Genomic DNA, 57671 nt, shown 5'->3' with positions numbered 1-57671 from the left:
GGACCTCGGTATCCAGGCGCGGACGGCCTGTTTCCGTATCCTTGCGGACGATGACGCCATCCTTGAGATAGCGTTCGCCCTTGGCCGGATCGCCGTCGAAGTCCTTGAAACCCTCGACATGGGTGCCGTCCAGCATCAGCTTGGGGGTACCGTCGGCGTGGGTCGTTTGGACCAGTTTCAGCTTCTGGCTCTCGACGCCCAACGCGCGCATCAGGTCATTGGCCATGGCCTCGCGCACCGCGCCCTCGTTGCGACCCGCCGCGCTCTGTCCGGTGAAAAAGCGATGAAAGAACCGGCCCACGCTTCCCAGGCCGATCTTCTCCAGCCAGGAGGTGCTCTTGGCCTTGTCCATGGGGATTTGATAGTAGCGTCCGAAGAGGCGGTCGGACTCGTAATAGTCGAGTTTGATGTAGTGATGCTTGGTGAACTTGGCCTGACTCAGGAGTAGCTGCTCCTTGATCGCCTGGCGCGGCACCTCGGCCTGGCGCAGTTCGTCGAGCATCGCGCGCTTCAGCGCCTCCCCGCCATCAGCCTGGACCAGATCGCCGAGTTGGACACTGACGCCGAGCGGGATGGGTTGGCCTTGGGCGCGTGCCCGGTCCATGACGCGGGCGAGGTGATCGAGCGTCTTGAGCGCGCTGGCGCCGAGGTCGTCCTGGCGATGGGCCAGCTTGCCGAGCGCGACGATGGCATGGCCCTCGAAGTCGGCCGGGCGCGTCCCCTGCCCATTCAGCCAGGTATCGAGCAGCCGATCGGCCTGACCATGGAATCTGTGCGCCGGGTCGTCGAGCTTGGCGTCGTCGCCGCGCGTCCAGTCCTTTTTGGCGATAAAGCCGGGCTCGACGCCCTTGGCTTTGTCGCCGACGATCCGGTAGGGGCCGAGGCGTTCGGTGCCCGGCGGCATGCGGTTGTGGGGCGCATAGCGGATCCCGGCACGCGGCAGTTGCGCCTCCCGCTCCTGACGCGCGCGCAAAATGCCCTTGAGTCCCTGGGCGACCTGGCTCGCGACCGGTCCGGGCTGATGGTCGCCGCGCGCGGGGAGCTGGCCGGGTTGCCGGCCTTCCCCCAAGCGCGCTTGCTGGGCGAACCCGGCACGCATCTGGACAGCAGTCGTACTCATATCGGCACCTTCCTGTTCTGCATCGGATGGCGCCTGATGGCGCCGTTCTGTCGGATCAGACCCGCATCAGCATCGGCTCGCCCGCCGCTGGCGCGCCGGCGGTCTCCGGCGTCGGCGTGGTGGACAGCTCGGCCTGCCAGCGCTCGACATGCGCGACGAGACTGTCGAGCGCGGCGGAGAAGGCGGTCCAGTCGCAGCCCTCCAGTTCCAGGGTACGGATGAGCAGGATGTCGTTCTTCCAGGGATCCAGCGCGAAGGCCGCGCCGCCGGTGCCGCTGCCGAAATAATTGGCTTGCAGCAGACGTTCCATGACGCTGGCGCGGTCCCCCGCCGGATGCCCCAGCACCGCATAGAGCACCAGACGGTTGTCGTCGGCCAGGTGCTCCATGTCGATGGCGATGGTCTGGTCGAAGATGACACGGGCGCAGCCTTTGTCATTGAGTCGCAGATCGGACAGGCCGGTTTCCCGCGCCAGTTGGGCGATCAGATCTTGGGCGTTCATGATCGGTGCTCCGTTGTGTTCAGGTCAGCGGGCGCTGCTTGATCTGCAAGTCCGCGTCGAGACGGGTGAGCGTCGGCGGCCCGCCGGCATTGGGCAGCCTGATGTCGGTGTGGATCGTGACATGGCTCTGGAGAGGATCGACCGGGATGGTACGTGACGGCTTTGAGGAATCCCGGGACGGTTGCGTCTGTAGACTGGCAAACGGCAAGCGGTTTTCCACGCCCACCTGAATCGTGCCATCGCCGCCGCGCCCGATGACGAAGCGATCCTGGGTCACGTATTCATGCTCACCGGCCAATTGGAGCCTGCGGACATCTTCCAGACCATAGTTCTGTGGCGTGGTCATCACATCGCCCAAGCTGTTGGATTTAGCGATACCCTGCGTCAACAACTGTGATAACTGAAAGAGTTTTTCCTTGCGTAGCTCCGAGGATAGCTCAGGGGTGTCATCGACGAACTTCTTCATGCGGTCAATGACCGCCATGCGACGCGCGTCCTTGGCGCTGTCATCCAGCGTTTTGAATTCGCTCGGATCGATCAGCTTCTGGCCATTGAGGACGATCGGGTAACTGCCGATCTCCTTCCAGAACTGCTCGCAGACGCCAATCGATTGTCGCGTGGTCGGGTCGATCTGTGCGTTCCGAGTGAATTGGTTCGGGATCGGTGCAAAGGGATCTGTTGTTTTGATTTGCTGAGCTTGCGCGTCGTCTATCCCCAGGCGACCGAGCCATGCGTTCGTCAGTTCGCGCGGAATCGCTCCATGGCCCAGGCGATCATGGTATTTCGCCTGTCCAATGTTCATGGTGTCGACCATGCGATTGATCGGATCCGCATATTTCTCCGCTCTTTCAGGCGGAGCATCAGGCATCAGTCGCTCACCCAGCGGATGCGCCAATTTACGGCGGTTGCATTCGGTGGCAACCTCCATGCGCAGGGTGTCGATCGTGCGCAGCGTCAGGATCAGATTGCCACCGACGGGGCCCTCTAGTCCGCCGTCGAGGACGCGCGCCATCTCGCCATACAGACCGCGGATATCCGCACTGTCCAGCGCATGGGCCAGCACCTGAAGTTGTCCGCCGGATATGGCGCCGAGCTTGCCGCGCAAGGTGTCGACCGCCAGGGAGCCGGTGTCCCGATTCCCAAGGCTCGGTGCGATCCGGCTCAGGCTCTCCAGCTTCTGAGCCGGCGTGCTGGATTCGTCCACGAGCCTATTCAACAGACGCGACTGCTCGGCGCTCGGGTTGTGAATCCGGAGTTGTGGCGGCGCGATGACCTGGGTCTGACCGTCATGGCTGACGAAGGCCAAGCGTTCGCTCAGCGCCGTCTTGATCCGTGGGTCCAGGGCATCCCAGCCCGGCTGGCCCAAGGCACCCATCAGTTCGCGGCACGCGCTCCGCTTGTCCGGGAGCGACTGGTTCTTTCGATCGAGCGTATCGGCCAGATCGTGCGCGAGCACTTTTTGGCGCATCTGCTCAAGCAGCCTGAGCGCCGATCGATTCGGCTCCGGGCCCTGCGCGGCCAGGGCCAGCGCCTCGCCGAGCTTACCGAATTGAGCCGTCGTCATGTCGCTCAACTGCTGAAACAGATGCTCTAGCACCGCATCGCCATGCATGTCGGGGGTCAACAATTTGCCCAGGGCATCCATATCCAGCTTGGCGTGCGCGGTCGCCAGATCGGGCGGATCCCGGGTCAGGGCCGCGATGCCCGCGCGGACCTGATAGTCGATACGTTCGTGGGCGATCGCCTGCCGCGAGGCAGCCCGAAAACCCGTCCAACCAACGACGAAGTTGATCGCTCGGGCGGCATAGTGCTTCAACCAGCCCCCGAATCCCTTGGGCGCGTCGGGCGCGCGCGGCGGCTGGGCCTCGCCAAGCGCGACCTGGCGCGCGCCGAACCGACCTACGCCGACATTGACGCCCGCCATGTCATTGACAGCGTTATGCAGATTGACACGCATCTGTCCAACAGGGACGCTCATTGAAATCCTCCAGAAAGAGTTTGGGTCAATCAAGCAAAGATCTTGGAGATCATCTGCTCGCGGCTCTGGATGACCTGTCGCAGCGCGTCCAGCGTGGCGCGCATGTTTTCTTCCATCTTGTTCTTAAACTGCATCATCTCGTCGCGTTCGCCGGCGGCCCTGGTCGCCTCGGCCTCGTGATCCTTCACGGCCACCTGGTTTGCGGCAGCGGCATATTGAAAATTGGTTTCGATTCCCTTGCCCATTCCCGATAAACCCTCCGCAGCGCCACGAAACGCCATCATCATGGCATTGGCTTGCGTCTCCGCCAGCTTGATCGATTGCTCGCCACCAGTGAGCTTTAACGATTTCACGCCACCAGCGAACTGCATGGCGCCTGCGGCCATTTGCATGGCACCGGAAACGATCCCCGCCACCAGATTGTTCACCGCCGCGTTGTGCATTTCATCGGCCTGGAGATGAATCTCCGCGACCTGACGTTCCATTTCGGCGTGCGCGGCCTGCTTGGATGATTCGCGCATCGTCTGGGTCAGTTTGTAGAACTCCGCCATCACCTCGAAGACATCCAGCATACCCTCCTCGGACAGATGCCTGACGCGGTCGGCCGCGCCCTGCATCGCCTGCCGATCTGGCTCGCCGGGGGGCGGCAGTTCGGGCGCCGCCGCCTGACCAGACGACACGGCATCCGTCGCCATGCGCTCGATGCGCGTCGGCGTGGCGTTCAATCCAGAGGCGGCGCGGGCCGCGTCCGCCGCGTCTGTCTCCACCGCGAAGGCGCTCGTCTCCGGCATGGATGCCGGAATGAAGCCGGCCTGACCGTCGATCGTATTCGACATGCTACAACCCTCCGAATCGCCCCGTCCGTTACACCGCCATCTTGGCGATGACGTTCTGCTTGGCCTGACTGGCGCCACTCATGATGCTCATGCACATGGACACCGATTCCTCGGCTTCTTCCATCATCTTTTTCAGACGCGCCATCTCCTCGTCCAGCAGCCCCTGCAATTTCTGGAGTTCCGCCTCGATGGCTTTGGCATCGACCTGAGCGCCGGATGCCTCATGGTTCAGTATGGCGGTGGCGACACCCGAAGCGCCGCCGCCAACCGTGGCCGTGCCGCCCAGAAGATTGGCGACCTTACCGGTCATGGCCACGGCGCTCTTCCAGGCGACATCCGTCGCTGTCTTGAGCGCACCCGCCAGCCCCGCGCCGAGGGTGCACACGGACAGCGCGACCTGCACGCCCATCATGATCCAGCCGAACGCCGAATGATTGGCCATCCACTCCTTGGCCGCCGGAATCTCGTTGACGACCTGCATCGTCAATCCGATCACGGCGGCCGCGATCAGCGCCGCGCCCACCAGGGCGCCGACGCCGGTGATCGAGAGCGCGACCGCCGCGATGGTCGCCGCGATCGTCGCGACCCAGCCGAACACCTTGCCCCACACCCCGCTCTTCTTGGCCTCATCGGCCTTCTTGGCCGATTCCTCGATCTTGGCCAGGCGCGCCTTGTTCTCGGCGGTCTGCTTGGCCATGTTGCCCTTGATCTCGGTGATCGAGGTCTGCTGGCGGGTCTCGGCGATCTTGGCGCCCAGCGCGGTCAGGGCGAGCGTCAGATCCTCGATGCTCATCTTGGGCGGCGGCGGCAGCGGCGGCGCGGCCCCCGCCGCGGCGCTGTCCCTGACCGGCGGCGGCACGCTGACTCGCGCCCCCTCCGCTGGCGCGGCGGCCGGCGGCAATGCCGTCGGCTCGGGCACATAACCGGCATCGAACAAACGCTGGGCGACATCCGGTGGAATCGACATGACTCAGCCCTCCTCGGCCGCGGCGGGCGCGGACTCGTCCAGGATCGCGCGTAACGCCTTGGCCCGCTCGCGCAGTGCCTGATGCTCGGAACCCTCCGTCGACCATTCCAGCGCGGCGGTCAGGCCGCTGATGGCCGCGTCGCGGTGGCCGAGGGCGATGTGGCACTCAGCGGCGTGGAAGGGCGGCAGCGGATCGTTGGAATCGAGCAGCATGGCCAGGCTATAGGCCTCGATGGCCGGCTCATACGCTTTGAGCATCTGGCGGCAACCGCCCAGGCCAAGCCAGTATTTGCGCTCAAGGTGATCGAAGAAGCAGAGAAACTCGAAGAGCTTGCGCGCCTTTTCATAGTCGCCGCCGGAATACACCTGATAGGCGACCTGATAGACCGCCTCCAGTTCGTCGCGGTTGACGCCTTTGAGTTCACGCAGGGTCTTGCCATTCTTGATGAAATCGGCCGTGATCTGGGCCAGATCGTCTTCACTGACCTCGGATACCAGCGAATCGGTCAGTTCTTCCGGCGATGCGGACATCAGGCGTCTCCATGGAATCGGGATTGAAGGCTCGGGACAGGCTCCCGCCGCACACTGGCGGGCGAGCGCGGCTCACCGCATGTTGCCAATGATCGACATCGTCATCTGATTGAGCTTACTCATGTTGTTGCTGACCATCTGCGACATCTCGTTCTGTTTATTGAGCGTCGATTGCAGCTTCATCATGTCGATCTGGTTGGTGCCGCCGAGGGCATCGGACGCGCCCTTGACGGCGGTCTCGATCTTGGCGAACTGATCCTTGCCGATCTTGCCGTCAGTCGCCGAATATGAGACGCCGAATTTATCCAGCACATCACCTAATGTAAGTGGAGGTTTGGCACTCGGATCAATGACATCGCCTTTATTGAGATCCTTATCCTTGTGCGCGGCCAGATAGGCCATCGCCTTGTTGAGCTCCTGAAGATCCTTGTTGTTCTGCTGCACCTTGGCGTAGGCCAGGCGAATGCGGTCATCGTTGGCATCCATCGCCGCGATGCCGATCATCAGCAGGATCTCGGAGATACTCATCCGCGGCTGCGGTAATTCCGCACCGGCAAGCGCCCCAACACCACTCATACCCTGTACATCGGACATGTCATTGACCCTCATTTCGAGGTAAAAAGAAGTTGAACCCGCTCACACCATAGACCGCATCTTGGGTTTCTTGGCATGACCAGTTTTGGCGCCGAGCACCTAAAACACCAACAACAAAAGGTTCGTGTCAAGCTTATCGCATGTTGCCAATGACTGACATCGCCATCTGATTAAGCTTGCTCATGTTGTTGCTGACCATCTGTGACATTTCGTTCTGTTTATTGAGTGTCGATTGCAGCTTCATCATGTCGATCTGATTGGTGCCGCCGAGGGCATCCGACGCCCCCTTGACGGCGGTCTCGATCTTTTTGAAATCATCCTTGCTGATGAAGGGCTTTCCGTTACTCTCACGAGTCTGATAGGAGATTCCGAACTTTTTGAGCACATCGCCGAGCTTACGTCCATCGCCAATGTCGGCGTTTTCCCACATATCCTGATCCTTGTGCGCGGCCAGGTAGGCCATGACCTTGTTGAGCTCCTGAAGATCTTTGTTGTTCTGCTGCACCTTGGCGTAGGCCAAGCGAATGCGGTCGTCGTTGGCATTCATGGCCTCGATACCGATCATCAGCAGGATCTCGGAGAGACTCATCTGAGGTTTCGGTAATTCTGCGCCGGCCATTGCCCCAAGGCGACTCGTACCCTGTATGTCGGACATGGTATTGCTCCTGGTCTAGCAGCACATTGAAATTGGCATCACCTCACACCATAGACCGCATCTTGGGTTTCTTGGTGTAACTAGTTTTGGCATTGAGCGCCTGCTCGGTTTCGATCTGGGCCTCGCGCGCGGTCATTTCCTCCTGGGCCTTGGCGAGTTCCTGACGAATGTGCTCGCGATCCTCCGGCGACACAGCGTCACTCTCGATGAAGCGTCGCACCGCCTCGGGCGTGAGGCCGTGCTGTTCGAGCAGTTGACTGTGCTCCGACAACAGGCGGTCCGTCTGACTCAACAGCGCTTCGTTTTGACCAATGAGGTCTTCATTGCGTTGGATCGTCTCGGCAAGATCAGTCATCTTCGGTGTCTCTTTCATGTTGTCAGTCAGATGATCGGCCATTGTCAGCAGTAACTGAGCGATCATCGATGGGTCGGGAAATTGGATCGGCCCCATGTCGTCAAGACGGCGCTGAAACGCCTCCAGACGGCTCTTGATCACATCCGAATCGATTCCGTGTTTGTCGGTGCATGCTTTGGGGTCGTCAATCAGGGCTCCAAGGTCATCGCTGTTCAGTAAACGCTCCCAGCCTTTTCCAAGTTCTTCACTATGAGGGAGATCGATCGCGAGCTGCAGCAGCTTGCCAACATCGGGCAGTGGTGGTGACCCCGAATCCGCGAGGAAGCGTTTGATCGCATCGAGCGTGATGCCATCCGGGCCGAAATAGTGTTCGGCGCTTTTTTTAACCTCTTCAGGATTCAATCCGGGCTTTGCCCTGTCATCTGTATGCATAAGCGATCTCCTGCTGGCTCTTTAGGTGTCAGGGCGTCAACGCATGTTGCCGATCACATTCATGTTCATTTGTGTCATCTTGTTGAGATTGTTGCTGACCATTTGCGTCAGCTCATTGTATTCGTTGAGCGCATTTGAGAGTCGGAGATGATCCTGTTGCGCCATCGAGTTGGCGCTGTCCGAACTCAATTTCAGGTTATTTTCGACAGCCTGCCATTGGTTTTCATCGAGTGATTCCGTCCAGTTCTCAAGGATCTCCTGCAGGTTTTCTTTCAAAAACGCCCAGAGCTTTTCACCAAAATCAGCCACTTCCCCAACCACGCCTTTGAAAAGCTTGTAGAGATCGAAGTCCTCGAGCTTGATGTCGGCCGATTTCGCGATAGCCAATAACCCAATCCCAATGCCCATGACAGCCAAAATTGAGAGTTCCGCAGGCAAAAAAGCGCCAAGCGCCAATAAGGCTGCAGCACCAGCACCCACAAAGGCAGCTGAAAAAGCCAAGGCCTTGCCAACATCTGTTTTCATAAACTCGCCGATATTCTTATCAATCGCTTTGAAAATGTTGGCAATAGAGTCAACCACTTTATTAATCGATTTTCCGATTCGATTGAGCGTATCGACCAAATCGGGATAATTCTTCTTGACGAATTCGACCGCCTTTCCCATCAATTTGCCAATGCCGTCGATCACAGCCTTGATGAACTTGACGATGCCGTGATACTCCGTCTTGGGGGTATCGATGCCAAAGCGCTCCATGAAGGTTTTGAGATCCATCTTCTGAGTCTTACCGGTCACTGGATCAGTGTAATCAAAAACGATTTTGTCCAGTCGCCCCGTCTTGGTATGGGCCGCGGCATTGACTGCCTTTTGCAGGTTCTTCATGAAGGCCTGCTGATTGGCAATGTGCTGGTACTGGCTGCGAATCTTGCCTTGCTGGAACTGCATGGCCTCAAGGCCAACCAGCACGATCATATCCTCGACCGACAGCCGGAGCTGATGGCTGGCGGCGTCGTTCGCCCGCTCGACCGACGCGTTGTGGATGGGTGCGATCATGGTTCAGGATCCTCGCGATGCAGCGTTATTGTCAGTGTTGATCCGCCCCGGAAAGCTGTGGGGATGCTTGCGCCGGACTGGCCCTGGGCATTGATGGATGTTGGGCGGTCGGTCGCCGGTCCCGCGCGCGGGCCGCAGCCGCGCCAGGCACGCGCGCAGCGCCGCCGCCTCCTGCGCAAGCCAGGGATGCTGGTCATACTCGACCCACTCCGCCCCCAACAGATGGCGGCACAGTCGCACCATGCGCGTGTCGTCCAGTCCACCCAGATCGCGATAGGGACGGGTCGAGATGCGGCACAGAACGCGGCGCAAGCCGAAGCGCGGCTCAACACACAAGGACAGGAAGTCGAACAGCTCGGCGAAGGGATTGGCGAGCGTGGTGCGCCGTTCGCCGAGCCGGCGATAGAGGACGATCAGCAGCAGCCCCGGCTCGGGGCGGCGGTAGATGATCTCGGCCTCACGCATCCGTACACGCGGGCCGATGTAAAGCGAGTCGGGACGATTGGACAGACGATGCGCGGTGACGGCATGACCCATGGCCCGTAAGGCATCCGCCAACGGGTCGAGCACTCTTGCCGAAGGGTCTGCATCAGCATCGATCACCAGCGCACTCCATCGAATAACCTTCCTAGGCTACATCTCGACATCTTCCGAAACCTTGACAGAACTCACAGAATCTCGGCAGGGTTGCCGCGCCGTATCACAACAGGATGCGATCCAGCGGCTGCACCGTGATCTCCTGCGTCAACTCCTGATACGACAGCACCGGCACCTCATACAGCTCCATCTCGATGAGCTTGCGCACATAGCGCCGGATATCCATCGACACCACGATCACCGGACGCGCCCGTCCAGGGCGCAGCTCGCCGATCGATTGCTTGCAGTGCGCGACGAACGTCTGCGCCACCGCCGGATCGAGCGCCATGTAACTTCCCGCCGAGGTCTGACGGATCGAACCGCGAATGGTCTCCTCGACATCCGGCGCCAGCAGATAGGCCGGCAGGATGTTCCGCCCGCTGCTGTACTTGTAGCTGATATAGCGCTTGAGCGTGCCGCGAATGTATTCGCACAGCAGCACTGAGTCCTTTTCCTTCTGCCCCCACTCGACCAGCGCCTCCAGGATGGTGCGCAGATTGCGGATCGAGATCTCCTCCGATACCAGACGCTGAAAGATCTCGGTGATCTTCTGGATCGGCAGCACCCGCTGCACCTCCTTCACCAGCTCGCCGAAACTCCCCTCCATCTGACTGAGCAGATAGCGCGTCTCCTGGATGCCGATGAAGTCGGGCGCGTATTTCTTCAGGATGAAAGACAGATGGAAGGTCAGCACGCGCGGCAGATCCAGCGTGGCGATGCCGGCCTGGTCGAGTCGGGCGCGCTGCCGTTCCTCGACCCAGAGCGTCTCGACACCGGGCAGAAACCGATCGCCGCCCTCGCTCTGCACCCCGAGCATCTCCAGATGCCGCGCCTCCTCGCGACAGAACACCCAGCCGGGACGCAGCCGCCCTTGCGCCATCGGCGTCTCCTGGATCAGGATCTGATAGGTGCCGTTGGTCAGATTGGCGTTGTAGCGCAGATGGATACCGGGGAACGGCACCCCGAGATCCAGATAGAGCGCGCGGCGCACCTGGATCAGCGCCTCGTTCAATTCATCGGCGTGCAGCACCCGCTCCAGGGTTGCATCGACATCGATCAGCAGCGGCACGGTCAGCGCGAACTCGTCTTCGACCGCACCGGCACGCCCCTTGGACGCCGCCTTGGCTTTGGCCGACTGACCAGCCGGCGCCATGGCCGGAATCGTCCCGCCGCTCGCCTCAGCCGCCGCCTCGACCTGACTGATGCGGATCAGCGTCCAGCTCAACCCGAGCAGGATCAGGCCGAGCGGGATGAACACCTGATAGGGAAAGCCCGGAATGGCCGCGAACAGAAACAACAGACTGCCGGCGATCAGCAGCGCCTTGGGCTGCGCCAGCACCTGCTTGCCGATGTCGGCGCCGAGATTGCTCGACTCATCGGTCGAGACGCGGGTGACGATGATGCCCGCCGTGATCGAGATCAGTAGCGCCGGAATCTGCGACACCAGGCCGTCGCCGATGGAGAGGATCGAATAGACTTGAACCGCCTCACCCGCCGTCATGCCCTTTTGCAGCGCGCCGATGACGATGCCGCCGATGAGATTGACGGCGGTGATGATGAGTCCGGCGATGGCGTCGCCCTTGACGAACTTCATGGCGCCGTCCATCGAGCCGTAGAGCTGGCTCTCCTTCTCGACCAGGCTACGGCGGCGGCGCGCCTCTTCCATATCGATCAGACCGGCGCGCATGTCGCCGTCGATGCTCATCTGCTTGCCCGGCATGGCATCGAGCGAGAAGCGCGCGCTGACCTCGGCCACGCGCTCCGAGCCCTTGGTGATGACGACGAACTGCACGATGGTGATGATCAGAAACAGCACCGCGCCGACAACGAAGTTACCGGCGACCACGAACTCACCGAAGGCGAGGATGATCTCGCCAGCATCGGCATTGAGCAGGATCAGGCGCGTGGAGCTGATATTGAGTGCCAGCCGAAACAGCGTGGTGATCAGTAGAATCGCCGGAAACACCGAGAAGGCCAGCGGCGAGGGGATATAGACCGCGACCATCAGCAGGATCATGCCAGCGGTCATGTTGATCGCGATCAGCGCATCGAGCACCAGGGTCGGCAGCGGCACGATGAGCATGAACAGGACCATGACCACCGAGACCGCGAGCAGGATGTCGCTGCGGCGCGTGACCAGTCCTAGGATGGCTTGGGCTTGAGCGAGCATTCAGCCGGCGTCCGGTCGCAGTTGCAGATAGCGGTTGAGGCTGTCTTGGGCCTCGCCCGCGCGGCCGAGCGCGCGCAGGGCCTGGGCGCGCAACAGCAGAATGGGCGCATTGTCGACGCTGGGCGCCTCCAGCCGTAACAGGGTATCGACCGCTGTCAGCGCCTCGTCCGGCTCGCCGGCGCGCAGCGCGGCATAGCTGAGCGCGCGCCAAACACCGGATTCCGTGGGCGCCAGGCGCGCCAAGGCGCGCAGCAGAATCAGCGCCTCGCCGGCGCGATCCTGCTCCAGATAGACGTCGGCCAGCACCCACAGGGCTTGGGTCCGCTCCTGATTCCACATGGCGGCCTAAGCCCGCATCAGCAGCGCGCGATAGCTGGCCAGCAGATCGCGCAGTTCGAGTTCGCGGGTCAGCAGCTCGCCGGCGGCGGCGAGGTGCGGGTCCTGGTCGCGCGCGGCCAGTTCCCTGAGCACTTGGGCACTGTCGCGCACCAGCGCCTCGAAACGCGCCGGGGTCAACAGGCTCGGATCGCTGACGCTTGGCTGGATAAACTGACGCAGGGCCTGATCCAGCGTCGTGGGGCGGAAGAGTTCGCCGACCCATTGACGAATCGGCCCGCCGGTGAGCTGGGTGTCGCGCTGAGCCGGCAGATTGGTGTCGGCGCCGTCGAGCCGGGCGATGACTTCGAGTCCGAGGTCGGGTGAAAAACCGCCGATCTTGTGATCCATGAAACACCTTATCTGTTGGGCGACTGGGGCTTATCCGGTACTGGCGGCCTGATCCTGCAGGCGCGTGAGTAGTGCCAGCGCCTGCTCTAGGGCCGGCAGCGTGACCTCGGTCAGCGGCAACCGCGCCAGAAACACCAGTTGCGAGGCCTCGCGCAGTCCGACCTGAACCACGAACGGCCAATTGTGCTGATAGTGACAGAGCCGGAGCGCCTGCGTGAGACGCGCGCGCACCGGCTCGCGCGCATCGACGTCGCGGCTGAGATACATCAGCAGGCCTTGCGGGTGTTCCTCCAGGTAGAGGGTGCCGCGCCGATCGAAGGCAAAGACCGCCACGCCCTGCTGCCTGGACCAGCTGAAATCCGTCAATCCCAGATCATGGGCAAAGGCATCGATCACCGGGCCGATCATGAACCTTCCTCCTCGTCCTCGCGCTCGATGGCACTGTCCAGTGCTTGCTGGATGACATCAAGCAGACGCGGGCGCTGTTCCGCGTCAGCATAGGCCTTGAGCGGAATCGACCGCGCCAGCTCCTTGAACTCGCGTAGGAAATTGATTTCTCGTTCCAGCTCGCGCAGACCGAGCTTGCCCGGCAGCGGCATGATCGACTCGGGCCGCAGCCAGGTCTGGACCTGAAGCGCGAGCAGCTCGCCGAGCAGGTCACTGGGCTTAAAGGCGCGATCCGACGCGCGATAGCGTTCGACCAGGGTGGCGCAGTCCTCCAGCAGACCGGTCAGCAGTTCCAGCCGGTAGAGATCGTTGAGCAGCACGCTGAGCTTGGCGCGGTCGATCGAGGGACCGTCGGCCCCGAGGTCGGCGGCCAGGGCCTTGAGCAGATACTTGATCGCCTGTAACAGCTCGGAGTCGCCATGGCGATCTTTCAGGCTGTTGAAGGTCTCGCTCAGGCCGGAGGTGTCGAGCACGGCATCGCGATAGGTCGCACGCAGGGTCTGCAAATCGCCGAGTTGGGTCTGGCTGAACGCGTCGGCGACCTCCGCGATATTGAGCGCCGCACGGATCGCCGGCCCCTGTTCGGCTTCGAGTTCGCGCAGGGCGCGCTCAGCCATGGCGATTTGGCTCGCCGGCGCGCCCTCCTCGCGCAGACGCTCGGCGAACGCCAGTAGCGCGGCATACTGATGGGAGGGTTCGGGGAATTGCTCGCGCACCTGATGGCGCAGATCGAACGACTCAGCATGGCGCAAACGCATCAGGATCTGCAGGACGCGCTCGAGATGGCTCTTGCGCAGGTCGGGTAGCTTGCCCATCACCTGCTTGACGCGCAGCATGGCGAGGCCCTTTTTCTGCTTGGCGGCATCGCTGATGGTGCGGCGCGCGAGCGTCTTCTCCTCGCTCTCGCCTTGCTGGAAGGTCATCTCCTCGGCGGCATCCTGGAGCAGTGAGCGCTGGTCGCCAAGCACCACGCGCTCGCCGCGATATTGCCCTTCGCGTTGCCCGTCGGTCACCGGCAGCCCGTCGCGCTCCGAGCGAAGGCCCGCGAGGTTAGCGGAATCGGCTTGAATCGAACCTGAACCGGTCATGGCGAACATGCTTGAGGGGGCTGACGATGGGCAGTGATTGAGTATACTGCCGACGCGACACGCTGGAGTCGGCTGGAGGCCACAACCATTGAGTGACACGCACGCGGCACCGGGCCTCGACTACATCACCGACCTGCTCGCACGCTCCATCGAGGAGGTGCGGCTGCTGGAGGTGCGCGGGCGCGTGACCCAGATCACGGGGACCATCATCAAGGCCATGGTGCCGGGCGCGCGCATCGGCGAACTCTGCCATCTGCGCAATCCAGGCGAGGACTTCGAGCTTGTGGCCGAGGTGGTCGGCTTCAGCGGTAAGGAAGCATTGCTCACGCCCATGGGCGAGATCTACGGGGTGTCCTCCAATACCGAGGTCATCCCGACCGGACGCATGCAGATGGTGCCGGTGGGTCCGGGACTGCTGGGCCGGGTGCTCGACGGTCTGGGCGAGCCGCTGGATCAAGACAGGCTCGGCCCGCTGGAGGTCGAGACCCATTATCCGGTCTATCAGGACGCGCCCGATCCGCTCAAGCGACGGATCATCGACAAACCCCTGGCGCTGGGTCTGCGCGTGCTCGACGGACTTCTGACCTGTGGCGAGGGCCAGCGCCTGGGCATCTTCGCGGCGGCCGGCGGCGGCAAGAGTACCCTGCTGTCGATGCTGGTGCGCGGGGCCGACGTTGACGTAACCGTGCTGGCGCTGATCGGCGAGCGCGGGCGCGAGGTACGCGAGTTCATCGAGCACGACCTGGGACCGGAGGGTTCGGCCAAGTCGGTGATCGTGGTCGCAACTTCAGACCGGCCCTCGATGGAGCGCGCCAAGGCGGCCTATGTGGCCACGGCGATCGCGGAGTATTTTCGCGATCAAGGACGACGGGTGCTGCTATTGATGGACTCGGTGACGCGCTTTGCACGCGCCCAGCGCGAGATCGGTCTGGCCGCCGGCGAGCCGCCGACCCGGCGCGGCTTTCCGCCCTCGGTGTTCGCCACCCTGCCCCGTCTGATGGAGCGCGTCGGTCAGTCCGACAAGGGCTTCATCACCGCGCTCTATACGGTGCTGGTCGAGGGCGACGACATGACCGAGCCGGTCGCCGATGAGACGCGCTCGATCCTCGATGGACATATCATCCTGTCGCGCAAGCTGGCGGCGGCCAATCATTATCCGGCCATCGACGTGCTGGCCAGCGTCAGCCGGGTGATGGGGGCCATCGTCGCGCCCGAGCATCGCGCGGCGGCGAGCCGGGTACGCGAGTTGATGGCCAAGTACGAGGAGGTCGAGTTGCTGGTCAAGATCGGCGAGTACAAGAAGGGCAGCGATCCGCTGGCCGACGAAGCGCTCTCGCGCATCGATGCGATTCGCGCCTTTCTGCGCCAGCGCGGCGATGAACGGCCAAGCTTCGAGGAGACGGTCGCGACCCTGCGGCGACTGGTCGGCTGATCACAGCTTTCAGCCCCAGAGACGCGACGGCCCCGGAACCGCGACGCCGGCATGAGCGACACCTATGGCGAACTCTTGCGCATCAAGCAGTATCGCGAGCAGTTGGCCACGCGGGCGTTGCGACGCGAGCAGCAGCGCTTCGATCAGCAGGCGCGGGTCGTGCAGCAGGCGCGCGATGAGACGCAGCATTTTCATGACCACCGCCTGAGCGAAGAGCAGCGGTGTTTCGAGGCGATCCGCGAGCAGTTGGTGCTGGTCGAGCGCATCGAGGACATGAACCGCTCTACCGCCCAATTACGCGAACGCGAGGCGCTCTTGAATCAGCGTGTGCTCGATGAGGAACAGCAGCTGCACACCGCGCGTCAGGCGCTGGACGAGGCGCGTGAGCGTCATGCGGCCAGCGTGCGCGAATGCGAGAAGTTCGAGCAGTTTGTCGCCGTACAGCGGGCCATTGAGGAGCGTGAACAGATGATGCGCGAGGAACAGGAGCTTGAAGAGATCGCTGGCGCCGCGCATCAGATGCGCCGGGAGTGGTCGTGAAGACAGATCGATCAGAGAAAGCCGCAACCCGTAACCCTTCAGACTCGGTCCCAGTCGCGAACCCGGACCCGTTGGATTCCCACATCGGCGCCAAACTCAACCAAGCGGCCGAACGGTTTAGCACCCTACTGCACACCAAGCCGGCATCCGATGTCTCCACTGACTCGGCCCAGATCATTGAGCGACCCCCTATCGACCGAAGGCCAGCAGCGACCAAACCAGCCCGCAGCAGTGATGACACTGACGCGGATATCCTGGGCGAAGGTGGCAAATCCAGCGGCCACGACGAGCCCCCAGGCCCGATCATCACCCCCTTAACCGGCCCCTTGATCGGTCGTCAGCCCACCGATGCGCGATCGACGCCTGTGTCTGCGAGCGATCGACCGATCCATGGTCCAGCCGATGCCAAGTCCGATCGCCTGTCCACCGACGGCCAACCGGTCCGACCGCCGAGTGCCTTCATCATCGGTGAGAGCGGCCCTGAACCGGCACAGCCGACAAGCGCCCCCCCGGGCCAACAACACACCAAGCCCAACGAGTCATCCTCATCCGGCAGCGACTTCCCGACGGGCGATCGCATTTTGCAAGGACTCGGCCAGCAGCGCGCCACGGTCGAAAACCCATCGGCACCCGAGACGAGCACGACGCAAACCAGCGACCAGGTCGAGCAGATCGAACGCCTCGGCGAGCGTTTGGCGCAGCGCATTCTAGTGACCGACCGCGGTGAAGTCGGCGACTCGGAGGTGCGCATCCAATTGCGCGAATCCGTCTTGCAGGGCGGCGAGATCCGGCTGCGCCAGGAACATGGCCAGCTCCTGGTCAGCATCCAGCTCCCCAGTACCGATCTCGCGCGCCAGTTGTCCGGCCAGGTCGACAGCCTGCAACAGGCCCTCGCCAACCGGCTGGAGACCCCGGTTCGGGTCGAGGTGCAGGTCATCGACGCGCTTAACGCCGGTCATGACGCCGGTCATGATTCCAACCCCGGCGATGGACGCTCGCGCAACCGGCGCGATCCCTGGGACGCCGATGAGGATCAAGGCGCGTGACGGATCCGACGCCGATCCGGCCGCTGGCGCTCGAACGTTTGACCCGCGCACAGTTGCGGCTGACGCAGTGCCTGGCCCGGTGGACGCCGCGACTGACGCTGGATCTGCCCGAGGGACCATTGACCTTGCGTCTCGCGCTGGAGCCGCGGGTTGCATGGCCCAACGCGGCGGGGCCGTTGATCCCATTGCGTGGCGAGGCCGGCGCCTTTTGGCTGGCACCGGCCGCGGAGGTCTGGCGCCAGTGGCTAGGGCACTGGATTGGCGATCTGGAACTCGACCAGCTTCCACCGACACTGGCTGCGGCGGCCCGTCAAGCCGCGCTGGCGCCGTTGCTTGATGCCCTGGACAACCTGCTGTCGACTCGGCTCGAAGCGGACGCCACCTCGGCCGTGACTGAGACTGCCCCGGACGCCGACCAGGTCCTCGCGCTCTGGCGCGCGGACGTCGAATCCGCCACCCCCATCGCGCGTCTGGGTCTGGATGTGGCGGCGAGCCTGCGGTTGGCCGCGCGCCTGGAACAGGAGCCCGAGTCGGCCAGCGAGTCCACAGCCGTCGCCGAGCGCTGGCCGGATCTGCCCATTGCCCTAACGCCCTGGCTCGGCGCCACGCGCCTGCGAAGGCAGGAATGGCGTGCACTCGAAACCGGCGATCTGTTGCTGCTGCCGCGCCAGGTCGACCCGACGGCCATCCCGCTGCACCTGAAACACCGCCGCCGCACACTGGCGACCGCCCATCTGGCCGATCAGCGCCTCATCATCGACTCCCTGGTACCCGCGACCATGTCCGAACCCTCCATGACCAACACCGAAGCAGACAGCGACGCCACCCCGGCCGTCATCGACCCCGATGATCTCGACATCCGCGTCGATTTCGAACTCAGTGGCCTGCACCTGCCGCTGCGCGAACTGCGCGCCGTCCAGCCCGGCTACTGCTTCGAGCTGACCGAACTCGATCGCCCGCGCATCCGGCTGGTGGTCGGCGGGCGGCTGATCGGACATGGGGAACTGGTGATGATCGAGGATCATCTCGGGGTGCGCGTCACGGAACTCTTTGGGACCCCGCCCGCGACATGAGCAGCGCGCTCGACCCGACCCTGCTGATCCTGATCCTGGTCGTTCTGGGGCTGGTGCCTTTCATCGCCGTGATCGCGACCTCCTTCGTCAAGATCGTGGTGGTGATGCTGCTGTTGCGCAATGCGCTCGGCATCCAGCAGATCCCGCCGACCATGACCCTGCAAGGACTGGCGATCATCCTGACGCTCTACATCATGGCCCCGGTCGGGATTGCGGCCTTCGACACCCTGACCCAGCACGACCTCGCCAATCTGCCCACTGACCAACTGACCTCGGTCTTGAGCGAGGCCGCCGAGCCGTTCCGCGACTTTCTCAGCCGCCATGCCGCGCCGCGTCATCAGGCCTTCTTCCTAGAGACGGCGCATCGGCTGTGGCCCCCCGAGGTGACGGAGAATCTGGACGCGCGCAACCTCATGGTCCTGATCCCGGCGTTCACGGTCAGCGAACTCAGCACGGCCTTCGAGGTCGGCTTTTTGATCTATCTGCCCTTTGTCGCCATCGACCTGATCATCTCCAACATCCTGCTGGCCATGGGCATGATGATGGTCTCGCCCATGACCATCTCGCTGCCGTTCAAGCTGCTGCTGTTCGTGATGGTCGACGGCTGGACGCGGCTGATTCAGGGGTTAGTGCTGAGTTACGCCTGACGCCTGAAACCAGACGCCGAGCGCCGGAGCCGGGAGAGAACCGAACATGTTGGATACGCAGGTCGTCGAGTTCGCCGCCAGGGCCTTGCTGCTGGTGTTCTACCTGTCGCTGCCGCCGATCCTGGCGGCGGCCATCGTTGGCACCCTGGTCAGTCTGTTGCAGGCCCTGACCCAGATCCAGGAGCAGACACTGTCGTTCGCGATCAAGCTGTTCGTGGTCATCGTCGTCATCTTCATGACCGCGCGCTGGCTCGGCGGCGAGCTGTTCAACTACACGCTCACTATCCTCGACAGCATTGCGACCCTGAAGGCGCACTGATGGCCGGCTTCGACGACTGGCGTCATCTCCTGATCGCGCTGGTGTTCAGCCTGCCGCGCATCCTGACCGCCTTCGCCCTGCTGCCGATGTTCACGCGCCAGGTGCTGCCGGGCATGACGCGCAACGGGGTGGCGGTCAGTCTGTCCCTGCTGATCCTGCCACTGACGCTGATCGAGGCGCCGAGCACGCCGCCCGGCTGGCTGGAGGGGCTGGCGCTGGTTGGCAAGGAGGTCTTCATCGGACTGATGATCGGCTTCGGCGTAGCGATTCCGTTCTGGATCGCCGACTCGGCCGGCTTTTTCATCGACAACCAGCGCGGCACCACCATGGCCAGCTCGATCGATCCCATGACCGGCGCGCAGACCTCGCCGCTCGGCGTGCTGTTCAAGCAGGTGCTGGCGGTGCTGTTCTTCGTCGGTGGCGGGATATTGGTGTTCCTCGGCGCGCTCTATGAGAGCTATCGGCTGTGGCCGGTGTTCTCCTTCTATCCGCGTCTGGAGCCCGCGGCCATTCCCTGGCTGCTGAGTCTGCTCGATCATTTCATGGCGCTGACGGTGCTGCTGGCCGCGCCGGTCATCATCGCCATGTTCCTGTCCGAGTTCGCGCTTGGGCTCATCAGCCGCTTCACGCCGCAGATGAACGTGTTCTCGCTGGCGATGCCGATCAAGAGCGCCATTGGCATGCTGATCTTGGTGATCTATCTGGCCCTGCTGTTCGCGTTCCTGCAAGACGAGCTGCTGGGGCTGAGCGCGCTTTTCAGGCGGCTTGACGCCCTGTTTCAATGAGCACCCGGTCATGAGTGGCGAAAGATGAGCGGCGAAAAGACCGAACAACCCACCCCCAAAAAACTCAGCGACGCGCGCAAGAAGGGCCAGGTCTCCTCAAGCAAGGACGTGGTCTCGGCGGCGCTGGTGGTGCTGATGTTTGCCCTGCTGTGGGGCGCGTCCGGGTTCTATTTGGACAAACTCCAAGAGCTGATCCTGCTGCCGACGCTCTTCATCGGCACGGACATGCCCTTCTATCTCGCGCTCGAACAGACCTTCGACGGTCTGATCGTGCTGTTTCTGCAGATGATCACTCCGCCGCTGGTGCTGGCGGTGGTGGTCGGAATCGCGGCCCATCTCGGACAGTTCGGCTTTCTGCTCGCCTTCGAGTCGCTCAAACCAGATCTCAACAAGTTCAATCCGGGCAAGGGGTTGAAGAAGATCTTCTCGATCAAGAATCTGGTCGAGCTACTCAAGTCGATCCTCAAGATCGCGCTGCTGACGATCCTCTTCTATCAGGTCATCAGTCACAATCTGGCCAATCTGCTCAAGCTGCCCCACTGCGGGGTGGGGTGCGTGTCGCCGCTGCTCGGCGCCCTGATGCTGGACCTGATGATCTATGCCAGCTTCGGCTTCATCCTGATCGCGGCGGCGGACTTCGCCTTTCAGCGTTTTCAGTTCACCAAGGAGATGCGCATGTCCAAACAGGAGGTCAAGCAGGAATACAAGGAGATGGAGGGCGATCCGCGCATCAAGGGCAAGCGCCGGCAGTTGCATCAGGAGCTGATGATGCAGAACACCGCCAGCGCCGTAAAACGCTCGAGCGTGGTCGTCACCAACCCGACGCGCATTGCCATCGCGCTCGAATACCGCGAGGGCGAGACGCCCTTGCCCATCGTGCGCGCCAAGGGCGAGCATCTGATGGCTCAGCGGATCATCGAGATCGCCCGCGCCGAGGGCATTCCGGTGATGGAGAACGTCCCGCTCGCCCGCGCCCTGCATGAGCAGTCACAGGTCGACCAGTACATCCCGAGCGACCTGATCGAGGCCGTGGCCGAGGTGCTGCGCTGGGTGGCGCAATTGGAGCCGCCGCGCTAACCCATCGCTTCCCAGTTGATCGCCAGCCTTTGGCATCGTACTCTAAATCTCATTGACTCCATATCCATGTTCGGGGTAGTGCTCTAGATCTGGAGCTACATCCTATTTGTGATTGTAAAAAGGTCGCGCGCGCACAAATCATTGTCGTGAGAAGAGCAAGATGAGGAGGCCGCCAACACGCCTGCTGGTCATCTGCAGCCTGATCACCTGGCTGCTCGCCTGTCCAACCACTGGACTCGCTCGCGACTATCGGCTCAACGTCGGCCAGTTGCCCCTCTATGCCGAAACCAAGGACCGCGGCATCCTCATCGATGTGATCAAGGCCATGGACGAGGAATACCAGGCAGGACGCCTGATCATCGAGGTCTATCCCTTCGAGCGCTCGATCCACAATGTCGCGCAGGGCTTGGCCGACCTGCACTTTCCCATCGTCGGCAGCGCCGACTGGGGCCCCGAAGATGGCCCCTACGAAGAGGAGCTGCGAGCACGCGGGCTGCGACGCTCGACCTGCAGTCTGACCAAGAGCCACTTCGCCCTCTATCGCCATCGTGACCGTCCACCACTGGATCTGACCCGGCTCGATGACTACCGCATCGAGACCGACGCCGGACACAGGGCCTTCTTCGAGTTCCCAATCCAAGGCACGACCTGCCTCCCCTGCAGCGTCAAGAAACTCAGCGCCAAGCGCATCGACGGTCTGGTATTCGCTTCACGGGAGATCGATCTGATGATCCGCGAGGCCGACCTGACCAACATCGCGCGGCAACACTTCCGGATCTTCGGCTCCAAGTTCATCCTGCCGGACACGGCCGAAGGCGCCAAGACCGATGCGATGCTATGTGAGGTCATCGGCCGCATGATCCGCAAGGGCAGCCTCGAGCGGGTTGCGCGTCCCTACAGCACCTACTTTTTGCGCGAGTATGGCGATCCGTATCTGCCCGATCTCGAGGATCTGTCATGCTTAGACTGACCCCAGCGAGCGACGACTCCGATGCTCTCCTTCTTCCTCTCGCGCCGCCGCTCTCCACTCGCGCTGCGCCTGCTGATCACGATCCTGGTGACCAGTTCGCTGATCACCTTACTGGCGGTCGCGCTCCAGCTCTACGTCGAGTATCGCGGCGACGTCGAACTCATCGAGCAACGCCTGAACCAGATCCAGGGCAGCTACAGCGATTCCGTCGCGCTCTGTGTCTGGAATTTCGACCGCAAACAGTTCAACAGCCAGCTCGAAGGCATCCTGCATTTTCCCGATATCGTCTATGCCGAGATTCGCGGCGAGGACGGCGAATTGATCGCGGCGCGCGGCACCCCTCAGGACAAGGGCTTCATCCGTAAGGAGATCACGCTGTCAACCACCGACTTTGGCCGCAGCGTCCAACCCGGCCGTCTGATCATCGTTGCCAGTCTGGAGCGGGTCTACAGCAATCTGTTCCTGCGCGGGATGATCATCCTGGTGACTCAGGGCATCAAGACCTTGATCGTCTCGGCCGTCATCCTCCTGGCCTTCCACTGGATGGTGACCCGACACCTGTACCAGATTGGCACCTACGCCAGACAGATCGATCTCGGCTCCAAGCAGCGATTACAGATACAGCGCGCGCCTGGCACCAACGATGAGCTGGATTTCATCATCCGCGCCATCAATGACATGCAGGACAACATCCAGCACAGCTACCGGACCATCGCCGAACTCAATCAAAGCCTCGAGCACAAGGTCGAGCAGCGCACACGGGCGCTGCAGGCGTCGACCGAGAAGTTCCGTTATCTGTTCCAGAATGCGTTTGAGTCGATCGGCATCTTCCATCAGGGTCACTGTGTCGATCTCAACACCGCGGGTCTTGAGCTGTTCGGCTTCGACTCGCTCGCGCAAGCGCAGGGCTTGCATGCACTTGACTTTATTGCCCCCGAATCGATAGCGATCGCGCGCGAGAAGATCGCCCATCAGGATTCCGAGCCTTATGAGGCGATCGGCAAAAAACGCGATGGCAGCCAGTTCCCGATGCTGGTCAAGGGCCAGAACGCCGTCATCGATGGCAAGCCGACGCGGATCACCTCCGCCATCGATCTCACCGAGATCAAGCGCAGTGAAGCCGCCCTGAGACAGGCCAATCAGGAGCTGGCGAGGATTGCGCATACCGACCCACTGACCGGGGCCTTCAATCGCCGTTACCTCGATGAGGCGGCAACCAGCCTCGTGGCCCTGGCCAAGCGCGAGGGCCGCGATATCGCCATCGCGATGATGGACATCGATGATTTCAAGCCGATCAACGATCGCTTCGGCCATGATGTGGGCGACCGGGTGATCGCCGCGCTCGTCGACTTGATCCGGCAACAGATCCGACAGAGCGACCTGATCGTGCGTTTCGGCGGCGAGGAGTTCGTCCTGATGCTCCCCAATACTGGGCTCGAGGAGGCCGAGCAGGTGGCCGAGAAGATCCGCCAGCAGGTCGCAACCAGCCAAGCGGCCGCCCCAGTCCAGTTTACCCTGAGCATCGGCCTCACCCTCGTCTCGAGCCTGGATCAGAGCATCAGCGACAGCATTGCGCGCGCTGACAAGGCGCTCTATCAGGCCAAGCGCGAGGGCAAGAATCGCGTCTGTCGCGCGCCGACGCCAGAGCCGCTCAGCCGCGCAGCACCGCACCGCTGCGAGCATCACGAATGACCGACGGGCGGGCACTGCCGCCGCAAGGGGCATTGAGCAGCAGATCCGGGCCCTTGGGTAAGCGGTGGCGGACCTCGAGCGCGGTGCGCGCCGGCGGCCGGGCGGCGATGTTGGCGCTGGTGGAGACCAGCGCACCGCCTCCATAGCCGGCCCAAGCCGCGCACAGAGCACGGGCGACCGGATGACCGGGGATGCGCACCGCGATGGTCTCATGCACCCCAGTAAGCCAGGTCGGCGTATCGGGTCGCGCCGGCAGCAGCCAGGTGTTCGGCCCCGGCCAGGAGGCCTCAATCTCCGCCATGCGCGCCGGCTCCAGCGGCAGGATGAAGGGCCATAAGGCGTCCAGATCGGCGGCGATCAGGATCAGGCCTTTGTGCTCAGGGCGACGCTTGATGGCGAGGATACGCCGCACCGCCGGAGCGTCGAGCGGATCGCAGCCAAGCCCGTAGACGGCCTCGGTCGGATAGGCAATCACATCGCCCGCGGCGATCGCCTGCGCCGCCAGGCGGAGGCCAACGTTTGAGGTCCCGATGCTTTTCATGCTGATGTGCCGCGACGACGCACGCATCAAGCGACCGGCTCGGACGCCGGCTTGCTGCGGGCGCTCGCCGCACCGGCATCCGGATCATCCGAGCCGCCATCGCCATCCTCGTCCACCGGGGCCGTGTAGCCACACTCCTTCTGCGGACAGACCTTCTGCGCACCCTTGGTCTTGGTAACCTTGAGCGTCAGCACCGGCCAGCCGCAATTTGGGCAGGGCTCGGCAAGCGGCTCGTTCCAGACCGCGTAGTCGCACTTTGGATAGGTCGAGCAGGAGTAGAAGATCTTACCGCGCCGGGACTTCTTCTTCTGTAATGTCCCGGCCTTGCATTTCGGGCATTCAACACCGGTATCCTCGGGCTTCTCGAGCGGCTCGATATAGCGACACTTGGGATAGCCGGTGCAACCGATGAACTTGCCGTAGCGACCGCGCTTAACCGCCAATGGCGACTCACATTCCGGGCAGGTCTTGCCCTCGACGATCTCGGGCTCATCGCTGGCCCCTTTCTCGGCGTTCAGATCGCGGGTGTAGTCGCACTCGGGATACTTGGAGCAGCCAATGAAGAAGCCATTGCGGCCGAGACGCTTGGCGAGCTGGCCACCGCACTTGGGGCATGCCTCGTCAATCGCCTCTTGGGTGACATCGCTGCGCTGGACATGCTCTTGGGTGTAATCGACCTGATCCTTGAACGGCCTCCAGAACTGCTTCAGCAACGGTACCCATTCTTCCTCACCCCGTGACACCGCATCCAGCTCGTCTTCGAGGCGCGCGGTGAAATCGTAGTCGACGTAAGAGGTGAAGTGCTCGGTCAGGAACTTGTTGACGATGCGCCCGACATCGGTCGGTGTGAAGCGCTTTTTGTCGAGCTCGACGTACTCGCGATCTTGCAGCGTCGAGATGATCGACGCATAGGTTGAAGGCCGACCGATGCCGAGTTCTTCCAGCATCTTCACCAGCGAGGCCTCGGAGTAGCGCGGCGGCGGCTCGGTAAAATGCTGCTCAGGGCGGATGGCGACCAGCTCGACCGTCTGGCCCTCCTTGAGATCCGGCAGCATCCGCTCCTCATCGTCATCGGCGCTGCTGACGTCGTCGCGGCCCTCGAGATAGACGCGCATGAAGCCAGGCTCGGCGATGGTCGAGCCGGTCGCGCGGAAGCGGTTACCGTCGCCACAGCCGAGATCGATCGAGACCAGATTCAGCAATGCATGCGCCATCTGGCAGGCGACGGTGCGCTTCCAGATCAGCTCGTAGAGTCGTGCCTGATCATTAGTCAGATGCGCCTTGATCTGCTCCGGCTGATAGCCAACCGAGGTGGGCCGAATCGCCTCATGCGCCTCTTGCGCGTTCTTCGACTTGGTCTTGAATAGCCGCGCCTGTGGTGGCAGGTGGTCGGCACCATAGCGCTCGGCAATGAACTCACGCAGCTCGCCCAGCGCGTCCTGCGACAGATTGACCGAGTCGGTGCGCATGTAAGTGATCAGGCCCACGGCACCGCTGCCGATATCGATGCCTTCATAGAGCTGTTGGGCGGTGCGCATGGTGCGCTGCGTGGTGAAGCCCAGCTTGCGCGCCGCCTCCTGCTGCAGGGTCGAAGTAATGAAGGGCGGCGCCGGATTGCGCTTGCGCTGCTTGCGCTCGACCTTGTCGACCGTCAACTTGCCATTGGCCGCAGCAATCAGGGTCTGCTCGACCTCGCGGGCGCGTTGCTCATCGGTGATGCTGAACTGCTCGACCTTCTCGCCCGCGTATTCGGCGAGCTTGGCGCTGAAGGTCTTGCCCTGATCAGCGGCATCCGCCTCGACAGTCCAGTACTCACGGGTCTGAAAGGCCTCGATCTCTTGCTCGCGCTCAACGATCAGGCGCAACGCTGGGCTCTGTACACGCCCAGCCGAGAGTCCCCGGCGAACCTTCTTCCACAGCAGTGGCGAGAGATTGAAGCCGACCAGATAATCCAACGCCCGGCGCGCCTGCTGGGCGTTGACCAGGTGATAAGAGAGCTCGCGCGGATTGGCAACGGCATCATTAACCGCACGCTTGGTGATCTCGTTGAAGACGACACGATAGACCGGACGCTGCCCGATCTGACGCCGCTTACGCAGTAGCTCGTACAGATGCCAGGAGATCGCCTCACCCTCGCGATCAGGGTCCGTTGCGAGATAAAGGGCATCGGCGGTCTTGAGCTTCTTTGAGATCGCCTGGACGTGCTTTTCGTTGCGCTCGATGATCTGGTACTTCATCTCGAAGCCGTGCTCGGTATCGACCGCGCCTTCTTTGGGCACCAGATCACGGACGTGGCCATAGGAGGCCACGACATCGAACTCCGGTCCCAAGTACTTTTTGATGGTCTTCGCCTTGGCCGGCGACTCGACGACGACGAGGTTCATAGTCTTGCCAGTGCGCTCAAATGGAGCGCTAGGAGATACGATCGACGACCGTTACGTCAAGGCCGACATCACAAAGAGAGCGCGCACTGGTCGAGCTGCAGCAATCGAGAAGCCGCTTCGGCAGCCCAGCACCAACAACCGTTTGGCCATGAGCTGCGCTAGTGCAGATAAGCGGGCTCATCGCCATAGATCAGCTCTTCCATCTGAGTGAACGCATCCTCTTGCCCAGGGCGATTCATCAGCACCAGCAGTACCACCCACTTGAGTTCATCGGTCGACACGAAGGCCTGCTCAATGGCCAGGGCGCGATCGATCACCAGCTCACGACTGAGCGGATCGAGAATGCCGTTCTGCTCCAAGAAGAGCAGCAGACCGCGAGCGTCGAGATCGAGCTTGGTCGCCTCCGCATCGGTGTAGATGCGCATGGCGCCGAGGTCACGCGGCCGGTAATCGCTGAGTTCCATGCGCCGGGCCAGATCATCGAGCCAGGTCAGCGCCTGCGCGACCTCGTTGCTGGTGAAGCCGGCGCGGGTCAGCTCATCCTCGAGCTCACCGTGATCCTCCGGCGGCATCGCCTCGCCGCTCATATAATTTTCGAACAGGTAGATCAAGACATCGACCATGTTGTCGTACATTCAGAATCCTCGGATGTCGTGACAAGCCTCGGCACCGCTTGGCAGTCATCTATCGACGACACCTCCACTAGCCGAGATGACGGCAGTACCGTCCGCCTGCGAGGCATGATACATGGCCCTGCAGCTCGAGGAGCAATAACATCGACGACACCTCTTGCGCCGACAGCCCGGTGCGAGAAACCAGCTCATCCGTGGCCACCGGGTCTGCACCCATCGCCTCGAGCAGGCGCTGATAGTCGGGGTCGAGCCCGTTCTTGCCGGCCACAGCGTCTGTTTGAGTGCCTGTTTCAGCACCTGTTTCAGCACCTGTTTCAGCGCCTGTTTGCGACGACGCAGCAATCACTGATCGACCCGTTTGCGGCGTCCTAGCCTGGGTGGCGGCTCGCGCCGTTACGGCCTCTGATGCAGGCATGGCTAAGTAGCTCAACAATTGTGGCGCCAGCTCTTCGAGCAGCTGATCAGCACTGTCGATTAATTTGGCACCTTCACGGATGAGCTGATGACAGCCTCGCGCCAGCGGATTGTGGATCGATCCAGGAATCGCGAACACCTCTCGCCCTTGCTCTGCCGCATAGCGGGCGGTGATCAGTGAGCCGCTGCGTGGCGCAGCCTCGGTCACCAAGGTGCCCAGACTCAAACCACTGATGGTCCGGTTACGACGCGGGAAATGACTGGATTGCGGCCCAACGCCAGGAGGAAATTCGGTGACCAGGGCACCCTCGACGCTGATCCGACGCGCCAGCTCCCGATGCACGGCTGGGTAGACTCGGTCTGGGCCTGTCCCAAGCACCGCGATGGTGCGTCCGCTCTCGAGCGCGCCTACATGCGCGGCGGCATCGACGCCCAAGGCCATACCGCTGGTGATGACCAGACCGAGCCCGGCCAGATGCGCGGCAAAGGCGCGCGTAGTCTGCACGCCCCCGGGCGTCGGATTGCGGCTGCCGACAATGGCGAGCTGCGGCTCCTGCAGCAACGCCAGATCGCCACGCACGAAGAGTAACGGCGGTGGTGACGAGATCGCGCTGAGGCGTGATGGATAGCGCGGATCGGAGAGGGTCAGAATCGTCGCCTGAGCATGCTCAGACCAGCGCAGCGCGGCAGCAATCGCGACCTGGTCTGGCGCGCGGATGACCGCGAGCATCGGCTCGCCGAGTCCGAGCGAGCGCAGCGCAGAGGTCGGCGCCGAACAGGCGGCCTGAGCACTGCCAAAGGCCGCAAGCAGCTTGGCGATGCGTTGTGAACCGAGCCGCGGTGCCTGCAGCAGTGTCAGCCAAGCAATCAGCTCCGCTTCGTCAATATCAGTCATAGCGTCAACGCCCGTCCGGCGACGCAATCATCTCGCCGACGTGCATCGCCTGATTCGCCCGCATCACCAGGGCGAAGCTGACGCGCGGAAAGACCCGAAACACCATCAGGATGCCGGAGCGCGAGTCAGGGACGATGTAGGTCTCTGACAATCGCTCAGCCTTGCGATGCAAAGGCAGCGGCGCGTTGGGGTCTGGTCGATCTCGCTCCCAGCCGGTTATCTGCCATTCACCCAGCCAAAATGAGCTGTCCAGCGGGCTCTCGTTGCGCCAATTCCACTCATTGCGATGGCTGACCACCTGATCGCGAGCCTCTGTGCCGCCGCGATAGACACCGAACACCTGCCCAACCTCGACGCCATCACGCGAACCGCGATCGAGCACGACGACGTCGAACTGACCGATCTGCGAGACACCATCCATCACCGAGATGATATGACCTTCCAGCCCCGCTGGTGCTGGTCGTGGTAAGAAGCTGCGAATCGCCATCTCGTCTCGCGCTGGACGCACACGGTCGCCCAGCTGCACTTGCATCGTCGAGCGAGTGATCAGGAGTGTCGCAGGATCACCGGTGCGCTCTAATTCGGCCTCCGCGACATAGATCGCCTCATAACCGAGGAGTTCGTTGGTCACGAAATCGCGCAGTGCCTCGCCCGGGCGCAGGATCTCGAAGCCGGCATTGCTCGCCGCCATGATCCGCCGCACGAAGATCTGATCACCGGTACCCACGATGATGCGCTCGCGCGGAAAGCCGACCACATAGGGGGCGTCATCGAGTTCACGCGAGTCGGTCACCCAAGGGCGCGACAAGAAGGGCGCGACGGTACCGATCGGGATGGTTGGAATCGCGGCATCCAGCTCGCTCACCCTGACCCGCGGCGAGAGCTTGACCACGCGCATGCCGTTGGCCGCGGCGCGCACGCGCGGCGCGCTGGCGTCGCTCATATCGAGCACGAGCCGCTCGCCGGGAAAGATGCGGTTCGGATCAGAGACCTCTGGATTGCCCTGCCAGACCTCCGGCCAACGCCAAGGATCGCGCAGGAACCGACCTGCGATCCCCCATAGGGTGTCCCCCGCACGCACCCTGTAAACATCCGGTGCATTAGGCTGTAGTGCAACTTGCGCCGTCAGCAGTCCGGGCCAAGCGACGAGGCCGATGAGGCTAACCAAAACGAGATAGCAAGTGCGGCCTCGGTAGGATTCAAGCATGACCATCGAGCCCATCTGACCTCCGGACGGCATTCCCAGCCGCAAACCAACGAATAACCATTGCGCGAACGGCAACGGTCTGTGCCGAGCGCAGACTGGCAAGCCGAACGGGCCTCTTGCACAATAGGGTATCATCGCAACGTTATTGAGACGTTTTTTGCTCGGCTTCGCTCAACGTTTGACCAGCCGAACCGACCCAGAACCACTATGGCTTTACTCGATATCTTGACCTTCCCCGACGCCCGTCTGCGTCGCACCGCCAAACCTGTCGCACAGGTCGATGACAGCACGCGCCAATTGGTCGACGACATGCTCGAGACCATGTACGCCGCACCCGGCATCGGTCTCGCCGCGATCCAGGTCAACGTACCTCAGCGCGTGATCGTAATCGATGTGTCCGATGACCACTCGCAGCCATTGTGCCTGATCAACCCTGAGCTGATCGAGCGCGAGGGTGACGAGGAGATGGACGAGGGCTGTCTCTCAGTGCCTGGCTTCTTCGAGACCGTCAAGCGCGCCGAGCGCGTGCGTGTGCGCGCGCTCGACCGCGACGGCGAGCCTTTCGAACTCGAGACTGGCGGTCTGCTCGCGGTCTGCATCCAGCACGAGATCGACCACCTTGACGGTCGCTTGTTCGTCGATCATATCTCCTCGCTGAAGCGTCAACGGATCCGCAAGAAGCTCGAGAAAGAGCAGCGCACGCCGCAGGCCAGCACCGCGACTCAGCGAAAAGTCATCTGATGACGATCAGTTCCCAGCTCGAGCAAGGACTCAGCGTGACGTCCCACGACCCACGACGGAGTCACTGATGTCCCGCCCACGCATCCTCTTCGCCGGCACTCCCAGCTTCGCGGTGCCGGCGCTAAGCGCCCTGATCGCGGCTGGCTGGCCCGTCGTCGCCGTCTACACGCAGCCCGATCGCCCGGCTGGACGCGGCCGAAAGATCAAGCCAGGCCCGGTAAAGCAGACCGCGCTCGACGCCAACATCCCCGTCTTCCAGCCGCCCACACTGAAGCCTCCAGAAGCACTCGAGCAGCTCGAGACGCTGGCCCCGGAACTGATCGTAGTCGCCGCCTATGGGCTGATCCTTCCGCCCGCGGTACTCGACTGCCCGAGGCTAGGCTGCATCAACATTCATGCCTCGTTGTTGCCGCACTGGCGCGGCGCGGCGCCGATCCAGCGCGCCATCGCTGCAGGCGACGAGCACACCGGCATCAGCCTGATGCAGATGGAGCAAGGACTCGACACCGGGCCGGTGTATGCCAGGCAACGCACTCGCATCGGTCCACGGGAGACCGGCGGGAGCCTGCACGATCGACTCGCGGCCATTGGCGCCAAGCTCCTGGTCGACAGCCTACCAGCGATCTGTGAGGGCAGCCTGACGCCGGAGCCGCAAGACCCTAAGCGAGCGACCTATGCGAGCAAGCTCGAGAAGCGGGAATCGATCATCGACTGGCAGCGCTCGGCGATCGAGATCGACCGCCAGATACGCGCATTCGATCCCTGGCCGATCGCACAAACCCGATACAACGATGAGACCTTACGCATCTGGGAGGCCTGCCCGCTCGACGACGCCAGCGGCAACCATGCCAGTGAAGCCCGACCCGGCACCGTGCTGAGCAGTGGCGCTGCAGGTATTGATGTCGCAACCGGCAATGGCAAGCTGCGTCTCCAGCGCCTGCAAGCCCCAGGCAAGCGGCCGATCAGCGCTGCCGATTTTGCGCACGCCCGGCAGGTCGATGGGACCGTCTTTGTCTAAACCCAAGAGAGCCTCTGAGCGGACAGCGTCTGAGCGCACAGCGCCTAGACGGACGGCGTCTGAGCAAACCGGTGCAGCAGTTCGCGCGGAGGCAGCCAGGCTGTTGCATGCGGTCCGCGCTGACGGCCGCTCGTTGACCGATGCGCTCGCCGCCAGCACCCCACCAGCAGACGCAAGAGACCAAGCCCTGCTCAGCGAACTTGCGTTCGGCGCCGTCCGGCTCCTGCCGCGGCTGGAGGCGATCACCGATCAGCTCCTCCAGCGAGCGCTGAAACCGAACGATCGCATCCTCGGCTCGCTGCTGATGATCGGTCTGTACCAGCTCATCGCGTTGCGCATCCCGGATCATGCAGCAGTCTCGGCAACGGTTGCCGCCACACGACTGTTAGAGCGCCCGCGCGCGGTCGGGCTCATCAATGCCAGCCTGCGGCGCTTCCAGCGCGAGCGCGCGAAACTGCTGGCGCAGACAGAGCGTCAGGAGTCGGCACGCTGGCTGATGCCAACCTGGCTGTTGCACCGCCTGCGCACCGCCTGGCCCGAGCACTGGCAAGCCCTGGTCACCGCCAGTAATGGCAGAGCGCCCATGTTCCTGCGCATCAACCGCCAGCGCATCAGCACAGACGACTATGCCGCACAGCTTGCGGCGGCGGGCATCGAAGCCGAGCCCCTAGCCGATCAGCCGCAAGCCCTGCGGCTGCTGCAGCCGGTTCCAGCAGACCGCCTGCCCGGCTTTGGTGACGGCTTGGTCTCAGTGCAAGATGCTGGCGCACAATGGGCCGCACCACTGCTCGCGCCACAGCCGGGTGAACGCATCCTCGACGCCTGCGCGGCGCCAGGCGGCAAGACCGCGCACCTGATCGAACAGGCACAAGGCCAGATCGCGCTGACCGCAATCGACGTCAGCGGCGAGCGGATGCAGTCGGTTCATACCAATCTCAGTCGCCTTGGCTTGCAAGCACGGATGATGGTCGGCGATGCAACCCAGCCTGCGCCAGCCTGGGCCGACGGCCCCTATCAACGCATCTTGCTCGACGCGCCTTGCTCGGCGACCGGCGTGATGCGCCGACATCCTGATATCAAGCGCCTGCGCCTCGACCAAGACATCGCAGCGCTCGCGCAGGTCCAGGCCAGGATGTTAAAGGCGCTCTGGACCTTGCTGGCGCCTGGCGGACGGCTGCTCTACCTGACCTGCTCGTTGCTGCCGGACGAGAACGAAGCGCAGATCGCTGCATTCTTGGCTCACCACCAGGATGCAAGCGAGCTGCCGCTGCCAGTAACCCTTGGCATTGCGCGCACCCACGGCCGTCAGCTATTGCCAACAGAGGCCGGTCCCGACGGCTTCTACTTCGCACTCTTGCTCAAGCGATGACCTTGGTCCAACCTCCCCGCTGGCTCAATAAGACCCTCAGCTGGGTGCAGATCAGGGTGACCTTGGCCCTTGCGTTGACCTTAGCCCTGAGCCAGGCCGCGCTCGCAACAGACGATTTCAGCGTCATTGATGCCAACACCCGCAGCGTCGACGGCAGCATCCTGCTCTCAGCCGAGATCGACTATGGCTTTAGTGAGCGGGCACTAGAGGCGCTCGAAAACGGTGTTCCGCTCACGATCCTGGTCCACCTTCAGGTCCGCGAGCAGGGTGCCTGGATCTGGGACGAAAGCCTGGTCGATCAGCGCCTTCACTATCGCATCCGCTACAAGCCGCTGTCCGAGCGCTACCTTGTCTCGCGTCTTCCCGGCGAAGAAGGCGGGCGCACCTTCGTCACCCGACAGGCCGCCATCGCCGCCCTCGGCGACCTTGATGACCTCTATCTGATCAGTGAGAAGCGGCTCGATCCACGGCAAACCTACGAGGTGCACCTGCGGGCCTCGCTCGACATCGAGGAGCTACCGCTGCCACTGCGTCCAATGGCCTATCTGCGCTCCGGCTGGAAGCAAAGCACTGGCTGGACCAAGTGGCCGCTGAAAAACTGGCCACTGCAACCTTGAGCATGCTGAAACGACAGCTCCTGCAGCCCGGTGCCATTGCCGTCGGGCTGCTCCTGGTCATCCTGATGGTGGCGCTCCACCTGATGACCAACGCGGTACAGAACTCCGAGGCGCTGAGCCGTGTGTTCGTCCCATTGCTGGTCTTGGTGCTGCTCGGCCTGCTCGCACTCGCGCTGCTGGTCAGTATCAACTCGGTGCGTCTGGTACGGGCGTTGCGTCGTCAGGCCGCGGGCTCGCGTCTCGCCGCGCGGCTGCTGGCCATGTTCGCGCTGATCTCGTTGTTGCCGGTGGGTGTGGTCTATTACTACTCGCTGACCTTCCTGATGCGGGGCATCGATAGCTGGTTCGATGTCGAGATCGATACCGCGATGGAAGACGCCTTGACCCTCAACCAGGCATCACTCGACCTCAATCAGCGCATCCTCATGAAATACAGCGCGCAGCTGCTCAGTGGCATCCAGGACCGCTCCGCAACCGCACTGACACTGACCCTAGGCACCCTGCGGCGCCAGGCAGGCGCGCTAGAGCTAACCCTCTTCGATCGCAGTGGCCAAGTCCTGGCAACGGCGAGCGACGATCCCTTGCAGCTGGTGCCAAACCAGCCAGAGCGCGAGGTCATGCAACATGTGCGCGGTGGCATCAACCATGTGAGTCTGGAGCCTGGCCCCAGCGGCGAGCTGGTGGTACGAGTGCTGGTCCGCGATCCCAACGCGCGCCCCCTACTGCTGCAAGCCATCTTCCCGACCTCGGCGCGCATCACTGAACTCGCCTCGCGTCTCGAGGGCGCCTACAATCGCTATACAGAGCTATCATTCCTGCGCCAATCGCTCAAGTTCAGCTTCTCGATCACGCTCTCGCTGGTGCTGGTGTTCAGTTTCATGGCGGCCTTGCTGATCGCATTCCGGACCGCCCGGGCGCTCTCTGACCCGATCGCTGACATCGCCCACGGCACCCGTGCGATTGCCGACGGCGACTATGAGCAGCAACTCCCGCTGCCACGCCATGACGACGAGCTCGCCTTCTTAGTCGCCTCCTTCAACGCCATGACGCGGCGGATTGCCCAGGCACGCGATGAGGCCGAGCAGAGCCAGCAGGCAGTCGAGTCGCAACGGGCTTATCTCGAGACCCTGCTAAGCCGGCTCTCATCAGGGGTCATCGCCTTCGATGAACACAACACGCTGCGCACCAGTAATGCTGCGGCGCGCCAGATACTGGCGATCGATCTCGACGACAACACACCGATGCCACTGGCCGCCTTGGCGACGCAGTATCCACGCCTCGCGCACTGGTGCGAGATCGTCGGCCGCCGGATCGGCAGCGGCCGCGACTGGCGCGAGGAGATCACCCTGTTCGGCGCCGATGGCCGCCAGGTGCTGATGTGCCGAGGCAGTCCACTCCCGGTGACCCTGTCCGGCAGTGCCGAAGACGCCGAGCCAAATGCCGATCATGTGCTGGTCTTCGACGACATCACGACCTTGATCCGCGCGCAGCGCGACGCAGCCTGGGGCGAGGTCGCGCGTCGACTCGCACACGAGATCAAGAACCCACTCACACCCATTCAACTCTCGGCTGAGCGCTTGCGACACAAGCTGTTGCGCAAACTCCCAGAGGCGGATGCGAAGGTGGTTGACCGCGCGACACACACCATCGTGCAGCAGGTCGAGGCGATGAAGGCAATGGTCAACGACTTCGCCAGCTACGCGCGCACCCCCGAGATGCAACAGGAGCCGTTCCTCCTAGATGCGCTCGTGAACGAGGTGCTGGAGCTTTATCGAGCGGGACCGGTCAGTATCAGTAAACAGCTCGAGGCCGGCGACGCGATGCTGCGCGGCGATTCGAAACGGCTGCGCCAGGTCATGCACAATCTGGTCAAGAATGCGATCGAAGCACTTGAGGAGCGGGAAAATCCTCGTATCCTGGTTGCCACGCGCCGAGTCGACGAAGAAGACACGCCGTCTGTCGAACTGCGGGTCGAAGACAACGGCAATGGTATCGACCCGGACTTCATCGGGCGCTTGTTCGACCCCTATGTCACCTCAAAGGCCAAGGGCACTGGACTCGGACTTTCTATCGTGAAGAAGATAATCGAGGAGCACGGCGGTATCATTCGGGCGGACAATGTTGAGTCCGGCGCCCGGTTCACCGCACGATTGCCGATCAGCACCGCCCCCCGAACGCCCAGCATGCCGCAAGCAGGAACATCATGAGCGCAATCCACATCCTGGTCGTCGATGACGAGCCGGACATCCGCGAAACCGTTCAGGACATCCTTGAAGACGAAGGCTATGAGGTCGCAGGTGCCGAGAATGGCGAAGCCGCTCGGCACGCGCTGCGCGACCGACGCCCCGATCTGATGCTACTCGATATCTGGATGCCAGATCTCGACGGCATCACGTTGCTGAAAGAGTGGTCCGAGAACCAGGGCCTACCCTGCCCGGTGATCATGATGTCTGGCCATGGCAACGTCGAAACCGCGGTCGAGGCAACCCGGCTCGGGGCCTACGACTTCCTCGAGAAGCCACTCTCGATGGCCAAGCTGCTGCTGACGGTTGAGCGCGCACTCGAGGCCGATAAGCTGGTGCGCGAGAACGTTGGCCTGCGGCGGCGGCCAGCGCTGGTGCTTGAGCCTGCCGGGCGTTCGGCGGCAATGCAGCGGTTACGCGAGCAGGTCAAGCGCATCGCCCAGCACGACACCTGGGTACTGATCACCGGCGAGGCCGGTACCGGGCGCGAGACCTTTGCCCATTATTTACATACCCAGAGCGCGCGCAAAGAGCGCCCATTCGTCGACCTCGGCGTGTCCGCGATCGCACGTGGCAATGCCGCTCGCGAGCTGTTCGGCAGCGAGGAGAACAACCAGGTGCACTATGGCAGCCTCGAGCAGGCGGCTGGCGGTACCCTGCTCCTCGATGAGGTCGCCGACATGGACCTTGAGGCCCAAGGCCAGCTGCTCGGGGCACTGGATACGGGATCATTCCTGCGCGTCGGCGGCAGCGAGCCGGTTTCCATCGATGTCCGTATCGTCGCCGCGACCCAGCGCGACCTGAAAGAAGAAGTGCGCGCCGGCCACTTCCGCGAAGACCTGTTCTATCACCTCAACGTGGTGCCGCTGCATATCCCGCCGCTGCGCGAACATGCCGAAGACATCCCCGATCTGCTCAGCTACTACGTTGACTACTTCGCCACCCACGAGAAGCTGCCCTATCGGCGCTTCAGCGTTGGCGCGCAGAACTTCCTGCGCAACTACGGCTGGCCGGGCAATGTGCGTGAGCTGAAAAACCTGGTGCAACGGGTGCTGATCCTCGGCGCCGGCGACGAGATCACCCAAAACGAGGTTGAGACCGCGCTCGGCTCCAGCCCACCGGCGCCGAGTCAACCGCTCGAGGGCCTGGTCTCGTTCGATCAGCCGCTTCGACAAGCGCGCGAGCAGTTCGAGAAGGCCTATCTCGAATACCAACTCGGCAAGCATACCGGCAACGTCAGCAAGATGGCGAAGGAGGCCGGCATGGAACGCACGCATCTCTATCGCAAGCTCCGCTCGCTCGGCATCGAGATCAAGGAGCGCAGGTGACCAATATCGCCTCAAGCATCGCCCTTGGATCACCAGCGATCCGCGTCTAGCCGCTAACGAACATGGCGCGTCGCCACCCCGGACGATGAAGCGCCTGTTTCACGGTAACCAATCGCCATGAAGATCATCATCCTCGGCGCGGGCCAGGTGGGCACCTCGGTGGCTGCAAACCTGGTTAACGAGGCCAACGACATTACCGTGGTCGATACCGACGCAAGGCGCCTGCGCGAGCTTGCCGACCGCTTTGACCTGCGCACACTCCAGGGCCATGGCGCGCAACCCGACGTGCTGCTGCGCGCGGGCGGCGAGGATGCCGAGATGATCATCGCGGTGACGAACAGCGATGAGACCAATATGGTCGCCTGTCAGGTCGCCTTCACGCTGTTTCATACGCCGACCAAAATCGCTCGGGTGCGCGCTCAGGGCTTCCTCGATCACCGTGAAGCGCTGTTCGGCGGAGACGCCTTCCACGTCGACGTCACCATCAGCCCTGAGCAACTGGTGACCGACTATACCCTGCGTCTGATCCAGACCCCAGGCGCCTTACAGGTGACCGATTTCGCCAATGGTCGGGTGCGGCTGGTCGCGGTGCGCGCCTACTACGGTGGCCCACTGGTGGGCCATGAACTGCGCGCGCTCTACGATCACATGCCGCATATCGATGCACGGGTAGCGGCGATCTACCGCCAGGATCGCGCCATTCAACCCGAGGGCGATACCGTCATCGAGGCCGATGACGAGGTCTTCTTCGTCGCCGCGCCCAAGCACATCCGCTCGGTGATGGGCGAGCTGCGGCGACTCGATAAGCCCTACAAGCGGCTGATCTTCGCCGGCGGTGGCAACATCGGCACCCGCCTCGCTCGGGTCACCGAACATGACTACCGGGTCAAGGTGATCGAGAACGATCTCGAGCGCTGCAAGCAGATCGCCGAGTCGCTGGAGCGCACCATCGTACTGCACGGCGACGCCGCCGATGAGGAGCTGCTGCTGGAGGAGAACATCGAGGACACCGATGTGTTCTGCGCGGTGACCAATGACGACGAGGCCAACATCCTCTCGGCGATGCTTGCGAAGCGTCTTGGCGCGCGCAAGGCGATGGCGCTGATCAACCGCTCGGCCTATGTCGACCTGGTGCAGAGTGGCCCGATCGATGTCGCCATTTCACCGCAGCAGGCCACCATCGGCACCCTGCTCAAGCATGTCCGTCGCGGTGATGTGGTGATGGTGCATTCGCTGCGCCGCGGCGCCGCCGAGGCGATCGAGGCCATCGCCCATGGTGACAAGAGCTCATCGAAGGTGGTCGGACGGGCGATCGAGGCGATCAACCTGCCCAAGGGTGCCAGCATCGGCGCCATCGTGCGCGGTGATCAGGTGCTGATCGCCCATCACGATACGGTGATCGAATCCGACGACCATGTGATCCTGTTCTTGCAAGACCGACTGCGCGTGCCCGAGGTCGAAAAGCTGTTTCAGGTCGGCGTCACCTTCTTCTAGCGGTGTGTGGCGAGCGCCCAAGCAGGCTCGGCTGAAACCGACAACCTCTTTGCGGACCGGTTCGCGTCTCGCGAGCGCCCACGCAGACAGGGCTCAAACCGCATGGCCCGTTGATTTAAGGTCCAAGGAGACGTAACCCACATGCACTGGCGAGCCATCGTGCGCCTGTTCGGTATCTTGTTGCTGCTCTACAGCATCAGCTTCCTACCCTCGATCCTGATCTCACTCTGGTACGCCGACCAACAGTGGCCCGCCTTTGCGCTGTCCCTGGCACTGACCGCGAGCACGGGCCTGGTGCTCTGGCTGCCGAACCTGCGCGAGCGCGAGCAGCTCTCGGTGCGCGATGGCTTCTTGATCGTTACCCTGTTCTGGGCGCTGCTCGGCATGCTTGGCGCGCTGCCATTCATGCTCGGCCTGAATTGGGACATCACCGATGCGGTGTTCGAGTCCATCTCAGGGTTCACCACCACCGGGGCGACGGTGATCGAGGGCATCGACCGCTTGCCGCCGTCGATCCTTTACCACCGTCAGCAGATCCAATGGCTCGGCGGCATGGGCGTGATCGTGCTCGCGGTGGCGATCCTGCCGCTGCTCGGTGTCGGTGGCATGCAGCTCTATCGGGCCGAGACCTCCGGCGTTGCCAAGCACGAAAAGCCAACGCCGCGCATCGCCGAGACCGCGCGCGTGCTTTGGACCCTCTACTTCGCGCTCACCGCGGTCTGTGCATTGAGCTACTGGCTGGCCGGCATGAGCGGCTTTGATGCGATCGGCCATGCCTTCACCACAGTGGCGACCGGCGGTTTCTCGACCCACGACGCCAGCCTCGGCTACTTCGACAGTGTCGCGATCGAGTGGATTGCGATCATCTTCATGGTCGCTGGCGGGATCAACTTTGCCGTCCACTTCCTGGCTTGGCATAAACGCGATCTCGGTGCCTATCTGCGCGACACCGAAGTCTTGGCTTACCTGCTAATCTTTGTTGGCGGTGCGCTGTTGATCAGTCTCAGCCTGTTCATGACCACCGCCTATGCGACGCTCGGCGAGGCATGGCGCCATGGCTCCTTTCAAGTCGCCTCGATCCTCACCAGCACCGGGTTCGGCACCGCCACCTTCGGTCTTTGGCCATTGCATATCCCGCTGCTCTTGGTGGTACTGTCTTTCACCGGCGGCTGTGGTGGCTCCACCGCCGGCGGCATCAAGGTGTTGCGCGTACTGATCCTGGCCAAGCTCGGTATTCGCCAGCTCAAGCAGCTGGCGCATCCACATGCGCTGATCAACGTGAAGGTCGGCCATCGCCCAATCATGGAGGACGTGCTGTTCTCGATTTGGGGCTTCTATGTACTCTATGTGTTGGTTTGCCTGGCATTGACCATCGCCATGATGGCTGCGGGACTCGATCTGGAATCGGCCTTCGGCGCCGTGGTCGCGACCGTCAACCTGCTCGGCCCTGGCCTCGGTGAGGTCGCTGCCACCTTTGCCAGCGTCGATGATGTGGTCAAATGGCTCGGCGTCTTCGGCATGTTGGCCGGACGCTTGGAGATCTTTACCCTGTTGATCCTGTTCCTTCCCGCGTATTGGCGCCATTGAGGCTCATCGCCTCAGCACCGCTGTGCCCGAATTGTCACCGATGCGCTATAGACCTGATCCTCCATGCTGAAACGCTTGCTGACTGTGCAAAAGGTCCTGGGCCTCCTGCTGATCCTGTTTAGCTTCTCGATGCTGGCTCCGGCAGCGGTCGCGCTCATCTACCGTGACGGCGCCTTGCTGCCCTTTCTCTACGCATTTGCGCTGATCCTGGGGATTGGCATGTTGAACTGGCTGCTCGCCTTCCGCGCCAGCCATGAGCTGCGGGTGCGTGATGGTTTTTTGGTAGTGGTGCTATTCTGGGTGGTGCTCGGGTTCTCGGGAGCCATCCCGTTCTGGCTCTCGCCTGAGCCCAAGCTGTCGCTGACGGACTCGGTATTTGAGTCGATCTCTGGGTTGACGACAACCGGAGCCACCGTGATCCTAGGCATCGATAATCTGCCACACTCGATGCTCTGGTATCGGCAACAGCTGCAATGGCTCGGCGGCATGGGGATCATCGTGCTCGCCGTGGCGGTCCTACCGATGTTGGGAATCGGCGGCATGCAGCTCTACCGCGCCGAGATGCCCGGGCCAATGAAGGAGACCAAGCTCACGCCGCGCATCACCGAAACTGCGAAGGCGCTCTGGTATATCTACCTTGGGCTCACCATCGCCTGTGCGCTCGCCTATTGGCTAGCCGGGATGGATGGTTTCGACGCCATCGGCCATGCTTTCTCGACCGTCGCCATCGGCGGTTTCTCAACCCATGACGATAGCATGGGCTACTTCGATAGCACCTTGATCGAGATGATCGCAGTGGTCTTCATGCTGCTCGCCGGTATCAATTTCGCGCTGCACTTTGTCGCCTTTCGGCGCCGCTCGCTCACAGCCTACAGCCAAGATAGCGAACTGCGGTTCTATCTATTGCTGATGATCGTTGTGACCACGATCGTCACCCTTGCGCTGTTCTATACCGACACTTACATCGACTGGGAAGACTCCTTCACCCAAGCGTTATTCCAGACCGTCTCGATCGGCACCACCACCGGGTTTACAACCGACGCCTTCTACTACTGGCCGCCGTTCATCGAGATCCTGCTGATCTTCCTCGCCTTCGTCGGCGGTTGCGCAGGCTCCACCGGCGGCGGCATTAAGGTGATTCGATTCCTATTGCTGATCAAGCAAGGGCTGCGCGAGATCGGCCGCCTGATCCATCCGAACGCGCAGATGCCGGTGCGGGTCGGCGGCAAGGTCATCAACCATCGCGTGGTAGATGCGGTCTGGGGTTTCTTCTCACTCTATGTCGCGACCTTCACGCTGATGTATCTGGCACTGGCTGCCACCGGGCTGGATCTGCTGACTGCCTTCTCGGCCGTGGCCGCCTGTATGAACAATCTCGGCCCGGGGCTCGGCACTGTCGGTGCCCATTATTCCGACATGCATGACGCTGGAATTTGGATACTGTGCATGGCGATGCTGCTCGGTCGCCTCGAGATTTTTACCCTACTGGTACTCTTCAGCCCGGCCTTCTGGCAGCGCTGAGCCATGTCAATCGAATAGATAGACTGAGCTGCCTATGACCAGCCGCCGAACAGTTGGCGGGAGTGGTTGCCTCCCAGACGCTTGCCTCTCCACCTGATCGAGGCCATCGTCCAATCTCAGCCATCAACAACAACGGTCCAACCGATGGGTATCATCAACAACCTCGAATCGATGCGCGCCAGAGGCCAAGACTCGGCGCTGTTGCGTTACAGCCTCGGCAACGAATATCTGAAGCAAGAGCAAGCCGAACAGGCCATCGAGCATCTGGCAGAGGCGACTAGACAAGACCCCAACTATTCAGCGGCCTGGAAGCTCTACGGCAAGGCGCTAACCCAGGCCAGCCGCTATGCCGAGGCCATCGAGGCATTGAACCGCGGCATTGAGGTCGCTGAGACAAAGGGCGATGCTCAGGCAACGAAGGAGATGCGAGTCTTTCTAAAACGCGCTCAGAGCGCTTTGGATGCATCAGGCTGATCGGCGATTTGAAGACAAGTCGCCTTAGGTCTCAGAAGCAGCCGCTGAGGCTGTGACCCGGGCCTCAAAACTGCCTTCCGAAACCCGAATGCGAATCTGAGCGCCAGGCGCGACTTGTTGCGGCCGATAGACCAAGCTGTCCGTCGCGTCGGTCACGATCGCATAGCCCCGCGCCAGGGTGGCCAGCGGACTGCGCGCTTGGAGTCCAGCAGCAAGCATCGCCAAGCGTTCGCGGCGTCGCTCCAGCATGCTCGCGCCGGCATGGAAGAGGCGCTCTTGGGCGAGCGCCAGGCGGTCGGCATCATGGCGCAGCCGATGCACTGGCGAACTCAGCCGCAGGCGCCGCTGCGATCGATCCAAGCGCGCCCTCGCATCCACCAGGCGCCGCGCGATGGCGCGCTCGAGACGGCCCCGCAACTCGTCGACGCGCTGCAGCCGCTGCTCGAGACGGGAGCGCGGATGCAGCAGCTGCAGATGACGCTCAAGTGCTGTTAGGCGCTGGCTCGCCGTTGCCAGCGCGCGCCGCAGCGCGGCCACAAGCCGTAACTCGAGCGTCTGCCGGTGTTGCTGTGCCTGACCGCGGTCAGGCGCCACCAGTTCAGCCGCCGCGGAGGGCGTCGCGCCACGCTGGTCAGCCACCAGATCGGCGAGACTGAAATCGACCTCATGACCGATCCCGGTGACGATCGGCAGCTGCGAAGCAACTATCGCACGCGCCAACGCCTCATCGTTAAACGCCATCAGATCCTCAAGCGACCCGCCACCACGCGCCAAGATCAGTAGATCGCAGTCTCGGCGCCGATTGGCCAGCTCGATCGCCGCAATCAATGCCTCCGCTGCCGCTGCGCCTTGGACCGCGCTGGGGTAGATCAGCACTGGCAGCAGCGGGAAGCGCCGACCGAGCACCGTCAGCAGATCATGCACGGCAGCGCCACTGGCCGAGGTGATCAGCCCAACCTGGCGCGGATAGGCCGGCAGCGGTCGCTTGCGCTCTTCGGCGAAGAGGCCCTCGGCGGCGAGGCGGCGCTTGAGCTGCTCGAGCGCCAAGCGCAGGGCGCCATCGCCAGCGGGCTCCATCTGCTCGACGAGCAGCTGATAGTCACCGCGCGGCTCGTAAAGCCCAACGCGTGCCCGGACCAAGAGTTGCTGGCCATTGGCTGGGCGCAAGCTGAGCAACCGGCGCTTGCCCTTGAACATTGCGCAGCGCACCTGCGAGGCGCCATCCTTGAGGCTGAAGTAGAGGTGGCCAGAGGCCGGCTGCGAGAGGTTGGAGAGCTCGCCCTGCACCCAGAGCAGCGGGAAGCTGCCATCGAGGACCGCGCGCACTTCGGCATTGAGGCGCGAGACGGTATAGATATCGCGCGTATAGTCGATAATGGGCGGCGCTAGGGGCGTTGGCATTGAAGTCTGAACTGCAAGGACTCGTTCAATATGGACGACAGCGAAAGGATCTGATTGCGACAACGAGCTCGCCAAGGCGAGATGACAAAGGCGCGATCGCAGCACCGGACTGACGCATCGCTTGCGCGATGTGGTTGCCGATACCTGGTTGAATTCCTATGATAAGAGGTTAACTTTTCGGAATGTACCGCTGCCAGCGGTCACCGTTCCAGCTGACGCATCGAGGTTTTACCATGCGCTTGATCGAGGAAGCCCTGACCTTCGACGACGTGCTGCTCGTCCCAGCGCATTCGACTGTCACCCCAAACGCGGTCGATCTCAGCACCCTGCTCACGCGCGAGATCGAGCTGAAGATCCCGTTGGTCTCGGCGGCAATGGATACCGTGACCGAATCGCGACTCGCGATTGCCATGGCGCTCGAGGGCGGCATTGGCATCGTGCACAAGAATATGTCCGTCGAGCGCCAAGCGCGCGAGGTACTGGCGGTCAAGAAGTACGAAAGCGGCATCATACGCGACCCGATCACGGTCTCGCCGGATCTGAGTATCGGCGAGGTGCTGGCGCTGACCCGCGCGCACAACATCTCTGGCGTTCCGGTGACTGAAGGGAGTCGGCTGGCCGGTATCGTCACCGGTCGTGATCTGCGCTTCGAGCGCCGGATGGATGCCCCTGTCTCCGCCATTATGACGCCGCGCGAGCGTCTGGTCACCGTCAAAGAGGGCGCCAGCCGCGACGAGGTAGTGGCGTTGCTGCATCAGCATCGGATCGAAAAGCTGCTGGTGGTCAACGATGCCTTCGAGCTGCGCGGGCTGATCACGGTGAAGGATATCCAGAAGGCAACCGACTTCCCGAAGGCCTCGCGTGATTCGCATGAGCGTCTGCGAGTCGGCGCTGCGGTCGCCGTCGGAAAGGGGACCGACGAACGCGTAACCGCGCTGGTCGAGGCTGGCGTCGATGTGCTGGTGGTCGACACCGCCCATGGTCATTCGCAGGGAGTCTTGGATCGCGTGCGCTGGATCAAGCAGCATTTTCCGGATGTACAGGTGATCGGCGGCAACATTGCGACAGCCGCTGCCGCAACCGCCTTGGTCGAGGCTGGCGCTGACGCCGTTAAGGTTGGCATTGGCCCAGGGTCAATCTGCACCACGCGCATCGTCGCTGGGGTTGGCGTGCCACAGATCACGGCAGTCAGCAACGTGACCGGAGCACTCGAAGGTACCGGAGTGCCACTGATCGCCGACGGTGGGCTGCGCTACTCGGGCGATGTCGCCAAGGTGATCGCCGCGGGCGCCCATAGCGTCATGGTCGGCGGGCTCTTCGCCGGCACCGACGAAGCGCCTGGCGAGGTCGAGATCTATCAGGGCCGTTCGTATAAATCGTATCGCGGCATGGGTTCGATTGCCGCCATGGGCCAAAAGGATGGCTCCAGTGATCGCTACTTCCAGGAGCAGACCGATAAGGAGAAGCTGGTGCCGGAGGGCATCGAGGGGCGCGTGCCGTACAAAGGCAGCGTGCTCAATGTAACCACTCAATTGATTGGTGGACTGGCCTCGAGCATGGGCTACACCGGCTGCCGAACCATCGAGGAGATGCGCACCAAGCCGATGTTCGTGCGCGTCAGTGCCGCGGGCATGCGCGAATCGCATGTGCACGATGTGCAAATTACTAAAGAGGCGCCGAACTACCGCATTGATAGCTGAACCTGCCGGAGATGGCTAGCACGACAACGGTTGGCCTTCCGGCTTTCGCCCTCCATTGATCCGGTGACGACCCGATCACCGGAAACGAGATTAACGCGCATTCGGCCGCCCGCTCCTTTGGGCCACTCGAGACCCTCATGTCTAACATCCACGCCGACCGTCTTCTGATCCTCGATTTCGGCTCCCAGTACACTCAGCTGATCGCGCGCCGGGTGCGCGAGGCCGGTGTCTATTGCGAGCTGCATCCCTGGGATATGCCGCCAGAGGCGATCCGTGACTTCAAACCCGCCGGGATTATCCTCTCTGGGGGTCCGCAATCCGCGCATGCACAGGAGACGCCGCGGGCGGCGGACTTGATCTTCGAACTCGGTGTGCCGGTGCTCGGCATCTGTTACGGCATGCAAACCATGGCCGCTCAACTCGGTGGCGAGGTCGCCCCAGCACAGCAGCGTGAGTATGGCTATGCGCAGGTGCGTGCCCGTGGTCATTCACGGCTGCTACGCGATATCGAAGACCAGACCAGCTTAGAAGGCTATGGACTGCTTGATGTCTGGATGAGCCATGGCGATCGCGTTGAGTGCGTGCCGGATGGCTTCTCGGTCATCGCCACGACCACCAACGCACCGCTGGCCGGTATTGCTGACGAGGCGCGTCGATTCTATGGCATCCAGTTCCACCCGGAAGTCACCCATACGCGTCAGGGCCAACGCATCATCGAGCGCTTTTGCCACGAGATCTGCGGCTGCGGCCGGCTGTGGACGCCGTCCAACATCATCGAGGACGCGATCAGCGCCATCCGCGCCCAGACCGGAGATGACGAGGTATTGCTCGGCCTGTCCGGCGGTGTCGATTCATCGGTGGTCGCAGCGCTGCTCCATCGCGCCATCGGCGATCGCCTGACCTGCGTCTTTGTCGACAATGGACTGCTGCGCCATGGCGAAGGCGATCAGGTGATGGCCACCTTCGCACGTCATATGGGGGTGCGCGTGCTGCGGGTCGACGCCGAGGCCCAGTTCCTCGAACAGCTCGCGGGCGTCAGCGATCCAGAGGCAAAACGCAAACGCATTGGTAATACCTTCATCGATGTCTTCGAGGCCGAGGCGGCCAAGCTCCCCGGCGTCAAATGGCTCGCGCAGGGGACAATCTATCCGGATGTGATCGAGTCCGCCGGCGCCAAGACCGGCAAGGCCAAGGTGATTAAATCGCATCACAACGTTGGCGGGCTGCCGGAGCGCATGCGTCTAAGACTGGTCGAGCCGCTGCGCGAGCTGTTCAAGGACGAGGTGCGGCGCATTGGCATCGAGCTCGGCCTGCCCGCTGAGATGGTCTACCGCCATCCCTTCCCCGGCCCCGGCCTCGGCGTGCGCATCCTGGGCGAGGTGCAGAAGGACTCTGCCGATACACTGCGGCTCGCCGACCATCTTTTCATTGAAGAGCTGCGCAGCGCCGAGCTTTATGATCGGATCTCGCAGGCCTTTGCGGTGTTCCTACCGGTCCGCTCGGTCGGCGTGGTTGGCGACAACCGCTGCTACGAACATGTGATTGCACTGCGGGCAGTCGAGACGGTGGACTTCATGACGGCGCGTTGGGCGCATCTGCCCTATGACTTCCTCGAACGGGTCAGCACCCGGATTGTGAATGAGGTACCTGGTGTCTCCCGCGTCGTTTATGATGTGACCGGCAAACCGCCGGGCACGATCGAGTGGGAGTGAGCCAAGCGTTCTCGATGCCAACCACGGGCGGCGCAGTTTCACCGACCGACGATCATGGGTGCCAGCCGCCGCATGAACATTGGATGCAGCGTGCCCTCGAGCTCGCTGAACGGGCCTCCGAGGAGGGCGAGGTTCCGGTTGGCGCACTGGTCGTCCGCGACGGTGAGATCATCGGCGAAGGCTGGAACCAGCCCATCGCGAGCCACGACCCGACCGCCCATGCCGAGATCCAGGCATTACGTGCGGCAGCCCGACTCGCTGAGAACTATCGGCTACCGGGAGCGGACCTCTATGTGACCCTAGAGCCCTGCCCGATGTGTGCCTCAGCCATCGTCCAGGCTCGCATCAGGCACCTCATCTACGGCGCCAGCGACCCCAAGGGCGGCGCCTGCGGCTCGGTGTTCGATCTCCTGCCGTCAGATGGCCGCTTCAATCACCGCACCCTCTGCACCGGTGGTGTGCTCGCTGAAACCTCGAGCGAACTCCTGCGCGCATTCTTCCGCGCCCGACGTTAAACAAGGCTCAGCAACAAGCGGCTCCCCTCGATCAGCGATGCTAGCTGCAGAGGCACAGGGTTGGTCACGTGCCGTGAAGGTTCAGCCAATGTTGCCGGCCGTTCATACTGTTTACGTCAGACGCGTTGACCTCCAGGTCAGCGTTTGGCGCACCTTGCACTGCCTCAGCCACGGCCCTCGTATGGAAATTGCGGTATCATTAGGGGTTTAGTCTCTGCTGCGGTCAACCTTGACGATGGGTACCGAGATCAGCAGTCGATGCCGCTCGTCAAACCAGCATCGCCGCCAGATCAGGATGGCAACCGATCATCCAGAAGGGGCCTACGAGAAGGGACCCACTATCAGTACGCGAAGCGTGATCAGACGATCCTGGCGAGAAACGGCATCGAGCTGATCGAGACGAGGGCTCGGTGGATAATCTGGCGCTGATGTTGCAGCCGGAGCGCGATGTGGAATCTAGGTATCAAGATCATGCAGGTGCGGTTGCTTGCGCTGCTGCTGCCACTCTCGAAAGTGCTGCCCCCAGCCTATCGCTGACGGATTCGCGGGCGCATCCTGCACGGGTACAAGAACCTAAAGAGCTTCGATCTCGCCCTCGACGTCGCCCAGCTCGACGCCAGGCGCCTGCAAAAGCTGTACGCAGCAATCAACATGATCGAGAGGGACGTCGCACAGGTTGATGTATCGCTGGGCTACTCCGACCAGCTCTACCAGCTTCACCGCCATATTGCACTCCTGCAGAACAAGCTGGAACGACTCACTCAAGCCCCGGAAGGGACCGCATGATCAAGCTTCGCACCTATATCTACATCGACTCCCTACAGCCGCAGCTTGCCGAATACCTCGGCACGGTGTCCCAGGGCTTTTTGCCGGTACCCGGCGATGCCTGTATGTGGATCGAAGTCTCACCAGGCATGGCCGTGCATCGGCTCACCGATGTCGCACTCAAGGCAACCCGCGTTCATCTCGGACAGCAGGTTGTGGAGCGCGCATTCGGCTCGATGGTCATCCATCAGCGCGATCAGAGTGACGTCCTCGAGGCCGGTAACGCCGTACTACGTACGCTGCGGGCGCGCGAAGATGACCGGCAAAAGTGCCGAATCGCTTGGAACGAGGTGATCCGCGCAATGACGCCAGATCACACCGTCTTGATCAACCGCCAGAACCGGCGCGGTTCGATGATCCTGCCCGGACAAAGCATGTTCATCTTGGAGACCGAGCCCGCGGGTTACATCGTCTACGCCGCGAATGAGGCCGAGAAAGCGGCCAATATCACCTTAATCGACGTTCGCGCGGTCGGCGCGTTCGGCCGCCTGACCCTCTCCGGTAAAGAGGCCGACATCGACACTGCCGGCCATGCGGCGGTCAATGCCGTTAAGGCGTTGTCTGGGGCTGAGCGACCAAGCGCGACACAATTCTGATGCTAGGCCTGGCTGCAAAACGACCTACACAGGCGGGGTGAAGCAAGTGCAGCGGTTCCAAGGATTAGCCCGACCGACCAACCAACTGCTCGTGTTGTTTTTGAACCAGTTCTAAGAAACTGTTCATCAACCTCTTGCCGATTTGAGGGCCATGGTTGAGCGATTATCTGGAAGTAGAAAATTGACAGCCACTAAGCAGCAGCAGGCGCGTCTTAACAGCACAGATCGTCACCATGCCCTGTTTTTTGCTATACCGGCCGCCATCCCCCACCCGTTTTTACTTACGAAACAGCAGGAAGTAGTTGCCCTGGAGTGCCAGGGGCTCCTTAACCAATTTGAATCCCGCCGCCTCGAGTTCGTCGATCACCTGGACCCGACCAGCGCGCACATGACCCATGACCCAACTCGAACTCAAGCCAGGCATCCGCCGAAAGTCGATCAGCGCCAGGCGTCCATTGGGACGCAGCGCAGAGCGAATCGAGTCGAGCATCAACTGCGGATACTCGAAGTGATGATAGGTGTCGGCGATGAAGACCAGATCAACGCTGTCCGGCGGCAAGTCAACCGTCTGCTGCGAATTGACGATAGGCACCACGTTTCCGAGCCCGAGAGCGTTCGCCCGCACGGCGATCGCATCGATAAATGATGGCGAGATATCGACGGCGTATACGCGACCGGCGGGACCGACGCGTTCGGCGAACAGCATCGTGAAGAGCCCGGTGCCAGCCCCAATATCGGCGACTGAATCACCGGGTTGCAGCTGCAGTGCATCAACAATCTGCGCGCGGCGATCGTACAACTCTCGGCCCTCACGTTCGAAGACAGCCTTCCAGCGCTCCGGGTCGGCGTCCAAATAATGCTGGTTGATTTCAGGCTCAACAGCAGGGGCGGTCGTCGTCGCACCAAGTGCTGGTAACACCATTGCAGCGGCAAGGACGGCAATTGTGACGACAAGCCTGGGGCGAGCAACATGCGACATGGCAAGCAGCATCTCTCTATCAGGGGACTAACGAGCAGGACTAACGAGCAGGACTAACGAGCAGGACTAACGAGCAGGACTAACCAGCAGAGCAAACAAGCGTTAATGCTCTTTGACCGGTTAGGCTCGTTCTGGGTTTCATCCTCTCGCGCACGATTGAAATAATCGCTTAGGAGTCATGGATTCTGATGATCAGTATCAGTACAGCGAGACCGGCAACAGACCTACGCCTCCATAACGGCAGGCTGCTATTGAGCCCAGAAGACCCGCTAGCTGCAGCCCCCAGCCAAAGCCTGGCCGCACAGCTGCTCGATGGCGGTCTGATCGCGACAGCATCGCCGGCGAGCACCATACGGTTCGCGCCAGGCGAGCGTTTGTTCGAGTACTTCGGCTTTACGGGCTGCGCCGTGCAGCTCGGCCAGGGGCCAGATAAAGGTCCGGGGCTCACAATCGATATCGATGGGCCATTCGATACGCCAAGGTTGCGTCTTGGCCGCAATACCCGCCCACCTCGCTGCGCTCAGTGTCGACGCCCTTTAGTAGACTGGCAGCAACAGATTGACCAGACCGTCAATGGCGAACCGCCGATACTGCATTGCACCAGCTGTGGCGCTGACGCACCGAGCTGGTCCTGGGACTGGGGGCGCCAAGGCGGTGGCGGACGTCTCTTCGTTAATCTTGAACCGGTCTTCCCGGGCGAGGGTCGGCCGTTACCCGCCCTCTTCAAACTGTTTGAGCAGATCGAATTGGGTCCCTGGCGGTACTTTTATGTCCAGGATGAGTCCGACACAGGTTAGGCCGAAGAGCACTGCAACCGAACTGTCGAAGGATGGCGGCAATGTGCCGGAAACCCGTCTGCCCCCCAGCATGATCAAGCTTCTGTCGCGAGGCCAGATCGCAACGCAGCCACAGCTCCCGCTTCGGGCGCTTGCAGATCGACGCCGTCCGGAAGTTCGACCTCCATGCTGATTGGAAGATGATCTGACAACGCGTAGTCGAGAACACGCGCAGCATTAATGCGCAAATGCGGCGAAACTAGAATGTGATCGAGGTTACGCTCCGGACGCCAGCTCGGAAAGGTCTTCAGCTCGCAGTCGAGGCCGCGCAGACCTGCTGCAGCGATCGCAGCGCGCAACAGTCGAGATCCGCATCCGCAGTTGAAATCGCCCATCAGGACGATCATTCGGTAGTTTCGAGCAATATCGACCAAATAATCGAGCTGGCGGCGCTGAGCTCGACGCCCAAGGGCGAGATGGAGCACACAGACTGCGAACGGCTCGTTGGCGTTGGTTGGGAATTCGACCACCATGGCGCCACGGCCGGGGAGTCCAGGTAGCTTGTGCTCGGTCACGGCTCCCGGACGGATTCGACTCAGGAGTCCATTGCTATGCCGAGCGAGATGGCCAAGCTCACGGTTGACCTGCGACATCCAGTAGGGGTAACCAGCTTCCTGCGCAAGATACTTCGCCTGATCGATATAAGCGCTCCGCAGACTTCCGGCATCGACCTCTTGGAGCCCGATAATGTCAAAGCCTTGTAGTAGAGCGCCGATGCTTGCGAGATTGCGTTGCCGCGCCGCATGCGGAATCAGATGTTTCCAACTGTTGGCGAAATAGTCGCGATAGCGCCGCGATTCGATGCCCGCCTGGATGTTATAGGTGAGCAGGCGGAGGCTATTCACTGTGCCCTCGTGCGGCCCCGCAATGATTCTAGGCCCAGCAGTTTCAAGGCCAAGTCGTCGCCAAGCATGATGCGCAGATCAGGTGGACAGTGCGAGGCTGGCGATGAACGCCAACCTCGCCTATGGCGAAAGCCAGATAGTGAGTCTAGACCAGCAACAGCTTGATTGATGTGCTCAGCTACTGGCTGAGCCCTTCGATATAGGCAGCCACCGCCTCGATCTCGTCGTCCTTCAGATTTGCAGCGACCCCGCGCATCATCCCATTGGGATCATTAGCCCGCTCTGCGCTCCGGAAGTAACCAAGCGTTTGGGCGGTATATTCCGAGTACTGGCCAGCAATCCGCGGAAACCGAGCAAGATTACTGCCAAGCCCTGCTGGGCCGTGGCAGCCAGAGCAGGCAGGGACGCCGGTCGCCGCGTTCCCAGCGCGATAGATGCGTTCACCCTTCGCCACCAGTTCCTCTTCGGCGGTACCGCCAGATTGAGGCAGACTCGAATAGTAGGCGGCCATATTGCGCATCTCTTCATCGCTCAGAGGCATCGCCATCGGCGACATCTGCGCGTTCCAGCGATCGCCGTTCTTAAAGTTCTGTAGCTGTTTGTAGATGTATCGCGGATGCTGACCGGCGAGCTTCGGCCAGACCGGCTGGCCCGGGATACCATTACCATCAAGACCATGACAGGCCTGACAAATTTGGCCAGCCTTCTCTTTCCCTTTCTGCACATCGCCGCCGATATCGGTCGATAGCTCGCTCGCAGATACGGCATTGATGCCGACCAGCGTAAGCATGGTGGAGGAAAAGATTCCGGCGATCAGCGATGTCTTCATAGTCACTACCGTTGCGTCGATATTCGTGGATGGCGGGCCACCGGCTTGAGCCTTGACCATGCAAATCCAGGTATATATATCAGAAATTAACAATTTAGGTCAACGCATCAACCCGGACGCCCGGGCTCGATGCCTGTGCAGGCTAGAGACGACCTGCCGTCAGAGAAGTTCCTACAAAGCTGCGAGCAGAACTCGCGAGCAGGCGGCGGTCTCAGCCTCGACATAGACTGCAATCATCACGTGGGTTGCAACCTAGCTTTGGTTGGTCTCGCCAAGGTGACGACGCAAGATCGCGCCGATCTCTTCAGCCGGCGTCGCATGGTCGAGCACCTCATCCAAGCGACCGGATTGATCGATCACGTAGGTATAAGCTGAATGGTCGAGCGTGTATTCCATCGCCGAGCCGCCTGCATCACTTCGTTGGTAAGCCGCACCGTACTGCTGAGCGGCAGCAGCCAGCTCCTGTGCCGACCCAGTCAGTCCAAGCATGCTCGGGTGAAAATACTGGACGTAATCAGCGAGGCGCTCTGGGGTATCCCGTTCAGGATCGACGCTAACGAAGAGTACCTGCACTTGGTCGAGCTCGTCAGCATCCAGCCCCCGCAGTGCGAGCGCGATGATGGCCAGATTGGTCGGGCAAATGTCTGGGCAGAAGGTATAGCCAAAGTAGAGAAGGACCACCTGACCCTTGAAATCCGATAGCTTGACTGGTCCCTCAGCCGAACTCAACTTAAAATCCCCCCCGAGCGGACGAGCCTCCAGCTCCAGCGGACTATGGCCCATCTTGCCGACTGGAGCAGGCTCCCAGACAAGCCACAACCAAAGCAACAGGCTGCCTAGGAGCATGATTACGATAAAAGGGATCGATTTCGACATCGCGCGGTTCGGATATGGGCTCGTGGACTCAAACGGGTGGACCCAAACGGGAGCAACGATTGCAACGAACTAACCCGAATGCTACCGCGCCACCAAGGTTGGCAAAGCGTTGATAAGCGGTTGATAAATCGCTCAAGATTCACGTAATCGCGCTTAACGTATCGTTCCATCCCTGAGGATGGAGAGATTGCTTAGCGATCACCTGCCCGACTCGAACAGGCTAAACCTAAGTGGCTGCCCATTTTCTGCTTCCCGATAATCGCCCATCATGGCCCCTCAAATCGGCAAGTCGTTGATGGACAGTTGCTAAGCTGAGCAGTTTCCCTATTTCGCCCCAGCGGCACCATGAGGATGCGCAAATAGCCACAGCCCGAGCTGCCCAGCACGGAACCTTCGCTAGAGCCAGGGTGACCGTGAAACAAGCGAAGCGCTTCATCGCCCGAGGTGGCGATGCACTCTATAAGCTCAGAGAGCTGTCGCACGATGCCTGACCGCCAGCTCAATGTAGTGCTGAGCCGCGTAGTCCAGATACTCGAACTCAAGGTCGGTCAACGTCCGAGCCGGCTTGGCTGGGGCCCCGATGTACATAAAGCCGCTTTGCAAGACCTTGCCGGGCGGCACGACCGCGCCGGCTGCCAGCATCAGTCGAGGACGCAAGACGGCCCGATCCAGCACCCTGGCGCCAATACCGATCAAACAGTGATCATGCACTTCGCAGCCGTGTAAGGTCGCTTGGTGTCCAATGGTGACGCGCTCGTGGACTATTGTCGGCGCACCACCAGGTAGAAAACGACTGTCGTGCGAGACGTGGAGCACCGAGCCATCCTGAACGTTACTGCCAGCGCCGATGAAGATGCGGTGGATGTCGCCACGCAGTACTGCAGTCGGCCAAACCGAGGCCTGCGGCTGAATCTCGACATTACCGATGACAACAGCGGTCTCGTCAATCCAGGCATCAGCCGCAATACGCGGCTCGAGCCCCTGATAACTCCTGACGTTGTTCATCGCGCTATCCTGATTCCTCTAGGCTGATCGATACTGACCGAGATGCTACCACGACCCCAGCCCGCTGCTGTGGTTCTGTAGGCGCTTTGATATGCTGTTGGCCACAATGAAGCAACCCGCGAACCGGTGCTGAAGATGCGGTTGTCTAGCCTGGCCATGTGCCTCCTTTTATCGACGATGGTCTCCCCTGCGAGTGCCGAGTCACCTTTTGTCTTCGGGCCCGAAGAGGTCGTCCCGAAAAGCATCAAACCCGGAGCTAAATGGATGGAAGGGGCTGTGAGCTTGCCAGCATGGCCGAAGGATGTGAATCTCATTGAGATCCGCCTGGACCGCGCCGATGCGCTTTTCACCTACTCGATCGATCGTGCCAGCCTCGCAACCGGTCGCGACGGCGTGGTTCGCTATACCATCGTCGCTGAAGCGAGCGGCGGCGCACGTAACGTCACCTTCGAGGGCATTCGTTGCACGCCCAACGGCGCTTACCGCATCTATGCCTTCGGTCACAGCGGGACTTTCAAGCTCGCGACCGGCGGAGACGACTGGCAGCCAATCGGAGTATCGGCAAGCGATACCGCACGCAAAGAACTCTGGCGGCACTACCTGTGCGTACCTCGGCTATTCAAACCCCGACCAAAGCGAGATCAGCTTCGGATGTTGCGCACTGGACGGGTGCCAGAGATCGAAAACAGTGGCTTTCTCACAAACTAGGCCGAATCAGGCCGGTTTGAACCGGTTTGAAACAGCGGCCAGGAACCGGCATCTCAGGCACTACACATGGCGCAGAAACGCGCCCGCTAACCCTGCTAGGACCCTATGCCAAATCCGCTCCTTAACGACCTACCTCATCCTATCTTCAACGCAATCAGACCGGAGCATGTCGAACCCGCGATCGAGCAACGCATCAGCGATGGCAGGCGTCTGGTCCAGCGCCTCACCGCGGACACGACCCCGGCAACCTGGGACTCATTCGTCCAACCGATCGAAGAAGAAGACGACCGACTTGCGCGCGCCTGGTCGCCCATCAGCCATCTCAACGCCGTCATGAGTTCCGACGAGTTACGGGTAGCCTATAACGCCTGCCTCCCCAAGCTCAGCGAGTACGCCACCGAAATGGGCCATAACGAGTCCATTTATTATGGCTACAAGCAGGTCTTGGAGACCGACGACCTAGATCCAGCACAGCGTAAGATGCTCACGAACGCGCTCAGGGACATGCACCTCGCAGGCGTCGATCTGCCGCCGGAGTCTAAGGCACGTTTTAAAGAGATCAACCGAGAATTATCTCGTCTCAGCGCCAAATACGAGGAGAACCTGCTTGATGCCACCCATGCATGGCATAAGCACCTCACCAACCTCGACACACTCGACGGCCTGCCTGAATCTGCTATCGGGCTGGCCAAGCACTTGGCGGAAGAACGTGATCTGAAGGGCTGGGTGCTGACCCTGGATCTCCCATCTTACCTTCCAGTGATGAAGTACGCGCACAATCGCGAGATCAGGCGGGAGCTGTACGAAGCCTACTCAACTCGTGCCTCAGATCAGGGGCCGAACGCTGGGCGCTGGGACAACACCGAGGTCATCGAGGCGCTGCTTGCACTGCGCCATGAGCAAGCGAAACTGCTGGGATTCGACAACTTCGCTGAGGTATCACTCGAACCCAAAATGGCTCGGAGCACCACAGAGGTCATGGCCTTCCTCGAGGACCTCGCACAACGCTCTGCGCCGCAAGCACGCCGCGAAATGGATAGCCTCCAAGCATTCGCTCGCGCCAACGGCGGCCCTGAGCAGCTCGAAGCATGGGACGTCGCCTACTGGTCTGAGCGACTGCGACAGTCTCAATACGCCATTAGCGACGAAGAACTAAAACCCTATTTTGCATTGGATCAGGTTCTCCAAGGCATGTTCCAGATTGCGGAACGCCTATTCGATGTCCATATCAAGCCGACACCAGGCGAAGCCGAAGTCTGGCATCCAGACGTTAGCTTTTATCACATCACCAATGGCAATGGTGAACAGATTGCGCAGTTCTATCTTGACCCATTCGCGAGGCAAAAAAAGCGCGGCGGGGCATGGATGGATGTCTGTACCAATCGACTGATGAGCAAACATCAACATCAGCTCCCAATTGCCTACCTGGTCTGCAATTTTACCCCTGCCGTGAATGGCCAGCCTACCCTTCTGACGCATGACGAAGTGCAGACCCTATTCCATGAGTTTGGGCATGGTTTGCATCATATGCTGACTCGCGTCGACTATCCGGCTGTGGCCGGTATCAACGGCGTACCCTGGGATGCAGTCGAGCTGCCAAGTCAATTTCTCGAAAATTGGTGTTGGGAGCGCGAAGCATTGGATCTCTTTGCGACCCATTGGGAGACCGGGCAACAACTACCTGAAGCGCTTTATCGGCGCATGCGATCGGCCCGCAACTTTCAGTCCGCCATGCAAACGGTGCGGCAGCTAGAATTCGCCCTGTTCGACTTCCGCCTCCATCTCGAGTATGCACCAGAAACAGGGAGCCGCTTCTCGGAGATCTTGGCTGAGGTCAGAAGCAAGTTATCACCGATCCAGCCGCCAGCCTTCAATCGCTTCGCTCACGGCTTTTCACACATCTTTGCCGGTGGCTACGCTGCTGGCTATTACAGCTATAAATGGGCAGAACTGTTGGCCGCGGACGCTTTCTCACTATTCGAAGAGCGTGGCATACTCGATGTGCAGAGCGGACGGGCATTCCGCGAGCACATCCTCGAACGCGGCGGCTCCGCCGACCTCATGGAACTCTATATCGGCTTTCGCGGCCGTGAGCCCACCATTGATGCACTCCTTCGGCACACCGGCATTATTAGCAATGAGATAAAGCAAAACGCGGAACTCACAGTCTAGGCAGATTGCTATAACGTCGGTAAAGATTTTACCAGTGGCTCCATAGCCACTGGGCTCAGGTAGAGTACTGAGATAATCTAAAGCCTAGTGACGCCCTTGAAATATGTTTATTGATATCCTGAACGCCTTACCGCAAAAAAGCCATGGACAATTTACCATCTGATTAAATCAGCAAAAAATAAAAAAACCCACTCATAAAATTTATGAGTGGGTTTTTTAGCCAATATGGCAAAATAAACCCTGGCGATGACCTACTTTCGCATGGGGAGGCCCCACACTATCATCGGCGATGCACCGTTTCACTGCTGAGTTCGGTATGGGATCAGGTGGTTCCAGTGCTCTGTGGTCGCCAGGAAAAGCGGAGACACATCGGGTATTGAGCCGATGGCCTGTTGTTCGGTGAGATCGAGGAGGTGCGAGCGGCGTGCGCTCAGCAGTCCAAAATGTTTGGGTGTTATATGGTCAAGCCACACGGTCAATTAGTACAGGTTAGCTTCACTGGTTACCCAGCTTCCACACCCTGCCTATCAACGTCG

55 protein-coding genes and 2 rRNA genes (1 of these 57 running past the window's edge) are annotated in these 57671 nt (G+C 61.7%); 27 read left to right on the top strand and 30 right to left on the bottom strand.

Annotated features, from left to right (window positions below; translation table 11 throughout):
• The 16 genes from CCR96_RS18165 to sctW all read right to left on the bottom strand — a co-directional run.
• Positions 1-1120, bottom strand: partial view of a hypothetical protein gene (locus CCR96_RS18165; protein ID WP_201221960.1) — the 5' portion only. It extends 914 nt beyond the left edge of the window; the window shows 1120 of its 2034 coding nt (coding positions 1-1120); it begins with the start codon at positions 1118-1120; its stop codon lies off the left edge, out of view.
• Positions 1121-1175: 55 nt separating this feature from the next.
• Positions 1176-1622 (bottom strand): type III secretion system chaperone, encoded by a 447-nt coding sequence (locus CCR96_RS18160; RefSeq protein WP_201221958.1) that lies wholly within the window; start codon positions 1620-1622, stop codon positions 1176-1178.
• Positions 1623-1641: 19 nt separating this feature from the next.
• Positions 1642-3600 (bottom strand): hypothetical protein, encoded by a 1959-nt coding sequence (locus CCR96_RS18155; RefSeq protein WP_201221956.1) that lies wholly within the window; start codon positions 3598-3600, stop codon positions 1642-1644.
• 29 nt (positions 3601-3629) lie between these two features.
• A complete protein-coding gene (gene sctB / locus CCR96_RS18150; RefSeq protein WP_201221954.1) occupies positions 3630-4436 on the bottom strand; it encodes a type III secretion system translocon subunit SctB in 807 nt (268 codons plus the stop codon).
• Between the two features lie 28 nt (positions 4437-4464).
• Positions 4465-5403 carry a type III secretion system translocon subunit SseC family protein gene (gene sctE, locus CCR96_RS18145; RefSeq protein WP_201221941.1) on the bottom strand — a complete coding sequence of 313 codons (939 nt, stop codon included), beginning with the start codon at positions 5401-5403 and terminating at the stop codon, positions 4465-4467.
• Between the two features lie 3 nt (positions 5404-5406).
• Entirely contained in the window at positions 5407-5934 is a 528-nt protein-coding gene (locus tag CCR96_RS18140; protein ID WP_201221939.1) for a SycD/LcrH family type III secretion system chaperone, read from the bottom strand.
• Positions 5935-6006: 72 nt separating this feature from the next.
• Positions 6007-6438 (bottom strand): hypothetical protein, encoded by a 432-nt coding sequence (locus tag CCR96_RS18135; RefSeq protein ID WP_201221937.1) that lies wholly within the window; start codon positions 6436-6438, stop codon positions 6007-6009.
• 223 nt (positions 6439-6661) lie between these two features.
• The gene (locus CCR96_RS18130; RefSeq protein ID WP_201221936.1) at positions 6662-7183 is read right to left on the bottom strand and encodes a hypothetical protein; all 522 of its coding nucleotides are present in this window, start codon (positions 7181-7183) and stop codon (positions 6662-6664) included.
• Positions 7184-7226: 43 nt separating this feature from the next.
• Positions 7227-7970 (bottom strand): hypothetical protein, encoded by a 744-nt coding sequence (locus CCR96_RS18125; protein ID WP_201221934.1) that lies wholly within the window; start codon positions 7968-7970, stop codon positions 7227-7229.
• 36 nt (positions 7971-8006) lie between these two features.
• Positions 8007-9023: a hypothetical protein gene (locus CCR96_RS18120; RefSeq protein ID WP_201221932.1), complete on the bottom strand. Its 1017-nt coding sequence runs from the start codon at positions 9021-9023 to the stop codon at positions 8007-8009.
• 3 nt (positions 9024-9026) lie between these two features.
• Positions 9027-9626, bottom strand: a complete 600-nt coding sequence (locus tag CCR96_RS18115; protein ID WP_201221930.1) for a hypothetical protein — start codon at positions 9624-9626, stop codon at positions 9027-9029.
• 97 nt (positions 9627-9723) lie between these two features.
• On the bottom strand, positions 9724-11829 hold the full coding sequence (gene sctV / locus CCR96_RS18110) for a type III secretion system export apparatus subunit SctV (protein WP_201221928.1): 2106 nt from the start codon (positions 11827-11829) through the stop codon (positions 9724-9726).
• Positions 11830-12168, bottom strand: coding sequence for a type III secretion apparatus assembly chaperone SctY (sctY, locus tag CCR96_RS18105; protein ID WP_201221926.1), 339 nt, complete (start codon positions 12166-12168; stop codon positions 11830-11832).
• Positions 12169-12174: 6 nt separating this feature from the next.
• Positions 12175-12555, bottom strand: coding sequence for a type III secretion apparatus assembly protein SctX (sctX, locus tag CCR96_RS18100; RefSeq protein ID WP_201221924.1), 381 nt, complete (start codon positions 12553-12555; stop codon positions 12175-12177).
• 30 nt (positions 12556-12585) lie between these two features.
• A complete protein-coding gene (sycN, locus tag CCR96_RS18095) occupies positions 12586-12963 on the bottom strand; it encodes a type III secretion chaperone SycN (protein ID WP_201221922.1) in 378 nt (125 codons plus the stop codon).
• Positions 12960-14090, bottom strand: a complete 1131-nt coding sequence (sctW, locus tag CCR96_RS18090) for a type III secretion system gatekeeper subunit SctW (protein WP_201221920.1) — start codon at positions 14088-14090, stop codon at positions 12960-12962. Before sctW ends, sycN begins: the two co-directional genes overlap by 4 nt.
• 88 nt (positions 14091-14178) lie before the next feature.
• Here sctW and sctN point away from each other — a divergent pair, with 88 nt between their 5' ends.
• From sctN to CCR96_RS18040, 10 genes are all read left to right on the top strand, one after another.
• Complete coding sequence (gene sctN, locus CCR96_RS18085) at positions 14179-15522, top strand: type III secretion system ATPase SctN (protein ID WP_201221918.1); 1344 nt, start codon at positions 14179-14181, stop codon at positions 15520-15522.
• A gap of 51 nt (positions 15523-15573) precedes the next feature.
• Positions 15574-16062 carry a type III secretion system stalk subunit SctO gene (sctO, locus tag CCR96_RS18080; RefSeq protein WP_201221917.1) on the top strand — a complete coding sequence of 163 codons (489 nt, stop codon included), beginning with the start codon at positions 15574-15576 and terminating at the stop codon, positions 16060-16062.
• Between the two features lie 71 nt (positions 16063-16133).
• On the top strand, positions 16134-17108 hold the full coding sequence (locus CCR96_RS18075; protein WP_201221915.1) for a hypothetical protein: 975 nt from the start codon (positions 16134-16136) through the stop codon (positions 17106-17108).
• Positions 17105-18181: a type III secretion system cytoplasmic ring protein SctQ gene (gene sctQ, locus CCR96_RS18070; RefSeq protein WP_201221913.1), complete on the top strand. Its 1077-nt coding sequence runs from the start codon at positions 17105-17107 to the stop codon at positions 18179-18181. The genes CCR96_RS18075 and sctQ overlap by 4 nt, the downstream gene beginning before the upstream one ends.
• On the top strand, positions 18178-18828 hold the full coding sequence (gene sctR / locus CCR96_RS18065) for a type III secretion system export apparatus subunit SctR (protein ID WP_201221911.1): 651 nt from the start codon (positions 18178-18180) through the stop codon (positions 18826-18828). Before sctQ ends, sctR begins: the two co-directional genes overlap by 4 nt.
• 46 nt (positions 18829-18874) lie before the next feature.
• Positions 18875-19147: a type III secretion system export apparatus subunit SctS gene (sctS, locus tag CCR96_RS18060; RefSeq protein ID WP_201221909.1), complete on the top strand. Its 273-nt coding sequence runs from the start codon at positions 18875-18877 to the stop codon at positions 19145-19147.
• Positions 19147-19932, top strand: coding sequence for a type III secretion system export apparatus subunit SctT (gene sctT / locus CCR96_RS18055; protein ID WP_201221907.1), 786 nt, complete (start codon positions 19147-19149; stop codon positions 19930-19932). The genes sctS and sctT overlap by 1 nt, the downstream gene beginning before the upstream one ends.
• 24 nt (positions 19933-19956) lie before the next feature.
• Entirely contained in the window at positions 19957-21009 is a 1053-nt protein-coding gene (gene sctU, locus CCR96_RS18050; RefSeq protein ID WP_201221905.1) for a type III secretion system export apparatus subunit SctU, read from the top strand.
• Positions 21010-21169: 160 nt separating this feature from the next.
• On the top strand, positions 21170-21979 hold the full coding sequence (locus CCR96_RS18045) for a hypothetical protein (protein WP_201221903.1): 810 nt from the start codon (positions 21170-21172) through the stop codon (positions 21977-21979).
• A gap of 21 nt (positions 21980-22000) precedes the next feature.
• Complete coding sequence (locus CCR96_RS18040) at positions 22001-23671, top strand: sensor domain-containing diguanylate cyclase (RefSeq protein WP_201221901.1); 1671 nt, start codon at positions 22001-22003, stop codon at positions 23669-23671.
• On the opposite strand, the gene tsaC is transcribed toward CCR96_RS18040, so the two are convergent.
• From tsaC to CCR96_RS18015, 5 genes are all read right to left on the bottom strand, one after another.
• A complete protein-coding gene (gene tsaC, locus CCR96_RS18035; protein ID WP_201221899.1) occupies positions 23631-24212 on the bottom strand; it encodes an L-threonylcarbamoyladenylate synthase type 1 TsaC in 582 nt (193 codons plus the stop codon). The two genes, CCR96_RS18040 and tsaC, sit on opposite strands and share 41 nt — an antisense overlap.
• Before the next feature lie 26 nt (positions 24213-24238).
• Positions 24239-26596: a type I DNA topoisomerase gene (gene topA / locus CCR96_RS18030; protein WP_201221897.1), complete on the bottom strand. Its 2358-nt coding sequence runs from the start codon at positions 26594-26596 to the stop codon at positions 24239-24241.
• A 158-nt stretch (positions 26597-26754) separates the two neighbouring features.
• A complete protein-coding gene (locus CCR96_RS18025; protein ID WP_201221895.1) occupies positions 26755-27231 on the bottom strand; it encodes a Smg family protein in 477 nt (158 codons plus the stop codon).
• 67 nt (positions 27232-27298) lie between these two features.
• On the bottom strand, positions 27299-28537 hold the full coding sequence (gene dprA / locus CCR96_RS18020) for a DNA-processing protein DprA (protein WP_201221893.1): 1239 nt from the start codon (positions 28535-28537) through the stop codon (positions 27299-27301).
• 4 nt (positions 28538-28541) lie between these two features.
• The gene (locus CCR96_RS18015; RefSeq protein WP_201221891.1) at positions 28542-29744 is read right to left on the bottom strand and encodes a LysM peptidoglycan-binding domain-containing protein; all 1203 of its coding nucleotides are present in this window, start codon (positions 29742-29744) and stop codon (positions 28542-28544) included.
• 207 nt (positions 29745-29951) lie between these two features.
• On the opposite strand from CCR96_RS18015, the gene def reads away from it, so the two are divergent.
• From def to CCR96_RS17965, 10 genes are all read left to right on the top strand, one after another.
• Positions 29952-30485, top strand: coding sequence for a peptide deformylase (gene def, locus CCR96_RS18010; protein WP_201221889.1), 534 nt, complete (start codon positions 29952-29954; stop codon positions 30483-30485).
• Positions 30486-30552: 67 nt separating this feature from the next.
• Positions 30553-31503 (top strand): methionyl-tRNA formyltransferase, encoded by a 951-nt coding sequence (gene fmt / locus CCR96_RS18005; RefSeq protein ID WP_201221887.1) that lies wholly within the window; start codon positions 30553-30555, stop codon positions 31501-31503.
• Positions 31484-32872 (top strand): 16S rRNA (cytosine(967)-C(5))-methyltransferase RsmB, encoded by a 1389-nt coding sequence (rsmB, locus tag CCR96_RS18000; protein ID WP_201221885.1) that lies wholly within the window; start codon positions 31484-31486, stop codon positions 32870-32872. The genes fmt and rsmB overlap by 20 nt, the downstream gene beginning before the upstream one ends.
• A gap of 2 nt (positions 32873-32874) precedes the next feature.
• Positions 32875-33489 (top strand): DUF4390 domain-containing protein, encoded by a 615-nt coding sequence (locus CCR96_RS17995; protein ID WP_242519187.1) that lies wholly within the window; start codon positions 32875-32877, stop codon positions 33487-33489.
• Positions 33490-33491: 2 nt separating this feature from the next.
• The gene (locus CCR96_RS17990; protein ID WP_201221881.1) at positions 33492-35696 is read left to right on the top strand and encodes a sensor histidine kinase; all 2205 of its coding nucleotides are present in this window, start codon (positions 33492-33494) and stop codon (positions 35694-35696) included.
• Positions 35693-37060, top strand: coding sequence for a sigma-54-dependent transcriptional regulator (locus CCR96_RS17985; RefSeq protein WP_201221879.1), 1368 nt, complete (start codon positions 35693-35695; stop codon positions 37058-37060). Before CCR96_RS17990 ends, CCR96_RS17985 begins: the two co-directional genes overlap by 4 nt.
• Positions 37061-37177: 117 nt before the next feature.
• Entirely contained in the window at positions 37178-38554 is a 1377-nt protein-coding gene (gene trkA / locus CCR96_RS17980) for a Trk system potassium transporter TrkA (RefSeq protein WP_201221877.1), read from the top strand.
• A gap of 141 nt (positions 38555-38695) precedes the next feature.
• Complete coding sequence (locus tag CCR96_RS17975) at positions 38696-40141, top strand: TrkH family potassium uptake protein (protein WP_201221875.1); 1446 nt, start codon at positions 38696-38698, stop codon at positions 40139-40141.
• A 63-nt stretch (positions 40142-40204) separates the two neighbouring features.
• A complete protein-coding gene (locus CCR96_RS17970) occupies positions 40205-41662 on the top strand; it encodes a TrkH family potassium uptake protein (RefSeq protein ID WP_201221873.1) in 1458 nt (485 codons plus the stop codon).
• A gap of 144 nt (positions 41663-41806) precedes the next feature.
• Complete coding sequence (locus CCR96_RS17965) at positions 41807-42136, top strand: tetratricopeptide repeat protein (protein ID WP_201221871.1); 330 nt, start codon at positions 41807-41809, stop codon at positions 42134-42136.
• A gap of 24 nt (positions 42137-42160) precedes the next feature.
• On the opposite strand, the gene xseA is transcribed toward CCR96_RS17965, so the two are convergent.
• On the bottom strand, positions 42161-43537 hold the full coding sequence (gene xseA / locus CCR96_RS17960) for an exodeoxyribonuclease VII large subunit (RefSeq protein WP_201221869.1): 1377 nt from the start codon (positions 43535-43537) through the stop codon (positions 42161-42163).
• 233 nt (positions 43538-43770) lie between these two features.
• Here xseA and guaB point away from each other — a divergent pair, with 233 nt between their 5' ends.
• The 3 genes from guaB to tadA all read left to right on the top strand — a co-directional run bounded on the left by guaB (position 43771) and on the right by tadA (position 47464).
• Positions 43771-45237 carry an IMP dehydrogenase gene (guaB, locus tag CCR96_RS17955; protein WP_201221867.1) on the top strand — a complete coding sequence of 489 codons (1467 nt, stop codon included), beginning with the start codon at positions 43771-43773 and terminating at the stop codon, positions 45235-45237.
• A 137-nt stretch (positions 45238-45374) separates the two neighbouring features.
• On the top strand, positions 45375-46949 hold the full coding sequence (gene guaA / locus CCR96_RS17950; RefSeq protein WP_201221865.1) for a glutamine-hydrolyzing GMP synthase: 1575 nt from the start codon (positions 45375-45377) through the stop codon (positions 46947-46949).
• A gap of 83 nt (positions 46950-47032) precedes the next feature.
• Positions 47033-47464, top strand: a complete 432-nt coding sequence (gene tadA / locus CCR96_RS17945) for a tRNA adenosine(34) deaminase TadA (protein ID WP_201221863.1) — start codon at positions 47033-47035, stop codon at positions 47462-47464.
• Positions 47465-48037: 573 nt separating this feature from the next.
• On the opposite strand, the gene CCR96_RS17940 is transcribed toward tadA, so the two are convergent.
• Entirely contained in the window at positions 48038-48190 is a 153-nt protein-coding gene (locus tag CCR96_RS17940) for a hypothetical protein (protein ID WP_201221861.1), read from the bottom strand.
• Between the two features lie 56 nt (positions 48191-48246).
• Between CCR96_RS17940 and CCR96_RS17935 the strand changes: the two genes are divergently transcribed.
• A complete protein-coding gene (locus tag CCR96_RS17935) occupies positions 48247-48885 on the top strand; it encodes a BMC domain-containing protein (RefSeq protein ID WP_200247361.1) in 639 nt (212 codons plus the stop codon).
• A gap of 277 nt (positions 48886-49162) precedes the next feature.
• Here the strand turns inward: CCR96_RS17935 and CCR96_RS17930 are convergent, their stop codons facing one another.
• On the bottom strand, positions 49163-49876 hold the full coding sequence (locus CCR96_RS17930) for a class I SAM-dependent methyltransferase (protein WP_242519186.1): 714 nt from the start codon (positions 49874-49876) through the stop codon (positions 49163-49165).
• 176 nt (positions 49877-50052) lie between these two features.
• Here CCR96_RS17930 and CCR96_RS17925 point away from each other — a divergent pair, with 176 nt between their 5' ends.
• Positions 50053-50661 carry a hypothetical protein gene (locus CCR96_RS17925; protein WP_201221859.1) on the top strand — a complete coding sequence of 203 codons (609 nt, stop codon included), beginning with the start codon at positions 50053-50055 and terminating at the stop codon, positions 50659-50661.
• A gap of 74 nt (positions 50662-50735) precedes the next feature.
• On the opposite strand, the gene CCR96_RS17920 is transcribed toward CCR96_RS17925, so the two are convergent.
• From CCR96_RS17920 to CCR96_RS17905, 4 genes are all read right to left on the bottom strand, one after another.
• Positions 50736-51545, bottom strand: a complete 810-nt coding sequence (locus CCR96_RS17920) for an endonuclease/exonuclease/phosphatase family protein (protein WP_201221857.1) — start codon at positions 51543-51545, stop codon at positions 50736-50738.
• A gap of 178 nt (positions 51546-51723) precedes the next feature.
• On the bottom strand, positions 51724-52467 hold the full coding sequence (locus tag CCR96_RS17915) for a c-type cytochrome (protein WP_338035908.1): 744 nt from the start codon (positions 52465-52467) through the stop codon (positions 51724-51726).
• A gap of 159 nt (positions 52468-52626) precedes the next feature.
• Complete coding sequence (locus CCR96_RS17910) at positions 52627-53250, bottom strand: SCO family protein (protein WP_201221855.1); 624 nt, start codon at positions 53248-53250, stop codon at positions 52627-52629.
• 465 nt (positions 53251-53715) lie between these two features.
• Positions 53716-54255: a gamma carbonic anhydrase family protein gene (locus CCR96_RS17905; RefSeq protein WP_201221853.1), complete on the bottom strand. Its 540-nt coding sequence runs from the start codon at positions 54253-54255 to the stop codon at positions 53716-53718.
• 264 nt (positions 54256-54519) lie between these two features.
• On the opposite strand from CCR96_RS17905, the gene CCR96_RS17900 reads away from it, so the two are divergent.
• Positions 54520-54963: a CNP1-like family protein gene (locus CCR96_RS17900; RefSeq protein ID WP_242519185.1), complete on the top strand. Its 444-nt coding sequence runs from the start codon at positions 54520-54522 to the stop codon at positions 54961-54963.
• Between the two features lie 105 nt (positions 54964-55068).
• Positions 55069-57135, top strand: a complete 2067-nt coding sequence (locus tag CCR96_RS17895; RefSeq protein WP_201221849.1) for a M3 family metallopeptidase — start codon at positions 55069-55071, stop codon at positions 57133-57135.
• A gap of 238 nt (positions 57136-57373) precedes the next feature.
• Here CCR96_RS17895 and rrf read toward each other — a convergent pair.
• Both rrf and CCR96_RS17885 read right to left on the bottom strand, forming a co-directional pair.
• Positions 57374-57489: ribosomal RNA gene (gene rrf / locus CCR96_RS17890) — 5S ribosomal RNA — on the bottom strand.
• 104 nt (positions 57490-57593) lie between these two features.
• Positions 57594-57671 (bottom strand): 23S ribosomal RNA (locus tag CCR96_RS17885); the annotation flags it as partial.

This window comes from Halochromatium roseum (assembly GCF_016653315.1).
In the GTDB taxonomy this organism is placed as follows: domain Bacteria; phylum Pseudomonadota; class Gammaproteobacteria; order Chromatiales; family Chromatiaceae; genus Lamprobacter; species Lamprobacter roseus.
Note: the sequence above shows the minus strand (reverse complement) of the source record. Positions and strands in the feature narration are given on the sequence as shown.

Excerpts from the sequence above, each read along its gene's own strand:
- sctW (WP_201221920.1), bottom strand. The coding sequence starts at position 14,090 with ATGACCGGTTCAGGTTCGATTCAAGCCGATTCCGCTAACCTCGCGGGC.
- CCR96_RS17935 (WP_200247361.1), top strand. The coding sequence starts at position 48,247 with ATGATCAAGCTTCGCACCTATATCTACATCGACTCCCTACAGCCGCAG.
- CCR96_RS17930 (WP_242519186.1), bottom strand. The coding sequence starts at position 49,876 with ATGCTGCTTGCCATGTCGCATGTTGCTCGCCCCAGGCTTGTCGTCACA.
- CCR96_RS18045 (WP_201221903.1), top strand. The coding sequence starts at position 21,170 with ATGAGGAGGCCGCCAACACGCCTGCTGGTCATCTGCAGCCTGATCACC.
- CCR96_RS18120 (WP_201221932.1), bottom strand. The coding sequence starts at position 9,023 with ATGATCGCACCCATCCACAACGCGTCGGTCGAGCGGGCGAACGACGCC.
- CCR96_RS18140 (WP_201221939.1), bottom strand. The coding sequence starts at position 5,934 with ATGTCCGCATCGCCGGAAGAACTGACCGATTCGCTGGTATCCGAGGTC.
- guaB (WP_201221867.1), top strand. The coding sequence starts at position 43,771 with ATGCGCTTGATCGAGGAAGCCCTGACCTTCGACGACGTGCTGCTCGTC.
- xseA (WP_201221869.1), bottom strand. The coding sequence starts at position 43,537 with ATGCCAACGCCCCTAGCGCCGCCCATTATCGACTATACGCGCGATATC.
- sctS (WP_201221909.1), top strand. The coding sequence starts at position 18,875 with ATGTTGGATACGCAGGTCGTCGAGTTCGCCGCCAGGGCCTTGCTGCTG.
- CCR96_RS17970 (WP_201221873.1), top strand. The coding sequence starts at position 40,205 with ATGCTGAAACGCTTGCTGACTGTGCAAAAGGTCCTGGGCCTCCTGCTG.
- sctX (WP_201221924.1), bottom strand. The coding sequence starts at position 12,555 with ATGGATCACAAGATCGGCGGTTTTTCACCCGACCTCGGACTCGAAGTC.
- sctO (WP_201221917.1), top strand. The coding sequence starts at position 15,574 with ATGAGCGACACCTATGGCGAACTCTTGCGCATCAAGCAGTATCGCGAG.
- CCR96_RS17905 (WP_201221853.1), bottom strand. The coding sequence starts at position 54,255 with ATGAACAACGTCAGGAGTTATCAGGGGCTCGAGCCGCGTATTGCGGCT.
- CCR96_RS17925 (WP_201221859.1), top strand. The coding sequence starts at position 50,053 with ATGATCAGTATCAGTACAGCGAGACCGGCAACAGACCTACGCCTCCAT.
- CCR96_RS18160 (WP_201221958.1), bottom strand. The coding sequence starts at position 1,622 with ATGAACGCCCAAGATCTGATCGCCCAACTGGCGCGGGAAACCGGCCTG.
- CCR96_RS17975 (WP_201221875.1), top strand. The coding sequence starts at position 38,696 with ATGCACTGGCGAGCCATCGTGCGCCTGTTCGGTATCTTGTTGCTGCTC.
- CCR96_RS18025 (WP_201221895.1), bottom strand. The coding sequence starts at position 27,231 with ATGTACGACAACATGGTCGATGTCTTGATCTACCTGTTCGAAAATTAT.
- sctV (WP_201221928.1), bottom strand. The coding sequence starts at position 11,829 with ATGCTCGCTCAAGCCCAAGCCATCCTAGGACTGGTCACGCGCCGCAGC.
- sctR (WP_201221911.1), top strand. The coding sequence starts at position 18,178 with ATGAGCAGCGCGCTCGACCCGACCCTGCTGATCCTGATCCTGGTCGTT.
- CCR96_RS18130 (WP_201221936.1), bottom strand. The coding sequence starts at position 7,183 with ATGTCCGACATACAGGGTACGAGTCGCCTTGGGGCAATGGCCGGCGCA.
- sctY (WP_201221926.1), bottom strand. The coding sequence starts at position 12,168 with ATGTGGAATCAGGAGCGGACCCAAGCCCTGTGGGTGCTGGCCGACGTC.
- CCR96_RS17985 (WP_201221879.1), top strand. The coding sequence starts at position 35,693 with ATGAGCGCAATCCACATCCTGGTCGTCGATGACGAGCCGGACATCCGC.
- CCR96_RS18135 (WP_201221937.1), bottom strand. The coding sequence starts at position 6,438 with ATGATCGGCATCGCGGCGATGGATGCCAACGATGACCGCATTCGCCTG.
- tadA (WP_201221863.1), top strand. The coding sequence starts at position 47,033 with ATGCAGCGTGCCCTCGAGCTCGCTGAACGGGCCTCCGAGGAGGGCGAG.
- CCR96_RS17895 (WP_201221849.1), top strand. The coding sequence starts at position 55,069 with ATGCCAAATCCGCTCCTTAACGACCTACCTCATCCTATCTTCAACGCA.
- guaA (WP_201221865.1), top strand. The coding sequence starts at position 45,375 with ATGTCTAACATCCACGCCGACCGTCTTCTGATCCTCGATTTCGGCTCC.
- CCR96_RS18040 (WP_201221901.1), top strand. The coding sequence starts at position 22,001 with ATGCTCTCCTTCTTCCTCTCGCGCCGCCGCTCTCCACTCGCGCTGCGC.
- sctU (WP_201221905.1), top strand. The coding sequence starts at position 19,957 with ATGAGCGGCGAAAAGACCGAACAACCCACCCCCAAAAAACTCAGCGAC.
- CCR96_RS18155 (WP_201221956.1), bottom strand. The coding sequence starts at position 3,600 with ATGAGCGTCCCTGTTGGACAGATGCGTGTCAATCTGCATAACGCTGTC.
- tsaC (WP_201221899.1), bottom strand. The coding sequence starts at position 24,212 with ATGAAAAGCATCGGGACCTCAAACGTTGGCCTCCGCCTGGCGGCGCAG.
- CCR96_RS17910 (WP_201221855.1), bottom strand. The coding sequence starts at position 53,250 with ATGTCGAAATCGATCCCTTTTATCGTAATCATGCTCCTAGGCAGCCTG.
- CCR96_RS18125 (WP_201221934.1), bottom strand. The coding sequence starts at position 7,970 with ATGCATACAGATGACAGGGCAAAGCCCGGATTGAATCCTGAAGAGGTT.
- sctB (WP_201221954.1), bottom strand. The coding sequence starts at position 4,436 with ATGTCGAATACGATCGACGGTCAGGCCGGCTTCATTCCGGCATCCATG.
- trkA (WP_201221877.1), top strand. The coding sequence starts at position 37,178 with ATGAAGATCATCATCCTCGGCGCGGGCCAGGTGGGCACCTCGGTGGCT.
- sycN (WP_201221922.1), bottom strand. The coding sequence starts at position 12,963 with ATGATCGGCCCGGTGATCGATGCCTTTGCCCATGATCTGGGATTGACG.
- CCR96_RS17940 (WP_201221861.1), bottom strand. The coding sequence starts at position 48,190 with ATGGCGGTGAAGCTGGTAGAGCTGGTCGGAGTAGCCCAGCGATACATC.
- CCR96_RS17990 (WP_201221881.1), top strand. The coding sequence starts at position 33,492 with ATGCTGAAACGACAGCTCCTGCAGCCCGGTGCCATTGCCGTCGGGCTG.
- sctE (WP_201221941.1), bottom strand. The coding sequence starts at position 5,403 with ATGTCGATTCCACCGGATGTCGCCCAGCGTTTGTTCGATGCCGGTTAT.
- dprA (WP_201221893.1), bottom strand. The coding sequence starts at position 28,537 with ATGACTGATATTGACGAAGCGGAGCTGATTGCTTGGCTGACACTGCTG.
- sctT (WP_201221907.1), top strand. The coding sequence starts at position 19,147 with ATGGCCGGCTTCGACGACTGGCGTCATCTCCTGATCGCGCTGGTGTTC.
- rsmB (WP_201221885.1), top strand. The coding sequence starts at position 31,484 with ATGGGACCGTCTTTGTCTAAACCCAAGAGAGCCTCTGAGCGGACAGCG.
- def (WP_201221889.1), top strand. The coding sequence starts at position 29,952 with ATGGCTTTACTCGATATCTTGACCTTCCCCGACGCCCGTCTGCGTCGC.
- CCR96_RS17965 (WP_201221871.1), top strand. The coding sequence starts at position 41,807 with ATGGGTATCATCAACAACCTCGAATCGATGCGCGCCAGAGGCCAAGAC.
- CCR96_RS18015 (WP_201221891.1), bottom strand. The coding sequence starts at position 29,744 with ATGCTTGAATCCTACCGAGGCCGCACTTGCTATCTCGTTTTGGTTAGC.
- CCR96_RS17900 (WP_242519185.1), top strand. The coding sequence starts at position 54,520 with ATGGAAGGGGCTGTGAGCTTGCCAGCATGGCCGAAGGATGTGAATCTC.
- fmt (WP_201221887.1), top strand. The coding sequence starts at position 30,553 with ATGTCCCGCCCACGCATCCTCTTCGCCGGCACTCCCAGCTTCGCGGTG.
- topA (WP_201221897.1), bottom strand. The coding sequence starts at position 26,596 with ATGAACCTCGTCGTCGTCGAGTCGCCGGCCAAGGCGAAGACCATCAAA.